At 33.9% G+C, this 57,671-nt stretch carries 48 protein-coding genes and 1 other annotated feature; of the genes, 28 read left to right on the top strand and 20 right to left on the bottom strand.

The genetic code is table 11. The features are described from left to right. Positions 1 to 232 precede the first annotated feature (232 nt). Together KA894_RS05300 and KA894_RS05305 are read left to right on the top strand one after the other, a co-directional pair. Positions 233 to 1,654: an APC family permease gene (locus KA894_RS05300; protein ID WP_119488237.1), complete on the top strand. Its 1,422-nt coding sequence runs from the start codon at positions 233 to 235 to the stop codon at positions 1,652 to 1,654. A 59-nt stretch (positions 1,655 to 1,713) separates the two neighbouring features. After that, positions 1,714 to 1,878 carry a hypothetical protein gene (locus KA894_RS05305; protein ID WP_182478059.1) on the top strand — a complete coding sequence of 55 codons (165 nt, stop codon included), beginning with the start codon at positions 1,714 to 1,716 and terminating at the stop codon, positions 1,876 to 1,878. Positions 1,879 to 2,287: 409 nt separating this feature from the next. Here KA894_RS05305 and KA894_RS05310 read toward each other — a convergent pair whose 3' ends face one another. Then, positions 2,288 to 2,875 carry an undecaprenyl-diphosphatase gene (locus KA894_RS05310; protein WP_119488236.1) on the bottom strand — a complete coding sequence of 196 codons (588 nt, stop codon included), beginning with the start codon at positions 2,873 to 2,875 and terminating at the stop codon, positions 2,288 to 2,290. Between the two features lie 388 nt (positions 2,876 to 3,263). Between KA894_RS05310 and mgtE the strand changes: the two genes are divergently transcribed. After that, positions 3,264 to 4,610, top strand: a complete 1,347-nt coding sequence (mgtE, locus tag KA894_RS05315) for a magnesium transporter (protein ID WP_409349519.1) — start codon at positions 3,264 to 3,266, stop codon at positions 4,608 to 4,610. A gap of 223 nt (positions 4,611 to 4,833) precedes the next feature. Next, complete coding sequence (locus KA894_RS05320; RefSeq protein WP_115342496.1) at positions 4,834 to 5,574, top strand: SDR family NAD(P)-dependent oxidoreductase; 741 nt, start codon at positions 4,834 to 4,836, stop codon at positions 5,572 to 5,574. A gap of 216 nt (positions 5,575 to 5,790) precedes the next feature. On the opposite strand, the gene KA894_RS05325 is transcribed toward KA894_RS05320, so the two are convergent. Both KA894_RS05325 and KA894_RS05330 read right to left on the bottom strand, forming a co-directional pair. Next, entirely contained in the window at positions 5,791 to 7,122 is a 1,332-nt protein-coding gene (locus tag KA894_RS05325) for a TcaA NTF2-like domain-containing protein (RefSeq protein ID WP_210133813.1), read from the bottom strand. Positions 7,123 to 7,721: 599 nt separating this feature from the next. Further along, entirely contained in the window at positions 7,722 to 8,639 is a 918-nt protein-coding gene (locus tag KA894_RS05330) for a DMT family transporter (RefSeq protein ID WP_119487891.1), read from the bottom strand. Positions 8,640 to 8,744: 105 nt separating this feature from the next. On the opposite strand from KA894_RS05330, the gene KA894_RS05335 reads away from it, so the two are divergent. From KA894_RS05335 to KA894_RS05365, 7 genes are all read left to right on the top strand, one after another. Beyond that, on the top strand, positions 8,745 to 9,650 hold the full coding sequence (locus KA894_RS05335) for an AraC family transcriptional regulator (RefSeq protein ID WP_096811161.1): 906 nt from the start codon (positions 8,745 to 8,747) through the stop codon (positions 9,648 to 9,650). Positions 9,651 to 9,715: 65 nt separating this feature from the next. Then, a complete protein-coding gene (locus tag KA894_RS05340) occupies positions 9,716 to 10,516 on the top strand; it encodes a Cof-type HAD-IIB family hydrolase (protein WP_096811160.1) in 801 nt (266 codons plus the stop codon). A gap of 126 nt (positions 10,517 to 10,642) precedes the next feature. Next, positions 10,643 to 12,019 carry an MFS transporter gene (locus KA894_RS05345; protein WP_369967689.1) on the top strand — a complete coding sequence of 459 codons (1,377 nt, stop codon included), beginning with the start codon at positions 10,643 to 10,645 and terminating at the stop codon, positions 12,017 to 12,019. Between the two features lie 257 nt (positions 12,020 to 12,276). Continuing rightward, a complete protein-coding gene (gene speB / locus KA894_RS05350) occupies positions 12,277 to 13,224 on the top strand; it encodes an agmatinase (RefSeq protein ID WP_119487890.1) in 948 nt (315 codons plus the stop codon). A 42-nt stretch (positions 13,225 to 13,266) separates the two neighbouring features. After that, the gene (locus tag KA894_RS05355) at positions 13,267 to 14,664 is read left to right on the top strand and encodes a sodium:solute symporter family protein (RefSeq protein WP_103372628.1); all 1,398 of its coding nucleotides are present in this window, start codon (positions 13,267 to 13,269) and stop codon (positions 14,662 to 14,664) included. 203 nt (positions 14,665 to 14,867) lie between these two features. Continuing rightward, a complete protein-coding gene (locus KA894_RS05360; protein ID WP_096811156.1) occupies positions 14,868 to 16,106 on the top strand; it encodes a quaternary amine ABC transporter ATP-binding protein in 1,239 nt (412 codons plus the stop codon). Next, positions 16,099 to 17,814: an ABC transporter permease/substrate binding protein gene (locus KA894_RS05365; RefSeq protein WP_119487889.1), complete on the top strand. Its 1,716-nt coding sequence runs from the start codon at positions 16,099 to 16,101 to the stop codon at positions 17,812 to 17,814. The genes KA894_RS05360 and KA894_RS05365 overlap by 8 nt, the downstream gene beginning before the upstream one ends. Positions 17,815 to 18,046: 232 nt before the next feature. Here the strand turns inward: KA894_RS05365 and KA894_RS05370 are convergent, their stop codons facing one another. Continuing rightward, the gene (locus KA894_RS05370) at positions 18,047 to 18,514 is read right to left on the bottom strand and encodes a DUF3995 domain-containing protein (protein WP_103372630.1); all 468 of its coding nucleotides are present in this window, start codon (positions 18,512 to 18,514) and stop codon (positions 18,047 to 18,049) included. 374 nt (positions 18,515 to 18,888) lie between these two features. Here KA894_RS05370 and fadX point away from each other — a divergent pair, with 374 nt between their 5' ends. The 5 genes from fadX (at position 18,889) to KA894_RS05395 (ending at position 26,821) form a co-directional block, all read left to right on the top strand. Next, the gene (gene fadX, locus KA894_RS05375; protein ID WP_119487888.1) at positions 18,889 to 20,463 is read left to right on the top strand and encodes a fatty acid degradation protein FadX; all 1,575 of its coding nucleotides are present in this window, start codon (positions 18,889 to 18,891) and stop codon (positions 20,461 to 20,463) included. An 18-nt stretch (positions 20,464 to 20,481) separates the two neighbouring features. Next, on the top strand, positions 20,482 to 22,008 hold the full coding sequence (fadD, locus tag KA894_RS05380) for a long-chain-fatty-acid--CoA ligase FadD (protein ID WP_107643866.1): 1,527 nt from the start codon (positions 20,482 to 20,484) through the stop codon (positions 22,006 to 22,008). A gap of 78 nt (positions 22,009 to 22,086) precedes the next feature. Continuing rightward, positions 22,087 to 23,295, top strand: coding sequence for an acyl-CoA dehydrogenase FadE (gene fadE, locus KA894_RS05385; protein WP_096811151.1), 1,209 nt, complete (start codon positions 22,087 to 22,089; stop codon positions 23,293 to 23,295). Positions 23,296 to 23,340: 45 nt separating this feature from the next. After that, positions 23,341 to 25,599 (top strand): 3-hydroxyacyl-CoA dehydrogenase/crotonase FadB, encoded by a 2,259-nt coding sequence (gene fadB / locus KA894_RS05390; RefSeq protein ID WP_115342489.1) that lies wholly within the window; start codon positions 23,341 to 23,343, stop codon positions 25,597 to 25,599. Positions 25,600 to 25,633: 34 nt separating this feature from the next. Next, positions 25,634 to 26,821 carry a thiolase family protein gene (locus KA894_RS05395; protein WP_119487886.1) on the top strand — a complete coding sequence of 396 codons (1,188 nt, stop codon included), beginning with the start codon at positions 25,634 to 25,636 and terminating at the stop codon, positions 26,819 to 26,821. A 123-nt stretch (positions 26,822 to 26,944) separates the two neighbouring features. On the opposite strand, the gene KA894_RS05400 is transcribed toward KA894_RS05395, so the two are convergent. The 9 genes from KA894_RS05400 to KA894_RS05440 all read right to left on the bottom strand — a co-directional run bounded on the left by KA894_RS05400 (position 26,945) and on the right by KA894_RS05440 (position 38,650). Then, positions 26,945 to 27,415 (bottom strand): DUF3021 domain-containing protein, encoded by a 471-nt coding sequence (locus KA894_RS05400; RefSeq protein ID WP_107643865.1) that lies wholly within the window; start codon positions 27,413 to 27,415, stop codon positions 26,945 to 26,947. Then, positions 27,412 to 27,852, bottom strand: coding sequence for a LytTR family DNA-binding domain-containing protein (locus KA894_RS05405; protein ID WP_119487885.1), 441 nt, complete (start codon positions 27,850 to 27,852; stop codon positions 27,412 to 27,414). Before KA894_RS05405 ends, KA894_RS05400 begins: the two co-directional genes overlap by 4 nt. A 172-nt stretch (positions 27,853 to 28,024) precedes the next feature. Next, entirely contained in the window at positions 28,025 to 29,092 is a 1,068-nt protein-coding gene (locus KA894_RS05410) for a WD40/YVTN/BNR-like repeat-containing protein (RefSeq protein WP_119487884.1), read from the bottom strand. A gap of 123 nt (positions 29,093 to 29,215) precedes the next feature. Next, positions 29,216 to 31,123, bottom strand: a complete 1,908-nt coding sequence (locus KA894_RS05415) for a diflavin oxidoreductase (protein WP_119487883.1) — start codon at positions 31,121 to 31,123, stop codon at positions 29,216 to 29,218. Between the two features lie 451 nt (positions 31,124 to 31,574). Beyond that, positions 31,575 to 32,315, bottom strand: coding sequence for a cyclase family protein (locus tag KA894_RS05420; RefSeq protein WP_119487882.1), 741 nt, complete (start codon positions 32,313 to 32,315; stop codon positions 31,575 to 31,577). A 24-nt stretch (positions 32,316 to 32,339) separates the two neighbouring features. Beyond that, positions 32,340 to 34,586: a 5-methyltetrahydropteroyltriglutamate--homocysteine S-methyltransferase gene (gene metE, locus KA894_RS05425; protein WP_119487881.1), complete on the bottom strand. Its 2,247-nt coding sequence runs from the start codon at positions 34,584 to 34,586 to the stop codon at positions 32,340 to 32,342. Further along, the gene (locus tag KA894_RS05430) at positions 34,580 to 36,421 is read right to left on the bottom strand and encodes a bifunctional homocysteine S-methyltransferase/methylenetetrahydrofolate reductase (protein ID WP_119487880.1); all 1,842 of its coding nucleotides are present in this window, start codon (positions 36,419 to 36,421) and stop codon (positions 34,580 to 34,582) included. Before KA894_RS05430 ends, metE begins: the two co-directional genes overlap by 7 nt. Beyond that, a complete protein-coding gene (gene metC, locus KA894_RS05435; protein WP_107643860.1) occupies positions 36,375 to 37,550 on the bottom strand; it encodes a cystathionine beta-lyase MetC in 1,176 nt (391 codons plus the stop codon). The genes KA894_RS05430 and metC overlap by 47 nt, the downstream gene beginning before the upstream one ends. After that, a complete protein-coding gene (locus KA894_RS05440; protein WP_103372643.1) occupies positions 37,547 to 38,650 on the bottom strand; it encodes a PLP-dependent transferase in 1,104 nt (367 codons plus the stop codon). Before KA894_RS05440 ends, metC begins: the two co-directional genes overlap by 4 nt. 64 nt (positions 38,651 to 38,714) lie before the next feature. Beyond that, positions 38,715 to 39,087: a binding site (T-box leader), on the bottom strand. Positions 39,088 to 39,259: 172 nt separating this feature from the next. Here KA894_RS05440 and KA894_RS05445 point away from each other — a divergent pair. Continuing rightward, positions 39,260 to 40,099 carry a ParB/RepB/Spo0J family partition protein gene (locus tag KA894_RS05445; RefSeq protein WP_103372644.1) on the top strand — a complete coding sequence of 280 codons (840 nt, stop codon included), beginning with the start codon at positions 39,260 to 39,262 and terminating at the stop codon, positions 40,097 to 40,099. A 179-nt stretch (positions 40,100 to 40,278) separates the two neighbouring features. Here the strand turns inward: KA894_RS05445 and KA894_RS05450 are convergent, their stop codons facing one another. Beyond that, positions 40,279 to 41,883, bottom strand: a complete 1,605-nt coding sequence (locus tag KA894_RS05450; protein ID WP_119487878.1) for an amidohydrolase — start codon at positions 41,881 to 41,883, stop codon at positions 40,279 to 40,281. Positions 41,884 to 42,173: 290 nt separating this feature from the next. On the opposite strand from KA894_RS05450, the gene KA894_RS05455 reads away from it, so the two are divergent. The 7 genes from KA894_RS05455 to KA894_RS05485 all read left to right on the top strand — a co-directional run bounded on the left by KA894_RS05455 (position 42,174) and on the right by KA894_RS05485 (position 49,780). After that, positions 42,174 to 43,319 carry a globin domain-containing protein gene (locus KA894_RS05455; RefSeq protein WP_119487877.1) on the top strand — a complete coding sequence of 382 codons (1,146 nt, stop codon included), beginning with the start codon at positions 42,174 to 42,176 and terminating at the stop codon, positions 43,317 to 43,319. Between the two features lie 398 nt (positions 43,320 to 43,717). Beyond that, complete coding sequence (locus KA894_RS05460) at positions 43,718 to 44,818, top strand: amidohydrolase/deacetylase family metallohydrolase (RefSeq protein ID WP_103372498.1); 1,101 nt, start codon at positions 43,718 to 43,720, stop codon at positions 44,816 to 44,818. Beyond that, positions 44,796 to 45,902, top strand: coding sequence for a DgaE family pyridoxal phosphate-dependent ammonia lyase (locus KA894_RS05465; protein WP_119487876.1), 1,107 nt, complete (start codon positions 44,796 to 44,798; stop codon positions 45,900 to 45,902). The genes KA894_RS05460 and KA894_RS05465 overlap by 23 nt, the downstream gene beginning before the upstream one ends. Beyond that, the gene (dagF, locus tag KA894_RS05470; RefSeq protein WP_096811134.1) at positions 45,902 to 46,651 is read left to right on the top strand and encodes a 2-dehydro-3-deoxy-phosphogluconate aldolase; all 750 of its coding nucleotides are present in this window, start codon (positions 45,902 to 45,904) and stop codon (positions 46,649 to 46,651) included. The genes KA894_RS05465 and dagF overlap by 1 nt, the downstream gene beginning before the upstream one ends. Continuing rightward, a complete protein-coding gene (locus KA894_RS05475; protein ID WP_103372499.1) occupies positions 46,644 to 47,660 on the top strand; it encodes a sugar kinase in 1,017 nt (338 codons plus the stop codon). The genes dagF and KA894_RS05475 overlap by 8 nt, the downstream gene beginning before the upstream one ends. A gap of 7 nt (positions 47,661 to 47,667) precedes the next feature. Continuing rightward, positions 47,668 to 48,393, top strand: coding sequence for a GntR family transcriptional regulator (locus KA894_RS05480; protein WP_096811133.1), 726 nt, complete (start codon positions 47,668 to 47,670; stop codon positions 48,391 to 48,393). Between the two features lie 52 nt (positions 48,394 to 48,445). Then, positions 48,446 to 49,780 (top strand): GntT/GntP/DsdX family permease, encoded by a 1,335-nt coding sequence (locus KA894_RS05485; RefSeq protein WP_096811132.1) that lies wholly within the window; start codon positions 48,446 to 48,448, stop codon positions 49,778 to 49,780. A 268-nt stretch (positions 49,781 to 50,048) separates the two neighbouring features. Here KA894_RS05485 and KA894_RS05490 read toward each other — a convergent pair whose 3' ends face one another. The 6 genes from KA894_RS05490 to KA894_RS05515 all read right to left on the bottom strand — a co-directional run bounded on the left by KA894_RS05490 (position 50,049) and on the right by KA894_RS05515 (position 55,094). After that, the gene (locus KA894_RS05490) at positions 50,049 to 51,104 is read right to left on the bottom strand and encodes a DUF418 domain-containing protein (RefSeq protein ID WP_157772561.1); all 1,056 of its coding nucleotides are present in this window, start codon (positions 51,102 to 51,104) and stop codon (positions 50,049 to 50,051) included. A gap of 201 nt (positions 51,105 to 51,305) precedes the next feature. Continuing rightward, positions 51,306 to 51,776: a hypothetical protein gene (locus KA894_RS05495; protein WP_207572946.1), complete on the bottom strand. Its 471-nt coding sequence runs from the start codon at positions 51,774 to 51,776 to the stop codon at positions 51,306 to 51,308. A 43-nt stretch (positions 51,777 to 51,819) separates the two neighbouring features. Further along, positions 51,820 to 52,569 carry a glucose 1-dehydrogenase gene (locus KA894_RS05500; protein ID WP_096811129.1) on the bottom strand — a complete coding sequence of 250 codons (750 nt, stop codon included), beginning with the start codon at positions 52,567 to 52,569 and terminating at the stop codon, positions 51,820 to 51,822. A gap of 25 nt (positions 52,570 to 52,594) precedes the next feature. Then, entirely contained in the window at positions 52,595 to 53,350 is a 756-nt protein-coding gene (locus KA894_RS05505; protein WP_096811128.1) for an SDR family NAD(P)-dependent oxidoreductase, read from the bottom strand. Next, a complete protein-coding gene (locus tag KA894_RS05510; RefSeq protein WP_115342480.1) occupies positions 53,343 to 54,623 on the bottom strand; it encodes an MFS transporter in 1,281 nt (426 codons plus the stop codon). Before KA894_RS05510 ends, KA894_RS05505 begins: the two co-directional genes overlap by 8 nt. Positions 54,624 to 54,650: 27 nt before the next feature. After that, positions 54,651 to 55,094, bottom strand: coding sequence for a MarR family winged helix-turn-helix transcriptional regulator (locus tag KA894_RS05515; protein ID WP_096811127.1), 444 nt, complete (start codon positions 55,092 to 55,094; stop codon positions 54,651 to 54,653). A 79-nt stretch (positions 55,095 to 55,173) separates the two neighbouring features. On the opposite strand from KA894_RS05515, the gene KA894_RS14685 reads away from it, so the two are divergent. From KA894_RS14685 to KA894_RS05530, 4 genes are all read left to right on the top strand, one after another. Beyond that, on the top strand, positions 55,174 to 55,449 hold the full coding sequence (locus KA894_RS14685) for a hypothetical protein (RefSeq protein ID WP_234420412.1): 276 nt from the start codon (positions 55,174 to 55,176) through the stop codon (positions 55,447 to 55,449). Continuing rightward, positions 55,431 to 55,619 (top strand): GNAT family N-acetyltransferase, encoded by a 189-nt coding sequence (locus KA894_RS14690; RefSeq protein WP_229719035.1) that lies wholly within the window; start codon positions 55,431 to 55,433, stop codon positions 55,617 to 55,619. The genes KA894_RS14685 and KA894_RS14690 overlap by 19 nt, the downstream gene beginning before the upstream one ends. A gap of 5 nt (positions 55,620 to 55,624) precedes the next feature. Then, on the top strand, positions 55,625 to 56,359 hold the full coding sequence (locus tag KA894_RS05525; protein WP_115342479.1) for an SDR family NAD(P)-dependent oxidoreductase: 735 nt from the start codon (positions 55,625 to 55,627) through the stop codon (positions 56,357 to 56,359). Between the two features lie 398 nt (positions 56,360 to 56,757). Then, entirely contained in the window at positions 56,758 to 57,204 is a 447-nt protein-coding gene (locus KA894_RS05530; RefSeq protein ID WP_115342478.1) for a helix-turn-helix domain-containing protein, read from the top strand. Positions 57,205 to 57,671: the final 467 nt, after the last annotated feature.

A 57,671-nucleotide genomic window follows, 5' to 3' on the forward strand; every position in this document is an offset into this window, starting at 1 on the left:
CAATTATACGGACTTTATCTTTCATTGTTCATTTCCTTTATGTTTATCATCAATTACATTGATATTTACAATATATAGTTAATATAACCAGCACTATATGGATATTTTATATCTAAATCATTTAAACAATTAGAAGTTCAATAAAATTTTCCTTTTAAATATTATATACATCGTATTTAAAAATCACTATACTGGATTACGTGTTTGTATATTATTAGCAAGGAGAAAAGTAATGAATATAATTAAACAAATCTTCCAAAAAGAAGATATTTCAAAATTCCAAAATAAGGATGATCACTTAGAGCGTACATTAAGAGTTAGGGACTTTTTAGCTTTAGGCGTCGGGACAATCGTATCTACCGCTATCTTCACATTACCCGGTGTTGTAGCAGCAGACCACACTGGTCCATCGGTTAGTTTATCCTTTTTAGTAGCAGCCATTGTAGCAGCTTTGGTAGCATTTGTTTATGCTGAAATGGCATCTGTAATGCCTTTTGCGGGATCAGCATATACGTGGACTAGTATTTTGTTTGGAGAATTTTTTGGCTGGATTGTAGGTTGGGCATTAATTGCAGAATATTTAATCGCAGTTGCATTTGTAGCATCAGGGTTTTCAGCAAATCTAAGAGGTTTATTAGAGCCGTTTCATATCTCATTACCTGATGCACTGTCTAACTCTCTAGGCACGGATGGCGGCATTTTGGATCTATTAGCGGCTGTTGTCGTAATTATTACTGCCATATTATTACATAGAGGTACATCAGAAGCAGCGCGTGTCCAAAATGCGCTTGTTATCCTTAAGGTATTAGCCATTTTCTTATTCATTGTAGTGGGTTTATCAGTTATAGATATTGGACATTATGTCCCATTTATCCCTGAATATAAAGCAACTACAGCTGGTGCTTTTGGCGGCTGGCAAGGTATATACGCAGGTAGTTCTGTTATTTTTGTTGCTTATATAGGTTTTGATTCTATAGCTTCAAACTCTGGTGAAGCGATTAATCCTGAAAAAACAATGCCGCGTGGTATTTTAGGTTCGTTATTAATTGCAGTAACCTTATTTATTGTAGTGTCACTTGTGTTAGTGGGTATGTTTGATTACGCACAATACAAAGATAATGCTGAACCAGTGGGGTGGGCGTTACGAATGAGCGGACATAGTACTGTTGCAGTCATAGTGCAGGCAGTCTCAGTGATTGGTATGTTTACGGCTTTAATCGGTATGATGATGGCTGGTTCGCGTTTACTCTATTCATTTGGTAGAGATGGTATGCTGCCTTCTTGGTTAGGTCAATTAGACAAGAAAAATCTACCTAATCATGCATTAATTACATTATCTATCGTTGCGATTATTATTGGTTCTGTATTTCCATTTGGCTTTTTAGCGCAATTAATTTCAGCAGGTGCGCTAGTAGCATTTATGTTTGTCACAGTAGGAATTTTTGCATTACGTAAAAGAGAAGGCAAAGATCTTCCTCAACCGGCATTTAAATTACCATTTTATCCGGTAATGCCAATTATTATTTTTATTTGTGTGTTTGCAGTTTTCTGGGGATTAAGTAATCAAGCTAAAATTTACACATTCATTTGGTTCTGTATTGGCATACTATATTATGTATTTTATCTGTTAAAAAATGCTAAAAACAAAGCATAACCATATCAATACGCTAAAGGTTACAATATCTGTTAAAAATACTGAGAATGAGGGATAAAATGAAATTTATTAGCATTATCTTAGGCGTTTTAGTCATCGTTTCATGGCTGTTTGTTCTACGAGATTATAAAAAGGGTAATCAAAATAGTGAAAGTGCCAAAACTGTGGTTTTAATTGCGTGCGTATTGACGTTCATAATGACAGTACTTCAAATTTTAGATTAATAAATGCAGAGAGCATGCCATTATAAAGTTTGTTGATAACTTCTGTGTGATTTTATGCATCTCTGGGTTTATCTGTATAATGTTAAACATGCTTAAAAATAAAAAATTGTATACATTATCAAGTGTATTATTTTTAGCCGTTTCGCTAGCATTGTTTATTTCTTAGTTTGACTAGTTAAAATAAAGGAAGCATCTGGACATATATAAATGTTTCAGATGCTTCTTTTATTTATATGGAAACTGAAATGAATGGCATCACAGTTAATTAATATTTGAATATTACTCATTATAAATAAACGCGTTGCTTACCATAAAAATCTTTGCTAATTAAAAATGAAAGTCTATAAATCAATAATTACTTTGCGCTTTTCTGTAAGGCAAGGAAACGTTAAACAAAGATGTCTACTATTTAATTAGTCACTTTATCTATAACATATTGTTCTCCTCTTACATATAGTACTAATAGTTTATCAATAAAATGAACACGAGGGATAACCCAACATGATAATAATGCTGTAATGGTGCCTAATAGCGCGCCTACTATGACATCTAACGGGTAATGTACACCTACCCAAATACGCGAAATTGCCACAAGTATCGCTAAGGCTAACCAAATATATCTTAAGTTTTTCTTGAAAAATAAAAAAACAATACAAATAGAAAAGAACTGTATGGCATGGTCACTAGGAAAAGAATTATCAATCGCGTGATCAATGAGTTTATTAGTATTTTGCAATTCTACAAATGGTTGAAAATTTGAATGAATTTTTCCTAATAATTTACCGAATATTTCAGCAACAATAAATGATATTATTGCGCTTATCACCATTATTCTATTTTCTTTAGTACGAGTAAACCAATAAATAATCACGCCAGCAATTAAAATATACTCCATATATTTAGCTAAAAATATCATTAAAGGATTTAACAATTCTAGTTGATAGCTTAAATGATTGATAGCTTTGAATAGTTCCATATTGATTTCTGATAAATCCATCATAACACCTTCTTATAATTTTTTGATTTTATTAATTGAATATTTATACCGAAACTACTACTATATCAAATTAAAAAATTTAACTAAACCTAATTATTCAATCTTACTATTAATCTGCAATACAAAAATATTATTAACAATAAAATTTAAACTGAAAAAATTATTTAGCTATTGCTATTTGTATATCATTTTGGTTAACTAGAGGTTAAAGTTTTTACGTAACGAAAAAGTGCGGTACTTTAAGGAATTTAACTTTTTGTTTTGATAAACCAAGCGCACGTTAAAAACAAAGATACTAACCAACTATTACTTTTAAGAAAACGCGATTGATTTTTCTATTCGATTTTAGTAATGATGGTTCCACATGAATTTTAAAAGGAGCGGTATTATGATTGAAAACGAAGGTCTTCTTATTCGTTTATTAGAACAAAATGAATATTCACAATTTAGAAGTGCATTTTTAAATATACATCCGTATGAGCAGAGTGAATTTTTTATATCAATAGACAAAGAAAACAGAGCAAAACTTTATGAGTTACTTTCTGCTCGTGAAGTGGCTAATTTTTTAGGTTATTTAGACGTTAACGAAGATGAATATGAAGCTATTTTTGACGAGATACATGTGAATTATGCAAGTGAAATATTAGAACATATGTCGGATGACGATGCTGCAGATATATTAAACCAACTGTCTGAAGAGAAACGCATTACGTTATTAACGTTAGTATCGCAGGATAAATCAGCTGTTTTAAAATCATTAATGCATTATTATGAAGAAACTGCTGGAGGCATTATGACCAAAGAGTATGTCTCTGTGTCTACGAAAATGAGTGTAGGTGAAGCACTTAATCATGTGAAAGTCCAGTCGCATCATGCTCAAACTATTTATGCTATTTATGCAGTAGATGATGATCATAAGTTAGTGGGTGTCATGTCTTTAAGAGATATTATTAATGCTGATCCATCCACTTCAGTTAATGAAATTATGAGTACAAATGTGGTGCATACAGATGTATCAACAGACCAAGAACATATCGCCCGAGATATTAGAGATTATGATTTAATAGCAATCCCAGTCATAGATTACCAAAAGCATTTGTTAGGTATTATTACTGTAGATGATATTATAGATGTCATTGAAGCAGAAGCGAACGAAGATTATTCAAAACTAGCTGGTATTGATGATGCCAAGTATCAAGAAGAGTCTATCTTTAAAACAGCTAAAAAGCGTTTGCCTTGGTTAATATTGCTCACTTTCTTAGGGATGATTACTGCTACAATATTAGGTTCATTTGAAGATACACTTGAAAAAGTAGCACTATTAGCAGCATTTATACCTATTATTAGTGGTATGTCAGGTAATACAGGAACACAATCACTTGCAGTATCAGTGAGAAGTATTTCCACAGGAGATATGAAGCATAAAAATAAATTCAAGCATGCTTTATATGAATCAGGTAGTGGCTTTATTTCAGGATTTGTCTGCAGTTTAATTCTGTTTTTAATTATTGTCATTTTATATGGTCAACCACTGTTAGCTACGATTGTTGCAGTTAGTTTAACTGTTGCGATGACTGTAGGCACAACAATTGGTTCAGTGATTCCATTATTTATGAATAAAATGGGCATAGATCCAGCTGTTGCAAGCGGACCGTTTATCACTACAATAAATGACATTGTGAGTATGTTAATTTATTTTACGTTAGCAACTTCATTTATGAGTTATTTAATATAACTAGATCATACACATAGATGTAAACAATCATACGATGACTTTATTTTAATGAAGTTTAAAGTATGAATGTTATGAGGTGAAGCAGAAATAAGTAATCAACATGTTTAGCTTGATTGCCTATTTCTGCTTTTTTCGCGATTTATTTTCTATTTTAACCAAGAGGAAGCATTATAATTTACGAAAAAGGGAATACAATGGCTGACATCGTTAAGGAGGTTTTTATATGGACAAATTGAAAGGAAAAGTCGCTGTTGTAGTTGGTGGTACGTCTGGTATCGGGGAAGCGACTGCTAAATTATTTGCAAAAGAAGGAGCCAAAGTTGTTGTCAGTGGTTTAAAAAATGATCAAGGTGAAGCCATTGTGAAATCAATAGAAAATAATGGTGGTACAGCCACATTCATACAAGTTGATGTAACACAGAAAACGTCAGTGGATCAATGTGTAAATAAAGTACTAGATCACTATGGCACGATTGACATTTTATATAATGGTGCGGGTGTCCATGATGCATATAAAGACGCATTAGAAACAGATGAACAAACATTTGATCAATTAATAGCTGTTAACGTCAAAGGCCCTTATTTATTTACTAACGCTGTTTTACCTATTTTCTTAGAAAAAGGAAAAGGTAATATCATTAATATCGGTTCTCAATCTACATTTGTAGCTGGCGCAGGCGGTAACACTTATGTAACAAGCAAACATGCGATGGGCGGTTTTACTAAACAGCTAGCTTATGACTTTGGAGATAAAGGCATTAAAGCAAACTTAGTTGCTCCGGGATTCGTTGAAACACCGATGACAGAAGGTATTGAAGATGAGAGATTAAAAAGCATCCCTGAAGGGCGTGCAGGGAAAACACAAGAAATTGCTAATGTAGCACTATTTTTAGCTTCAGAAGATGCTTCTTATGTACAAGGAGCTGAAATTAAAGTTGATGGCGGTTGGACTACGGGTCGTTAGATTATAAAAATGAGTTTCAAGTATAAAGTAACTTCCTCTAAAATTTTCACTTTTTAGCGTGCAATTTAGAGGAAGTATATTAATTGATATCTTAAATTGTTTTAATCTTACCAGTCGTAAATTAGTTTGAAAATGTAGTTATCTCAAGGCTGTTGACATAATAAAATTTTATCAGTTTCCTATATCGTAGGCTTTTGTTAAAGGAATGCGGTTATTTTAAATATCAGTGTAGTTTTTGATTTTAAAATCAGATAATAAATCATCATAATCAAGTACGTATTGTGAATGAATTGTATGATTGTCTTTATCTTGTTTTTCTAATTCAATTGTAATGGTGTCACCTTTTTTGCTATATTTAACGACTTTTGGATCTGAGTAATCAGCTTCGTTACCAGACTTCACTACTTGTTTCATATGGTCAGCTGTATCAGTACCACTCTTTATATAGCTAGAAATATAACTATAGTCTTCTTCTTCGTATGCTTCATTCAAGTCTTCAGTATAATCTTCCATGAAAGATTGCACATCTTCTTTTATATCTTCATTTTCTTGATGTGATTTAATCTTGTCGTTATCAAATGATAAATCAACAGATACAGGATCGTTGCTTTCATCAGATTGAGGTACTTTAACTACATTAGATTTGAATGTTTTATCATCAACATGTGCTTGTGCATATACCTCTATTTTATCGTCGGATTGGTAGGGGCCGTATAAATCATTTTCAAAATCATCTTGAGCTGCCATTTTTTTATTATTAATATATAAATCTACTGTCGTATCACTATCTAGTTCACTATCATCAATGTTAATATCGAGATATTTTTCATTAAATTGTTCTTGTACTTCATTGTCATCAGACATGTTGATAGCTAGATAACCATCAAATTTTTTATCATCCACCGTTTTTTGTGCTTTTAATTTATAGTTTCCCAAAGGTAAGGTAGCAAAGGTTTTTGAATCATCTTCGGATAATTTAATTTTACGTTTTTTATCATTGTATTTATATGTAACTTTACTGTCAGATTCTGGGTTAATAGAGACTTTTTGCTTCGAGACTTCAAAGTCATAGTTATTAAACATCCCATATTTTTTCCCATTTTTATGAATATTAATCGCTTCAGTATCGTTTACGTCTATTGAAGTAGCATTAACTTTGTCTTCTTTCATATGTTTCGTTTTACTTTCAATATCGTTTGCTATTCTATCTGGGTTATCAGCATCTACAATATATTTATAAAAAGCCTTAGCTTCTTCTTTACTCAAATTTCTATCATTAAATACTAAGTGGTTGGCTGAATTTTTAGTATCACCTTTCTTTATATCTTCAGAAATTGTTTTAGCTTCATTTTCTGGTGATAAAGTTGCAGCCATTATTTTATACAAAATAAATAAAAGAACAATGATGACTACAATAATACCTATAATCAGATATTTCTTTTTATTGTGCTTGGGTGTAACGTTTTGACTTTGAAGAGAGTGACCGCATTGGGTACAGATTTTATGATTATCTTTGACCTGAGCGCCACAGTTTTTACAATATTTCATTTTCTCTCCTCCTAATAGTGATTGGGTTAAATTTTCGAAACAGTGTATAACTTTTAAACAAAGGATAATGAGTGTTTATTTGTGAAGGTAATAGGACTAATTGAAAATAAAGTGATTACAGTAGCATTTTTACTTAATTTGAGGAAATGGTTTGAAATCATAAAGTAAGCTATTTATGGCTTAAGTAACGCAACGCATCCAAGCTATTTTTAATGTTTTGAACCTTAATTTTACTTGTTCTATGTATATATTTTTACTTTGCTTGATACGCTTCTTAGCGTTGTATATCATATCTCTAAAATGATTATTGCCAAATCCAAATACGTTATAACTCAATATTTATTGTTTGGTCATATAAATTGAATTGTAACATATTTGCAAACATAGAATTAATATAAAATTGATTTTTTAGTATTGATATATAAATAAGTTATTTATATATCGTTATATACCAATTGTAAAAGTTAGTTTATCATTTTTAAAAATGATAATGAATATAGCATATAGAAAGGGGTATCTAAAGTAGATAAAAAACATGAATCCCAAAATATGTTTCAGGATTCATGTTATAGATTTAAGTTATATTGTTATAAAATGTTTTATTCTGTTGCATTTTGTTTTTTAAATGATAGAGCTAGGATGAGTGTGATAATCAATAAAATCCCAAATAGTTGGAAAATTTGAAATGTAACATGAAGCCAAACTGCGCTTGCCACGATTGCCATAACAGGTTCTATTGTCCCGAAAAGTGTCGTTTCTTTAGCAGTTAAATAATTTAAACTATTAACGAAGAAAAAGAACGCTATAGCAGTCCCGGCAATAATCCCGAAAGTCAGATATAATGACGTTGAAACTGTTAATGCTGACCATTCAAACTGCCATACAGGGGTTTTAAAGTTCATCATAATTCCAGAAATTAACATAGCCCATCCGACTACTAAAATGGATGGAAATGTCGTTAATAATCGTGTTGCATAAAGCGTATAAAAAGCGAGGGCTAAACCAGAGATAATGCCCCAAACTGTGCTTGGCATGGGAACTACCAATGCACTAAAAGATCCATTTGTCAGTAGCAAAAATGTGCCAGATAACGTAAGCATTATAGCGATGAAATCAAAAGCTTGGAAACGTTCTTTACGCCGGATGACATACCAAATAATGATATATACAGGTGCTATATATTGCAATAACGTGGCAATTGCTGCATTGCCATAATTAATAGATGCCATATACGCGTATTGAACAAGTAACATCCCAAAAATTGAAAAAATTAATAATTGAAATATGTGATGTCTGTTTTTAAATATGCTAAATATTGAAGACTTTCTATTCCTTATTTTGTAAATAGCTAATAATACAATACCACTTATCAGTAACCTGGCAGTTACATACCAATTTATGTCTATGTCTCTTTGTTGAAAAAGAAAATCTGATACAGTACCTCCTAATCCCCAAAAAGAAGCCCCGACAACTGCTAATATAATTCCAATCATACGATGGTTGTCTTTATTTATCATTTAATCACCTATAAAATATAAATATATTTATACTATAGCTTGAAAATTTAAGATATAATATATGAAAATTATCTAAAAGTATCAAAATATTGAGGTGGTCTATTGATGTATCAAGAAATAATTGTAGAAGATACAAGAGAAGAATTAATACAATTTCCAAATAAACAGTGGAAACATGTTATTCTACATACTAATTTGGAACAGACTTTATTTGGTTATATTCCTATACATTGGCACCATGCATTGCAATTTATGTACGTTATTAATGGTGAAATAGATGTTTCAATAGGGGATAAAGTAATTAAGATTAATAAAGAAGACGGCTTATTTATTAATTCAAATATTGTTCATGAAATTCGGAGCGAATGCGCTGAAACGGAATATTATTGTTGGAATATTGAAATACCAGAAACGACATACGATTTGGAATTTAATTATGTAGCACAAATTATGAATAAAGCGAACCAAGTCCCGTATATTTATTTATCTCATATAGATGACCAACAAAATAAATTGATCAAAACAATCCATTCAGCAGGAAAAATATATGAAAACGCGTATCCATATTTTGAATTAGATATCACTGTTAAATATTATGAAGCATTAAAATGGTTATTACTTAATGTAGATAATATATGTGAGCATAAACCATATTATTTTGATCGTCGTATTAAACAACTGATGGCATATATGCAAAATAACTACCATAAAAAAATCTCGTTGCAAACGTTAAGTGAACAAATTCATATGAGCCAATCTGAAACAATTAAATGCTTCAAGTATTATGTTAACCAGACACCTATGCAATATTTAACAAATTTGCGTTTAGAGCGTAGTGTAAGAATGCTGTATAGCAAACAATCATATACAATTACAGATATTGCGATGGCATGTGGATTTTCAACCACAAGTTATTTTATTAAAGTTTTTAAAGAAAAATATGATTTAACACCTAAGCAATTTCAGAAGAAACAATTCACTCCTTATCACGTTTATAAGTATGATAAATAAAAATTGTTATTTTTATTTATAAAAAGATACAATATGCTTAATATAAAATAAAGGAGATTTTGTTGATGGATATTAAACTTATTGTTGTAGATATGGACGGGACATTTTTAAATGATGATAGCCAATTTAATAGTGAAAGTTTTCAATTGCTAAAGCAAAATTGTGAAGCACAGCATATTCGTTTTGTCTTTTGTACTGGAAAACAATGTGAACGTGTAGAAAATATTGTGGGAGATTTAGCAGCGAATACATTTATTGTTGGTGATAGCGCTACACGCATTAAATATAATGGAGATTTTATTTATAATGCTTCAATAGAAAACCAAAAGGCTAAAGAAATCATTAGAGCAATTAAAGAAATTGATAATACGCAAACCGTTTTAGCCTGTTCTCAAACAGGGGCATATGTATTGGATAGTACTTCGGAATCGGAGAGAAGATTGGTACATGGTTCATACCAACATGTGAATTATATTAAAGATTATAACGATATTGAAGAAGATTTATTAAAAATTACGGTGCACGATGCAAAAGGTAAGTGTAAGGACACTGCTGACCGTCTAAATTATTTTGAAAAAGATGTTTATATTGTAGCCTCAGATGAATCATGGATTGATATCGCAGAATTAGGTGTTAATAAAGGGAGCACAATAAATCGAATTCAAAATCTACTTCAAATTACACCAGCTGAAACAATCGCATTTGGTGATGGCTTTAATGATATAGATTTATTCAAAGCTGCCAAATATAAAGTAGCTATGGATAATGCTTACCCCGAGTTAAAACGAGAAGCTAATTTAATTGCAATTAATAATAATGAAGATGGCGTCGTTCAAACGTTAAATTTACTTCTAGGATTTAAATAAAAAGAATTAAACTTTTCAATTAAAATCAAAAAACTTTTTTAAATTATAAAATAAATAGCTCTTTATATGATAATATTTGTCTAGTGCATATTTTTATATGCAACGTATATATAAGGAGGCTTATGCATCGTGAATATAAAGCAACAGTCAAATAACAAATTGATTTTGGCTATCGTTTTAAGTGTATTAACGTATTGGCTTTTTGCACAATCGTTTATTAATATATCGACACAAGTTCAACATACATATCAGACAACACCAGGCGTTGTGAATTTGTCTGTGAGTTTAGCGTCATTTGCTACAGGGATTTTTATGGTGGGTGCAGGCGATGTTTCAGACAAAATAGGAAAACTCAAAATGACTTATATAGGCATCATTTTTGGTGTTTTAGGGTCACTACTTATTATTGTATCTAGTGTGACGGCACTCTTATTAGTAGGACGTATGTTACAAGGGCTTTCTGCTGCTATTTTACTTCCCTCCACTGTAGGCGTGATTAATGAACAATTTAAAGGTAAAGAGATGCGTAGAGCTTTCAGTTACCTTATGATTGGTAGCGTTGGTGGCATAGGGTTAGCATCAATGGTAGGTGGATTTATAGCAACTTATGTCAATTGGCAAGCTAATTTTATCATCTCTATTATCATTTCAATTATTGCATTTTGGTTATTATGGGGTACTGAAGAAGCAGAAAAGAAAAAAATCGATGCCAGACCATTTGATTATGTTGGTATGTTTCTGTTCGCAGTACTTATAGGAAGTATTACGTTATTTGCGACACAAGGATTTGAACAAGGATGGTTGAGTACGTTTTCGATTACTTGTCTTGTGATTTTTATTATTTCAACACTGATATTTATATTATTTGAGAGACAAAAATATGATCCATTTATTGATTTTTCATTGTTCCGCAATCGTGGTTTTGTGGGCTCTTCAATGATTAACGTCGTGCTCAATTCTGGTGTAGGAACGACGACCGTGTTTAATATGTATGCACAGACAGAATTAGGATTAAATGCCTTTCAAGCAGGTCTTGTGACAGTACCTTACGTGATTATGGCGGTCGTGATGATTCGTTTAGGCGAAAAACTCTCCTTGCGTTTTGGTGGGAAGCCATTGTTACTTGTAGGCCCACTGTTCCCAGCAATCGGCATTATGTTTATCAGTTTAACGTTATTACCAACACAGTGGTATGTAGGGTTTGTAGTATTCGGGTTTGTTATTTGTGCCATAGGTAACGGTCTGTGTGCCACGCCAGGTATTACAGTTGCAATTTTAACAATTCCTGATGAAAAAGTTGGATTGGCTTCAGGCATTTATAAAATGTGTGCCACGCTGGGCGGTGCGTTAGGTATTGCACTTAACACTACTGTTTTTGCCGCAGTAAAAGTCAATCATAGTGCCAGTGTAGCCGCTACTGCCTCATTTTTAACTGGTTTATCAATTATGATTATTGGAGTAATTCTGACTCAAATCATTATCCCAAAAAATATAAAAGCTTAACCAATCTCTTTTATTATAAAACAAATTTAAATTATATATTGAATATGATGAGAAACAGCTCCTTGTGAGCTGTTTTTTAATTTGTAGGCGTGCTTTCAATTCAATTAAGTTCGTAGCAATCATTGCGGACGCATGTTTATTTTCAAATTAAAGTCGAACTGGTACCTTAAATTGCAAAATCTGGTTCTTTACACTCGGAAAAGGGTATCTTATGATTTTTTGAAAACGGATACAAAATGAAAAAGGGGTAGATTAAAATGTTTAAACCAAAAGATTCATCTATGTCACCAAGATTTGTCGGTCCTAGGACTTTTATGAGATTGCCGTTTGAAAACACTTTAGAAAATGTTGATTTTTTAATCATGGGTGTACCGTTTGATACGGCCGCTTCAAATAGAACAGGCCAACGTTATGGTCCACAAAGTATAAGAGATTTTTCAGTTTTATTAAGACCTTATAACCCAGACCAAGGTATAAATATCTTTGATTATTGTTCGGGTATCGACTACGGGGATGTTGATGTTATACCGGGTAATGTATTGAAAACCTATGATCATATAACAGAAAAATTAGATCCTATTTTAGATCAAGGCATTATACCGGTAATGTTAGGGGGAGACCATTCGATTTCACTTGGACATTTGCGTTCTTTTGCAAAAAAATATGGTCCAGTATCGTTAGTACATTTTGATTCGCACAGCGATACTTGGGAAGATTATTTTGGAGAAAAATATGTTCATGGCACGCCATTTAGGAGAGCTGCAGAAGAAGGCTTAGTGGATACCAAAAAATCAATACAAGTTGGGATGAGAGGACCTTTATATGGCCCAGAAGATATGCAAAATGCTAGAGATTTAGGATATAAAGTGATTGAAATGAGAGAAGCTCGAAAACTAGGTATTGAAAAAGTCATAGAACAAATCCATCAACGTGTTGGAAATAGTCCTGTATTTGTTTCATTTGATATTGATTTTTTAGACCCTGCCTATGCTCCGGGTACTGGCACGCCAGGAGTAGGAGGTCCAACTAGTTTTGAAGCGTTAGAATATGTGAGAAAACTTGATGGATTGAATATTAAAGGCTTTGATTTAGTGGAAGTATTACCGACGTATGATTCAGGAGAAATAACTGCAGTAGCCGCTTCCTCTGTAGTGTATGAAATGATTACACTGATCGCATTAGCAAAACGTAGGAATAGTAACTAATATAAACGTGAACATTTGCGTAAAAAGGGATTGGTTAAATATATGTCAAGCATCGATTTTATAATATTTGCTGTTTATTTTGTCTTATTAATTTCAATCGGAATTTTAGGCGTAGTCAAAGCTAAATCTTCTAAGAAATATATGCTTGCTGATAGTAACTTGGGCGTGTTTATGTTGTTTGGATGTTTAACTGCTGTTTTTCTAGGCGGATCTTCAACTATCGGTTCTTCTCAATTAGGTTATGAAGTGGGCTTGTCAGGGTTTTGGTTTGTTTTCGCAATGGGTATTGGTATAACTTTTTTTGGTTTATTTTTTCTAAATAAAATTTTAAATATGAATGTATTAACGATTAGTGAATTATTATATAGGCTTTTTGGAAATAGAGTACGAATTATTGGTGCAATGATAACTGCGATGTATACTTTAATGATTAGCGTTACTCAAGTTATAGCAATTGGGGCGTTATTATCTGTTATTTTCCATTGGGATCTTAAAATAGCTATTTTAGTTGGCGGAGGCGTAGTTTTTATATACACAATTCTTGGTGGCATGTGGACGTTGTCTATAACAGATGTTATCCAGTTTTCTGTGATGACTATTGGTATGTTTTTAATTATGTTACCAGTAAGCTTACATAGTGTTGGCGGTATTGGTACACTAGTCAATGTACTCCCCTCGTCACATTTAAGTTTTACAAATATTGGATTCAAAGAAATCGTAGGATACTTTATAACCTACACGTTAGGCATTGTAGTAGGGCAAGATATTTGGCAACGCTTTTTCACGGGGAAAACTAAGCGCGTCGCTAAAGTCTCTGGTATATTAGTAGGCTTATATAGTGCGTTATATTCTATTGTTATGGTAGTTATTGGCATGTGTGCTTTTGTTTTATTCCCAAATATTCAAAATACACAAAATGTTTTTACTCATATGGCTTTTGAAACATTGCAGCCTGGTTTGTTAGGGATTGTATTTGCAGCGTTAGGCGCAGCAATTATGTCGACTGCTTCAGGGACATTACTTGCATCTTCAACAATTATTGCTAATGATTTATTAAAACCGTTCTTTTTCAAAACGATGAGTGATAAACAATATTTATTATTAACGCGGCTAACGACTTTTGGTTTAGCCATAATAGCTATGGTTATTTCTCTATGGATTAAAGAAGTTTTAGTAGCGATTGATATTGCTTATGCCATTTTGACAAGTGCCATCTTTGTGCCAGTTATATTAGGGTTATTTATTAAATGGATTACTGAAAGAGCAGCGTTTTTAGCTATTATCATCAGTATTGTGACTGTTTTTATAGGGCTAGCAATAGTAGGTCCTAATTCCAATCTCATAATTATATTGGCCATAATTTTAAATGCTATTACTTTATTAGGTGCTTCGTATTACGATAATAATCTGAGTAAAATTGCGAAAACAAAAAATAGTTAAACAATATGGTTAAAATGTTTTGAAAAGTTTGATACATCTACACACATACTTAAAATAAAACGCATCTTCATTTCTGTCGCGCACCCTACATGCTGAGCTTAAAATTCAACTTAAAGGGTGTGCTACGATTATGAGGGTGTTGTTTTTTTTGCTTACTATGCTAAAGTTACACTTATATGAATTTTTAAGGGAGTGTTTATATTTTGAGCAAAGTTCGAGTTCGAAATTTAACCAAAGTGTTTGGTAAAAGAACCCAACAAGCGCTTAATATGGTCAAAGATGGGAAATCAAAACAAGACATTTTAGAACAAACTGATGCCACAGTTGGTGTTCATAATGTGAGTTTTGATGTAGAAGAAGGGGAAATTTTTGTGATTATGGGTTTGTCTGGTAGTGGAAAATCCACACTAGTGCGTTTAATCAATAGATTAATTGAACCTACTTCAGGAAATATTTACATAAATGAAGCAGACGTCTCAAAGATGTCAAAAGAAGCGTTACGGCAATTACGCCGTACAAAAGTGAACATGGTTTTTCAAAACTTTGGACTTTTCCCAAAACGTACTGTGTTAGAAAATGCAGAATATGGTTTGGAAGTTCGTGGTGTAGCCAAAGAAGAACGACAGAAAAAAGCAGAGAAAGCTTTAGATGATTCTGGGTTACTTTCTTTTAAAAATCAATATCCTGAACAACTTTCAGGAGGGATGCAACAACGTGTTGGATTGGCTCGCGCATTAGCGAATGATTCGGACATATTATTAATGGATGAAGCTTTCTCCGCGTTAGATCCTTTAATTCGTCGTGATATGCAAGATGATTTATTAGAGTTACAAGAGCGGCTTCAAAAGGTTATTATTTTTATTACACATGACTTAAATGAAGCATTGAGAATTGGAGATCGTATTGCATTAATGCGAGACGGTAAAATAATGCAAATTGGTACAGGCGAAGAAATTTTAACGAACCCAGCAAATGATTTTGTACGTGAATTTACAGAAGATGTAGATCGTTCTAAAGTGTTAACAGCAGAAAATATTATGGAGCATCCGCTCACAATTAATGTAGAAACAGATGGTCCAAATGTAGCGTTACAACGTATGCGGAAAGAAGAAGTGAGTATGTTGTTAGCTGTGGATAGAAAGCGTTATTTGAAAGGGAGTATAACAGCAGAAAATGCTTTAGACGCTCGTGAACAAGGGAAAACATTAAAAGATGTGATAGATAAAAATGTACAAAAAATTGATAGATATGCTTTAATAACTGATATTTTTAATTTAATCTATAATTCTCCTGCGCCACTCGCTGTAGTGGATGAAACGGATCGAGTTATCGGTGTAGTTGTGCGTGGCAGTGTCATCGGGGCAATGAGCGATAAAGATACTACTATAAACAACAACGGTGAAAAATCCAAGGAAAAAGAGGGGGCGAATATAGATGCTTGATTTTTTACAAAATGAGATACCTCTTTCTAATTGGGTTGATAGTCTGGTCGATTGGTTAACGAGCAACTTATCAGGATTGTTTTCAGTATTACAGGTAATTGGAGAATCAGTGATGGGCTTTACAACAAATGCCTTATTAGCGATTCCACCGCTATTAATGATGGTGATTTTAGTCATTATCGCTTATTTTGTTTTTAATAGAAAATGGGGATTACCCATATTCATTCTGATTGGGTTACTGTTTATCTATAACCAAGATATGTGGCAAGATTTAATGAATACTGTCACATTAGTTATTATTTCTAGTATTGTCGCGATTATTATTGGTGTACCATTAGGTATATTGATGTCTAAAAGTGAGACCATACAAAAAGTGATTAAACCGATTTTAGATTTTATGCAAACCATGCCTGGTTTTGTTTACTTAATTCCGGCCGTTGCTTTCTTTGGCATTGGTATGGTGCCGGGCGTCTTTGCTTCGGTTATTTTCTCTTTACCGCCTACTGTTAGAATGACAAATTTAGGCATACGTTCTATTTCTACAGAGTTGGTAGAAACGTCTAACTCTTTCGGGACGACTGCTTGGCAACGTCTGTTTAAACTTGATTTACCTATGGCGAAAGAAAATATATTTGCTGGTATTAACCAAACAGTTATGTTGACGCTGTCTATGGTTGTTATTGCTTCAATGATTGGTACACCTGGATTAGGTCAAGGCGTTTTAGCGGCTGTACAACGTTCTGAAGTAGGAAATGGATTTGTTTATGGTATCGGTATTGTTATTCTTGCAATTATTATAGACCGTTTTTCACAATCTATAAATCGTACAAAAAAGAAAAAAACGTCTAAAAAGCGAAAGACAATCATGACGGCCATCATTACAGTAGTTGTTTTATTATTTGTTGTACTGGGTGCATTTTCTATTTCAGATGACTCTAATAAAGGCACGATCACACTGGCTTATGCACAGCAAGATGATCAAATTGTCTCTACTAATGTGATAGCGCAAGTCTTAGAAGAAGAGGGCTATACTGTGAATATGACTTCTTTAGACATCCCAGTCGTATGGGAAGCTGTTGCTAACGGAGAAGCTGATGCAATGACAGGTGCTTGGATACCAATTACACACCAAGCGCAATATAAAGCATTTAAAGATGACCTTGATAATTTAGGTTCTAGTATCAAAGGACAAGCAAAATTAGGTTTAGTTGTGCCTTCATATATGGATGTAGATTCGATAGAAGATTTGGAAAATCAAGCAGATAAAAAAATCATCGGTATTGAACCAGGTGCTGGTATTGTAAAAGCGACTGATAAAACATTGGACACTTATTCAAACTTAAATGATTGGGAACAAGTCGTTTCTTCCACCGGCGCGATGAATGCACAATTAGAACGCGCAATTAAGTCAAAGGAAGACATCGTTATCACAGGATGGAATCCATATTGGATATTCCAACGCTATGATTTAAAATACTTAGACGATCCCAAAGGAACTATGGGTCAATCTGAAAATATTAATACGATGGCGCGTAAAGGTTTGAAAAAAGATATGCCAGAAGCTTATAAAATTTTGAAACAATTTAAGTGGGGCGTGGATGATATGGAATCGATTATGTTAGAAATTGAAGATGGCCAAGACCCAGAAGATGCTGCTAGCGATTGGATTGATAACAATCGTGATAAAGTTGACGCATGGGTTAACTAAATCATCAGAGTTTGAAAAATACTCATAGATGATTTGAATATAAAAGAGCGTACTGACATATCTGTATTTATTAAAAATATACATTTGTTCATTATCTTTATCAGGGAGGGACAACGGAGTCTTTTAAGAAAAAAGATTTCTGTCTCGCCCTGTTTTTTTATGCATTTAAAATAGAATAAGATGATTGCTTTTTTGGAGGTATTAAACCCATTTTTTATAACTGAGAATGTATTTAATACATTTTATGCTTATCATTCTTAATGATTAAAAAGGTCATTAGCCCTAATCCCCATATGAGAAATAAAGGATCCCAAATAAAAGCTTGTCCTATAAAGCTTAATTTAAATCCAACTGACATTATGTCTAACAATTTTAACCATCCAACCACTGTATTTACGCCACCATGTATAATGAGTATGATGGCACCAATATAGGAAGTGAACCTTATAACTTTATTGTTTTTGTAATAAAGTATAAGCGGAATCCAAGTGGATAAAAGTTTAAACAATCCTATAAGAAACATGATTAGTAAAAGCGGATTACCATATGATTTTTTCATATCGAAAGTCCAGCCTCCAACAGTCATCAAACCTATTTCGCCGCCAAACGACCAGTAGAATGTTGCTAATGCATGTAAACTGCCCGCTAATAAGAATAAAATCATAGCAATATTTTTGATTAAAACTGATTTGCTTTTCATTTAAACAACCTTTCATTTTAAAATGACTCTTTAGTATAAGTGACTTTTCAAATACATGAATACTTAATTTCTGTTAAATACTACGGAACGATTCACTTAAATTCCAACACATAGTGATCATGTTGGTTTTGACTTCTAACTACCCTCTAATCGCCACTTTAAATAGACCTATTTTCTAAAAATAACTTTTTGTACTGTCATGACTAAAGTCACAATCATTCCTTCTAGTTACTAATTTCGTAAAATTAAAAATTTTTGCATAATTTTCAATAATAATGGTATATTACATGTAAGGGCTTACATTTATAAGAAAAGGAGAGATTTATAGAGCAAAACATATTAAAGAGGGATTAAATATAGATAGGAGAACCTGTATGAAAATTATTCCGTTTTCAGATTTGAAAAACATCATTAACGAAGGTGATGTTATAGCTCTGGCAGCCTTATCTACAGCAAATTTACCAGCTGAGATACTTAAAACGTTAGTCGAACAATATGATGAGGATCGATCACTCAATCATTTAACGATAATGCTCGCTAATGATATCAGTGATTATCGCGGAGACAGTTATGATTTAGATGCTTTCGTTTCAAGGGGTATGATTAAACGATTAATCACTAGTATTATTACTGGTTCACCGGTAACCATTCAAGCAATGCAAAATAATGATATAGAAGCTTATTATCTTCCTCAAGGCGTCATTACTACACACTATCGTGGAAGTACAGAAGCTTTACCAGGACCCATTACGAAAATTGGATTAAATACGAATGTGGATCCACGTTATTCTGGTGGGAAGGTCAATTCACGTACTACTGAAGATTTAGTTTCTTTAATTAATATTAATGATGAGCCTTATTTGAACTATCATTTTCCAGAAATCGATATTGCTTTACTAAGAGGCACTTATGCTGATGAAGATGGCAATATTTACATGACGCATGAGACGCATTTAGGAGAGGGTTTTAGTTTGGCGGCGCGTACACATAAAAATAACGGTAAAGTGATTGTTCAAGTTAAAGAAGTGATTCAAAATGGCCGTTTTAATCCGAGTGATGTTTTTATACCTGGCAAACTCATTGATTATGTCGTAGTAAACCGAGACCCTAAATATCATAGACAAGTGTTGCAAACATATTATGATCCGGCGCTCTCAGGGCATTATCAGATTACAGAAATGCGAGAACCATATATAGAATTAGGCACGCGAAAAGTTATTTTGAGACGTGCTTCTCAATTCCTACTTCAAGGAGATGTCATCAGTATTGGTTTTGGCATTAATAATGAGTTATCCAATCTTTTAATTGAAGAAGGGGTTAACGATTTAGTTCAACCCAATATAGATACAGGCGTTTATGGTGGCTTGATTAGTAGTGGCAAGCAATTTGGTATGAATTATAATTTAAGCGCACGCATGAGACACGACATGACTTGGGATTTTATCTATAACGGTGGTGTAGATATAGCATTTTTAAGCTTTGCCCAAGTAGATGCCAAAGGCAATGTAAATGTTTCAAAATTCGGCAATAAAATGAATGGCTGTGGCGGGTTTATTGACATTAGCCAGACTGTCAAAACGATTGTTTTTTCAGGTTCATTAGTTGTCGGGGGTCAACTAAACTATGCGCCTCATAAGGTAAGTGTTGAACAAGAAGGTCACATACCAAAATTTATTAACGAAATTGATAATATTGATTTCAATGTTGAAAATGCTTTTGCGCTTGATCAAGATGTTTATTTTGTTACAGAACGTGCTGTATTTGAACTTACACAACAAGGATTGAAACTGATTGAAATAGCACCTGGACTAGATTTAGAAAGAGACATTCTAGCAAGTATGGACTTTAAACCAATCATTGCAGAACACTTAGAAGAGATAAATCATGATATTTATCAATGTAAGTGGGGAAGATTGTCTGATGAGATAAAGTCGGAATATCGTATTTAAACTAAGGGGGAGAAAAATATGAACTACGACTGGATAAAAACAAGAGCAACATTTGATGATAGTAAAGCCGCGGTGATTGACCCATTCAAAGGTACAGAATGGTCTTATCAAGATTTGAATATACGTGCAGAAAATTTAGCGAATTACTTACAAGACCAAGGAGTTCAACGTGGAGACGTTGTAGGCATATTTACGCCAAATGATGTAGCTTTGTTGGATGTTATGTTCGCTTCATTTAAAATAGGCGCCGTTTACTTACCAATTAATTGGCGTTTAAAAACACAAGAAATACAAAGTGTTATCGCAGATTCGAACGTGAAACTGATTTTTTATGCTGAGAAGCATGTTTCGAGCTTAGAAGGTATTGCAGACGACCTGCTTCACATGGATATTGATTCAAAAGCTTATGATAATATTGTAGATCCATCGCATCATCGTCCTTTTAATACTGTAAGTGTTGAAGGTAGTGATTTAGCTTCATTAATGTATACAAGCGGTACAACAGGATTACCTAAAGGCGTTATGTTTTCATATGACTCTTTTGTAAATAATCCTATTAACACGGCACTTACTTATAAAATTAATGCGACATACACGACAATTATATCGACGCCGATGTTTCATGTACTAGGATTTAATGATTTGACGCTTCCTTTATTAATGGCTGGTGGCACGCTTGTATTACAACGTTACTTTAATGGTGAAGCTTTAAACGATTTAATGGCTCAATATCAACCTAATTATTTAATTCAAATTCCAACGATGTATTATGCCATGTTAGTAGCAGAAAATTTCGACTTGAAAAATTTTGAGAGCATTGATTTCTTAATACAAGGAGGATCGGCGCCCTTACCAATGGTACAAAAGAAATTTAACAGTATGGGCTATTCTATTATCAATGGGTATGGTTTAACAGAAGCGCCACTTGTTATGGTCAATACGCCAGAGAACGGTGCACAGAAACCAGCTAGTATTGGTCAACCTGTTATGTTTATGGATATATGCATATTCGATGATAACTTTGAAGAAGTACAAGTTGGAGAAATTGGAGAACTTGGCGTCCGTGGGAATAATACCACACCAGGTTATTGGAACAAACCAGAAGAGACTGCAAAAGCTTTTCATGGCGAGTATTTCTTAACAGGGGATTTAGCCAAGGTAGATGAAGATGGCGATGTCTATATTGTTGATCGTCGTAAAGAGATGATTATTACGGGTGGTGAAAATGTCTTGCCATCCGAAGTTGAAGCTGTGTTATCAGAGCATCCACTCGTAGCTCAAGGCGTTGTAGTGGGATATGATAGCCCTAAATTTGGTGAATCTGTATCTGCTGCAGTTGTTCTTACAGAAGATGATCCAGATTTTGAAACAAAATTAGATGCGCATATGAGAGAAAATATTGCTGGTTATAAAATACCGAGACTATATTTGAAATTAACACATATGCCATTAAATTCAACTTCAAAAGCAGATAAGTTAGAAATCCAAAAATATATGAACGAAAAAGCTAAAAAAGAAGCACAAGGTAGCGATGAATTGAATTAAAATATAATATCGAGAAAAGCGTAAAGCGAAAAAATTTTCAATATATATGTAAGCGATAACAAAATGGAGGTTTTAATTATGCCAACAAAAGAAGAAACATTAAAAGCATTGTACCCGGAAGATATTTTAAGTATCGGGAAAGATTTAACTGAAGGAGAAGTTAAATTATTAAAACAATTGAATGATATGTTAGAAGAAAAATACCGCGATTCTGTCAATGAGCATTGGTTAAATGCTACTGAACCAGAAGATTACTTTGAAGAATTAGGGAAGCTAGATTATTTTAACAATCCATTGCTTTTTGAAGGGCGTGAAGGCGCGCGTACACCGAGTCAAATGTTTCAATTTTTCATGTCATATACAATCGCTAGATTTGATGTATCTTTAGCAACTTTGTTAGGTGTACATCAAGGCTTAGGACATAATTCATTTTGGTTTGGTGGTAGTAAAGAACAACAAGCTTACTATCTACCTAAATTACAATCACATGAATTACGGACGTGTTTTGCACTGACAGAACCAGAACATGGATCAGACGTTGCAGGTGGGTTAGAAACGACTGCCCAACGTCAAGGTGATGAATGGGTTATCAATGGAGAGAAGAAATGGATTGGCGGAGCAAATGTTTCAGATGTCATGCCAGTATACGCTGTAGATGTGGAAACAGGTAAACCTAAAGGCTTCATTATTGAACCAAGCCAAGAAGGTGTAGAAATCGAGCTATTAGAGCATAAAATTGCACTTAGAATTGTGCCTAACGCAAAAATTCGTTTGAAAAACGTAGTCGTCAAAGAAGCACAACGTCTACAAAATATTAATAGCTTTAAAGACATTGCAAAAGTCTTATATTCAACACGTGCGGGTGTTGCTTACATGGCTACAGGAGCCATGGCTGGGGCATTAAAAGCGACTACAGACTATGTAACTAAACGTAAACAATTCGGCAAAGAAATTAGTAAATTCCAGTTAATTCAAGAGAAACTGGCAATGATGCAAGGTAATTTGGCACAAGCAATGGCTACATGCGCGCAACTTGCACGTATGCAAGCTAACGGTGAGTATGACGAAGTCGCAACGTCAACAGCTAAAATGATGAATTCATTACGACTGAGAGAGTCAGTAGCCATGGGCCGTGGGGTTCATGGTGGTAATGGTATTTTAGCTGGAGAGTATGATATCGCGCGTTTCTTTGCAGATGCTGAAGCAATATACACATATGAAGGTACACATGAAGTCAACGCGTTAGTTATCGGAAGAGCGATCACAGGAGATTCAGCATTTATATAAACATATGTGCATAAAATGTTATAAAAAATAATTGGAGGGTTTAGTATGACGATAAGAAAAGCGACAGTGCTAGGTGCAGGAACAATGGGAAGCCAAATTGCTGCACTACTTGTGAATGCAGGATTAAAAGTTAAATTATTAGATATTGTCATTGATGAAAATGATCCTAATAAAATTTCGAAAAAAGCGTATGAATTTATAACTAATCCTAAACGACCACAGCTGTTTGATTTATCATTTGCGTCCAATTTATCGTATGGAAATTTTAAACAGGATTTACAAGAAGATGATGACGCAGATATATATATAGAAGCGGTAAAAGAAGAAGTGGAAATTAAACATCAAATTTGGGATCAAGTTAAAAAAGTAGCTAGTGATAACGCTATTTTTGCAACCAATACATCAGGTATCCCAATTGAAGCAATCGCTCAAGTATTTGATGACAAAGACAAAGAAAGATTCTTCGGAATGCATTTCTTTAATCCACCTAGAATTATGAAATTAGTTGAAGTCATCCCGAATAAACAAACGCATTCAGATGTCGTAAAACGTGTGCAAGCTTTTGCAGAGGATGTGTTAGGTAAAGGTGTTATTGTAGCAAACGATGTGCCAGGGTTTGTGGCCAACCGTGTAGGTACACAAACAATGAACGATATTATGTATCGAGCAGAACAACAAGGCTTCTCTATTACGGAAGTTGACGCATTAACTGGCCGTAGTATCGGTCGACCTAAAATGGGCACATATGGCCTGTCAGATTTAGTAGGTTTAGATATCGCTATGACTGTGATTAAAGGACTACAAAAAGTGCCGGAAGAACAACCATTCTTCAAAGACGTAGCACTTTCTGAAAAGTTAGCGGAAAATGGCGCATTAGGTAATAAAACAAAACAAGGCTTTTACAAAAAAGTAAATAAACAGCGCTATGTTTTTGATGAGGAACAAAATGATTACGTAGAGCCTCAACGACCACAGCTAGCAATTTTAGGTAAATTTAGTAAAGATCTCGCATCGAATTTAGACGTTATTTTTAATGCGCAAGATGATGCTGGCGTATTTTTATGGGAAACATTGAGAAATAACTTCTACTATTCAGCGATTAATGTGCCTAAAGCAGCTGAAGACTTTAAAGATATTGACCGCGCATTGGTTTGGGGCTTTAACTGGAAGTTAGGGCCATTCCAATTATGGGATCTTATGGGCTATGAACGTGTTAAATCACGTATGAAAGAAGAGTTGGGTCAATTACCAGATTGGATTGAACAGCGTAATGAGTCATTTTATGCTAAAGGCGAATCGATTGAGCGCGTTACACCAGTAACAGCCTATATTGATAAAGCAATATGGGATAGATCAGATTCTAATTTATCTGTAGCAAATGAAGATCAGTTGTTATTAAAATTACAAAGTAAAAACAATGTTATTTCAAATCAGTTTTTAACAGACTTATTAGAGGCTATAGATAAACTTGAAAACGAAGACTTTACGAGTATGGTCATTTACGCAGGTGGCAACAACTTTAGTGTAGGGGCTAACTTGTATCAAATGAAGAAAGCGCATGAAGAAGGACAAGTTGTTTCTGAAGTAGGAGAAGCGGTAGAGCAATTACATCATGTGTTTACGAGATTAAAACATTCATTAAAACCTGTTGTAACAGCTGTGCATGGTCGCGCTCTAGGTGGGGGCTGTGAACTTGTATTACATTCACCAATTGTCGTGGCAGCAAGTGAATCTTACATTGGTCTTGTAGAAGCAGGTGTAGGTTTATTACCAGCAGGTGGTGGACTAGCAGAACTTACTGACCGCATCATGCGTACAAATCATAAAAATGACGATAAACAAGCTTCTATTACAAAAATTTTAATGCAGATTGGTTTTGCTAAAGTATCTACAAATGCTTATGAGGCTAAGCGATATGGCTATTTAAGAGAGACGGATACAGTTATTTTAAACACGGAGAGACGTATAGAAATGGCGTTGAAACGTGCACGTTATGAATCGGAAACGAATTATGTGCCACTTCCAAAATCCCAATATATTGCTCTAGGCAGAGACTTTAAAGCCTTAGCAGAAGGTCAATTGGATGCACAACGTGTAGGCCACTTTATCAGTAATTATGATTATGAAATAACATTGAAAGTTGCAGAAGTACTGAGTGGCGGAGATATTCCACGTAATACCTATGTAAACCAAAGATATTTACAAAAACTCGAAAAAGAAAGATTTTTAGAATTACTACAAAACAAAAAAACATACGACAGAATTTCTCATATGTTAGAAAAAGGCAAACCATTACGCAACTAATAATCGGACATTATAGAAGAAAGGGTGAAATTAAATGCGAGATGCATATATAGTAGCTTACGGACGTTCAGCAGCTGGTAAAGCAAAGCATGGTGCAATGAATCATGAAAGACCAGATGAGGTTGCTGCGAAAGTGTTAAAAGGTGTATTAGAAAGAGTTGGAGGTTCATTTGAACCTAGCATGGTTGAAGATGTTATTGTTGGAAATTCATTTCCTGAGGGCTTACAAGGTCAAAATATTGCCAGAACCATTGCCTTGTTAGCTGGCATGCCGAATGAGGTGCCAGGACAAACCGTCAATCGTTACTGTTCTTCAGGACTCCAAACGATTGCACACGCAGCGAACCAAATTATCGCTGATCAAGCAGACATACTTGTTGCAGGCGGTATAGAACTTATGAGTGCAGTACCTATGGGAGGCAATGAACCGACGAACAACCCAATTCTCCAAGATGAGGATTCTGGTGTTTCCTATCCAATGGGGTTAACTGCAGAAATGGTAGCTGAAACTTATAATGTTTCTAGAGAAGACCAGGATGCCTATGCAGTACAAAGTCATTATCGTGCTGCTAAAGCACAAGAAGAAGGTAAATTTGAAGGCGAAATCATTCCAATTGAAGTGAACAAAGTTGATTATAATGAAAACGGACCAGTAGTTTCACAAGAAGTATTTAAAAATGATGAATTGATTAGACCAGACACGAATCAAGAGACATTGTCTAAATTGCCTACTGTTTTCAAGGCGGATGGCACAGTGACAGCAGGCTCCTCGGCACCCTTAACTGACGGCACAGGCTTTGTGGTTGTTATGTCAGGTGAAAAAGTAAAAGCGCTAGGTGTAGAACCTATTGCCAGATTTGTCGGCTTTAAAGCCGTTGGTGTAGATCCTAAAGTAATGGGTATTGGTCCAGCATACGCAATTCCTGAAGTGTTGAAACAAGCAAATTTAAACGTTGATGATATGGATTTAGTGGAATTAAATGAAGCATTTGCATCCCAAACGTTAGCTTCTATGAGAGAAACAGGCTTAGATGTTGAAAAAACAAATGTCAACGGCGGGGCAATTGCATTGGGGCACCCACTCGGAGCGACTGGTGCGATGCTAGTAGGTAGATTACTTTCAGAAATGAAAAAACGTCCAGACACAAAATATGGTATGGTTACGATGTGTATTGGCGTTGGTATGGGCGCTGCAGGTATCTTTGAATATATAAGATCATAACGTTGAAACATCAATATTTACCCCTTAAATGTGAAATCATCACATTTAAGGGGGTTTTGGTTATTATAACGTTTTGATTAAAGAAGAGACGTAACATTACAAATATCTTTTGATGGTTAGTTATTATTGATGTCTATTATGCTTTCGTTTTGAAATTATATCGTTAATCTCATTGATATCGTGTTGATTACGTTTTGTTTCAATAAACCATATCATAAAATAGACAACTGTATAAATAATGATAAAAAATAGAATGGCTGATATTTTAAGCGGAAACCATCCTGCTAATATTGCCAAAGGTAACATAATGATAAGCATAAGGCTAAAGTGAAGCGATGTTTTAAATAATAAAGACTTCTTAGAGTTTGAAAATATCAAATCACCAAAGCTAAAAGTAATACCGATGAGCGACCAGATAATGACTGAAATAAACATAATTTGTAATTCACTTAAATGTTGAAAATAATACTCACCCATCGTCGATACAGGAGAAACTGGATGAAATTCATTCCGTGCAAAGATAGTGGAACATATTAAAGCAATCATAACACCGACAGCAATGCCTATTATAGCGCCATGAAATAAACGTTTCATAGTTTTAAAGCCTCCTTGATTAATGATAAATAGCGTCTTGAAGAATACGTGAAAGCATTATTGGTAAATCGAATTTCAATAGTGCCATTTTTATTGAGTTTTAGATAATCAATATAGTTAATATTTATAATTTCAGATTTTGAAATTTGTAAAAATTGTGTATTAAGTTGTGATTTCACTTCGTATAAACATTGCGTAGTGGTGTATTGACAATCCGATGTTATAATCGTTAAAATCTTATTTTCTATACGAAAACAAATAATATCTTGATGTTTAATATAGTAAACAGCTTCATTGTATTTTCCGGGAAATAATTTGTTTTGGGACAGTTGTTTTATATAAGCGATAATTTCTGGTAATTGTTCTGCATGTTCGTGACAATGCATGATAATTTTGCTTTCTGGTAAATAATTATCGTAAATCACATCTAATTCCATAAATGTTGCACCCCCCCTGTTGCCATAATTAAATCAAATTTTACCAATGAATACTATGTAAACTATATAAGTGGCATACATTTACTCTGACTGATGTAGTTTTTGACCATAAACAAGTCCCCTTAAAACTTGGATGCGTCCTAAGTTTTAAGGGGACTTGTTGTAATATTTTCTAATTTAAAGTAATGAATTGATGCGCGTGTTGAGATGTAAGTGAATCTGGCCACGCTATATCAAATGCTACCCAATGGATGCCGCCATCATCTGAATAATAAACACCGTTGTTATTAGCAAGATAAAAAATGCCATCTCTTTCAGTAACCGCTGAAACTAATGTGCCATCTGGAGAAGGTAATCCTTTGGTAGCTTCTGTCCACTTACTTTCTTGCTTTTTATCAATATAGTAAATCGTGGAAAATGTGTTATTTCCATAGTTATGTGCATCAAATGGAGAGTCTGAAGTAGCGATAACAATATTATCTGGGTTTAGAGAATGAACCGCTAAGCCATAACCGTATCTGTGCTCAATACCATCAATAAATGTCGTCCAAGTCTTGCCATAGTCATCACTTTCAATAAAGGTGTCTCGACCTCCATTTAAGAAAGCGTCACCTAAAACACCGTACATTTTATTAGGATACTCTAGATGACTTTTTAAGACATGAATATCAATTGGTGTATCTTGTGTCTTTGGCGCCTCCCAATGTTGACCCGCATCAGTGGATTGAATAAAGCCACCTGCCTCAATTGTAAGGTTAATCATATTTGGTGATTTAATATTTGTGTCAAACCATTTTACGTGATGCGTATGTGGTCTAGGAGGGAAGAACCAATGGTCTTTACCAGTAATATGACTAAAATCGGTAAGCAATTCGAATGAATCACCTTGATCATATGATATGAACAAAGCACTAGGTTCAGTACCTACGAGTACAGCACTGCGATTATCGCCTGTATCTATAACTGTAACTGCAGTGACAGCTGTCATGTGAATGTCATCTTTGTTGAATGGACTATTGTAAGTAAAACGTGTGCCGATAGGGAACCATGTCTGACCTTTGTCTACACTTTTCCATAAACCGCGATCAAATGTGCCACAATAAAGTGTATCTCTAGCATGAGGGTCTTGGGCCACCGAAATCGTATTCATACCTTCTAATTTTCTTTCAAGTTGAATATGCTCATTTTCTTTGTTTATCAGTACTAATGCATTGTCATAAGTTATTGCGTATTGAGTCATATTATAGCCACCTTTTAAAAATTGAGTACGAACAAAAATGAATTCAAACTACATCATTTTATCCGTAACTATTTAGCGTTGATTAAGATAGTGATTATTAATTTAAGATATTTATATCCTAAATTAATACACATCTCGTTGATATCTTTGATTTTTAATGAGTTCTGTTAAATAATCTTCCGCTTGTGCTTGAGTAAAGTCACCATGTTGCACTAATACATTTACAAGTGATTGGTGCACCCCTTTAGCCATTTCATCTTTGTCACCACAAAGATAAACGGTTGCACCGTTTCTTAACCATTTATAGAAATCTGCGCCATTCTCTTCAATACGGTGTTGGACATAGATTTTGTTTTCTGTATCTCGTGAAAAAGCTAAGTCTAATTTGCTAATAATACCTTTTTCAAGCCATGACTCTAAATCACTACGATACAAGAAATCGGCGTCATAATTTTGATTTCCAAATATTAACCATTGATTTCCTCTAAGTTGTAAATGTTCTCTTTCTTGAAGGAATGCTCTGTAAGGCGCGATACCTGTCCCAGCACCGATCATAATGACTGGCGTATGGTTGTTATATGGGAACTTGAAATTAGGGTTCTTTTTAAGATAAACAGGGATTTTATCGCCTGTTTGTGTGCGGTCGGCAAGTTGTACAGAGCAAACACCTTGGCGTTCACGATGATGTGCCTCATACTTCACAACACGTACCGTAATGTGCACGGTGTGAGGGTTAACTTGATTACTACTTGCAATAGAGTACTCTCTAGGCGGTAGTTTTCTTAATAAATCCTTTAACATATCAGGTGTAAGTGATACAGGGGTAAAGTCTTTGATTAAGTCGATGAAATCTCTACCATAAATATAGTTTTGAACCCATTCTTTTTTCTGCACATTTGCGTTTAACATAGGATTTCCAAATAATGCTGCGGCATTATTTAATATGGAAGGTGTTAACTTAGATATTTCAAATTCATTTGTAAGTGCATTTTGTAATGAAACAGTTTGGTCACTATTATCTATAGTGATAGAACTCGTACTATCCCAGCCTAATGTATCGATTAATTCTTCTACAAGCACGGGATTGTTTTTAGGAACAATGACTAAACTATCTCCTGGTTCGTAGGATTCACCATAGCCATCTAAAGATAGCTCGAGATGTCTGACTTCACGTGTTGCAGTTGGTTCAGTCAACACGCTATTTTCGACTACTTCAGCGAAAAAAGGGTGTGTTTTTGAATAGGGTGCTTGTGGTTCTTCTACAATAACATCCTCATCGATGGGTTCCTCATTTTGATTTCCAGAAGATATTTGAGTCAAAAGTTCAAGCATATCAATAATCCATTGCTCAGAAGTTTCTTCAAAATCAAAGTCACATTCGACACGATCAGCTAATCTATTGCCGCCTAAATCACCTAAAATTTTATCAAAATCTTTTCCGGCTTGGCAGAAATCAGGATAGTCTTGATCGCCTAATGCAAGGACTGAAAAATTTAAATGGCTTAAGTCAGGCGCTTCATCACCGTGTAGAAAATCATAAAAATCTAAAGCGTTGATTGGGGGCTCGCCCACGCCATGTGTTGAAGTGATAATAAACACATGATTCACTTTGGTTAAATCTTCTTGAGGAAAATCGTCCATCTCCCAAGTATGCACTGTGATGTCATGTTCTTTTAATTTCGTTTCGAATTCATCTGCTATTTCTTCAGCATTTCCTGTTTCTGTACCGAATAAAATATTTACTTCTAATGGTTCATCTGTAGAAGTGGCAGTAGTATCTGTTTGGGGTGCTTCTGAAGTAGCTGTTTCAGTTGATGCTGTTGATTCAGTTGGCTCAGTCTTTTCACTTAAATGCTCTGAGGGCTCAGCATGATCATCAGTATATTGATTTAGGTCACCTTCACCTGTAGAAGTATTAAGTAAATAGCCGCTTAACCAAGACTGTTGATCTGATGACAGTGTTGGCATGAGTTGTTTTATAAGTTCCAATTGATTTTCATCAAAAGGGGAATTTGTTCTATTTAATTCCAAAAAGGTCACCTCGTATTGTATTAATAATTTATAGCAAAGCGTGAATCATTACACGCTATTCGTATAATAGAATTTAAATGAAGTATAACATTGTTTTATAATTTTTAAATGATAGAGATTATCATCTATAAAAAAATCCAACTTATGGCCTATGAATTTATTCAAAAAATTGAGGCGGGATAGAAATCAAATATTTCATTTGATATCTTACTCCCGCCCCAGTTAGGTTGGCGATATGATTGAAAACTTTGGCACTCATATATAGTAAAGCGTTACTTAATGTACGCTTTACTATTTTTTAATAAACGCATATCGACTTTATCGTTTTTAGAATTTATCTATTATATAGAAAGGAAATATAAGAAGGGCTCAATTTCTTATATATTTTATAATGGCTAGGTTTTATAATGATTTATATTTTAGAGACAGAATGGACAGTTCCATTCGATGGTTATGGTTTAATAGCAAAAGCACGTACTGGGAACCCGGGTGCTTTGTTTGGTTTTGGGCTAATGGCATAAATAATAGCACCACGTGTAGGTAATTGGTCTAAATTCGTTAGTAATTCAAGTTGAAAGGTGTCTTGTCCCAATACGTAACGCTCGCCTATAATGTCTCCGTTTTTTGCAACATCAATTGAAGCGTCTGTATCAAACGTTTCGTGTCCTATTGATTTCACTTGTCTATCTTCTAGTAAATATTGCAAAGCGTCTAACCCCCAACCGGGTAGGTGGAGATTGCTCTTTGCATCTTTATTTTCAAAACGTTCAATATCTGGCCACCGCTTAGACCAATCACTTCGGAAAGCGACAAATGTGCCTGGTTCTATGGATCCATGTTTGGCTTCCCATTGTTTAATAAGATCCTGCGTTAAAATAAAATCAGCATCTGCTGCTACTTCTTGTGAAAAATCTAGAACAACAAGTGGTAATACGAGTTCTTTTAAGTCAATTTCATGCAGATAACGTGTTTTTTCGACAAAATGTATCGGTGCATCAATATGTGTACCATACTGGGTTACAATATTCCAATTTTGTACATAGAAACTATCATCGGCAATATTAAAAAGTGTGGAGACTTTTGCGCGTTCAAATTCACTGAAACACGGAATAGTTTCATCAAACGTGTGGGTCAAGTCGATCCACGATGACGTTTTTAATTGTTCTAATTGATCCCATAACGGATAATGCATTGATATCACCTTCATCATTAATTATTAAACTGTTGCTGGATTTGTTGATTTACGTAATTTATCTACTGAATTTACAAGTACAGTTAAGGCTTCTTTAACTTCATCTTCTTTACGCGTTTTTAAACCGCAGTCTGGGTTTACCCAGAATAAAGAACGGTCAATTTCTTGTAAAGCACGGTTGATGGCTTCTGTAATTTCAGCTTCGGTAGGAATACGTGGACTATGAATATCATATACCCCTAATCCAATACCTAAATCGTAAGTAATATCTTCGAAGTCTTTAATTAAATCACCATGGCTACGAGATGTTTCAATTGAAATGACATCTGCATCTAAATCATAGATAGCATGGATAATTTGACCAAATTGAGAATAGCACATATGTGTATGAATTTGCGTTTCATCGGCAACAGAAGATGTAGCTAGTTTGAATGAGCGTACGGCTTTATTAAGGTAGTCTTCATGATATTCTGAACGTAACGGTAAACCTTCTCTTAATGCAGGTTCATCCACTTGAATAATTTGAATACCAGCTTTTTCTAGTGCCAAGACTTCTTCGTTAATGGCTAATGCAATTTGATCTTGAACTTCTTCACGTGGTAAATCTACGCGTTCAAATGACCAATTTAAGATTGTTACTGGTCCAGTAAGCATACCTTTTACTGGTTTATTCGTTAAACTTTGTGCATAAAGTGTTTCTTTAACAGTTAAAGGTTCTGACCACTTTACATCACCATAGATGATGGGTGGCTTCACTGCACGAGATCCGTAAGATTGCACCCAACCAAACCTAGTTACTAAGAAACCTTGTAATTTTTCTCCGAAGAATTCTACCATGTCATTTCGCTCAAATTCACCATGTACTAAGACATCTAATCCGATATCTTCTTGTATTTTAATCCAACGGGCAATTTCATTTTTTAGGAAAGATTTATAATCTTCATCTGTAATACGGCTATTCTTCCAATCAGCACGGAACTTTCTTACTTCTTGCGATTGTGGGAACGAACCAATCGTCGTTGTAGGCAAGTCAGGCAAGTTAAAACGTGCGTCTTGCGCTTTTTTACGTACTTTAAATGGCGATTGTCTCGTAGTGCGTGCACGGTCAAAATCATATTCAAGGTTTTTGAAAGATTGATTTTGGAAACGCTCATAACGTGTTTGAAGCACATCAAATTTTTGACTGTCATTGTCATTAAATAGTCGTCTTAAAGCATCTAATTCGTCTAATTTTTCAGTAGCAAAGCTTAAACCCTCAGCGATTGACTCATCTAATGTTTCATCGTCTAATGAGACTGGTACATGCAATAATGAAGATGAAGGTTGAATAACAAGATCATTTGTATGATTTTGTAATGTTTCAATCAGTGATTTTTTAGCTTCAATGTCTGCAGCCCACACGTTACGACCATCAATGATACCAGCATAGAGTGTTTTGTCTTTGTCTAAGTCACCAGCTTTGATTTGTGCTAAATTATAGCCGTTATCGTGTACAAAATCTAAACCTAACCCTTTTACAGGTAAACTATTTAGGAATTTTAAGTTTACACGTTCAAAATAAGTTTGAATGGCAAGGTAATGACTTAATCCTTCTTCTGCAAAATAGTTATAAGCAGTACGCGTAACATCTTCGTATGCTGCGCTATCATCTTCAACAAGTACAGGTTCATCAATTTGAATATATTCAGCACCAGCATCTACTAAAGATTGTAGTACTTCTTTATATAAAGGCAATAATGTATTTACTTTTTCTTCAAATGATTGAGCGCCGCCTTTAGAGAGTTTTACAAATGTAATTGGGCCTACAATAACTGGGTGCGCATTTACATTGATAGACTGTGCATAGTTGAATCGATCTAATAATACGTTGTGGTTAAGTTTTGGTTCTGCATTATCCCATTCAGGTACAATATAATGGTAGTTTGTGTTGAACCATTTAATTAACGCACTTGCAACATGTTCTTTATTACCTCTGGCAATATCGAATAATAAATCATTATTTACTTCTCTACCTTGGAAACGTTCAGGAATAATATTAAATAGTAGTGAAGTATCAAGAATATGATCATAAAGTGCAAAGTCTCCGACAGGTACACTCGTTAAATTATAGTTCTTTTGCAATAATAAATTCTCTTTATGCAAGTCTGTTAATTGTTGGTTGAGTGTGTCAGTATCTATTTTATTAGCCCAGTAACTTTCAATCGTTTTTTTCCATTCTCTTTTTCTACCTAATCTTGGGAAACCTAAATTTGATGTTTGAATTGTCATAATATTGCCTCCTGTTTACTTGAAGTAATTGATTGTGAATATGACGCAAGTTCTAAAGAGTAATCTACTTTCTGGAACGGTGTAATTAAATACAAGCCATTAAAATATTTATGAACGGTGTCTATGAGTTCTTTCGAAAGCTTTAGGCTTAATGCTTTCGTTTTTTCTTTGTCATCCTTAACAGCTTCAAATTGTTCTAAAATTGCTTCTGATAGCTTAATGCCAGGTACTTCGTTATGTAAAAATAATGCGTTATTATAACTAGTGACTGGCATAATACCAATAAAGAATGGCACATCTAAATGTTTGGTTGCTTCATATATTTCTTTGATTTTTTCAGTGCTGTAGACCGGTTGTGTAATAAAGTAGTGCGTACCGCTTTCTATCTTTTTCTCAGCACGCTTTACTGAACCTTCTAACTTTCGAACATTTGGATCAAAAGCACCTGCGATGTTGAAGTTTGTCTTTGTCTTCAGCGCATCACCATCTGTGTTAATACCTTTATTAAAGCGCAATGCAATTTCTGTTAAACCTTTGGAGTTCACATCATAAACGTTTGTTGCGCCAGGTAAGTGACCTATTTTTGATGGGTCTCCAGTAATCGTTAAAACTTCATTGACATTAAGTAGTGATAGTCCTAATAAATGTGACTGTAAACCAATGAGATTACGATCACGACACGTAATATGAACTAATGGCTCAATAGTATATTGTTGCTTGATAATACTTGCAGCTGCAACGTTACTAATGCGTACAGTGGCTAATGAATTGTCTGCTAATGTCACTGCATCAATATGTGCATCATCAAGTTTTTTGATATTTCTGAAAAATAATTCTGTATCTAAGTGCTTAGGTGTGTCTAATTCGACGATAATGGTCGGACGTTGTTTGACTTTGGTTGTTAAGTTTTGCTGTTTGGTCTGTGTACGTGAGCAACTGTTATATTTTTTAATAGGTATGACGTTTTTATGAGTGACTGGTTCTAAGTTGGCTATTGAAGACTTGATAAATTGAATATGTTCAGGTGTTGTACCGCAACAGCCCCCGATAATTCGAACACCTTCATTAATCAATTGTTTGGCGACTTTACCAAAGTATTCAGCGTTATCACTATATTTGAATTGACTATTTTCAATATCTAATAAACTTGCATTTGGGTAGCAAGACAGATAGGCATGCTCAGGCAATTCAATATGTGAAAATGATTGCTGCATGTGGTGTGGGCCGTGATGGCAATTCAGCCCTACGATATCTGCGCCGCTATTTACAACTTGTTGTAACGCCGTATTGATTTCTGTGCCATCTCTTAAATAGTTTGTGTTTAAAGCTGTTAACTGTGCGACAATAGGTATATTATGTTTTTGCTTTGTAGCCTTGATGATATTGGTGAGTTCTTCTAAATCGTAATATGTTTCGAATAGTAAACCGTCGATGCCTTCTTCGACTAGTGTATCTACTTGTATTTCAGTGTGGTATTGAATGGCCTCTAAACTTAAAGGTTCTTGTTTTACACCTCTAAACCCGCCAACAGTACCTAATATAAATGTTTCATTGTTAGCTGCTTTTTTAGCAATCTGTACTGCGGCTTTGTGTATGTCTTTCACTTTATGTTCTAAACCAAATAATTTTAATTTTTCAAAATTTGCGCCATACGTATTGGTTTGGATAATATCTGCTCCAGATTCAATATAGGACCGGTGTATGCGTTCTATTTTTTCAGGGTGGGTTAGGTTATATGCTTCTGGACACGTATCTAAACCATCTGAATATAGAATTGTTCCCATAGCACCATCAGCGACTAAAATATTCTGTTTCAGTTTGTTGATTAGTTGACTCATTGAAGGCCTCCTTCAGTGCATAGTTCAAGTCTGCTATTAACTCATCTGCATTTTCTAAACCTACACTTAATCTAAATAATCCAAACGTAATATGACGTGCTTCACGAACTTCTTTTGGTACGGCAGCATGAGACATTGTAGCCGGGTGAGACAGAATTGTTTCAACTCCGCCTAAGCTGACAGAAACGAGTGGTAACGTGAGTGCATCTACAAATGCTTGTGCTTTTGTTTCGTCTTTTAACCTTAAGCCTAAAACGGCACCGCCATGACTTGCTTGAGATAGGTGTAATGCATCATTCCCCGGGTAATAAACTTCTGCAATTTCTTCACGTTGTGATAAGAATGTATAAAGTTTTTGAGCATTTTCAACAGATTGGTTAAAACGCACAGATAACGTTTTTAAATGTTGAGATAAAGTCCAGCTATCATGTGCAGATAACGCGGTCCCTGTGCCATTTTGTAATAAATAAAGTGCATCAGCTACTTCTTTATTACTAGTTATAGCAGCACCTGCAATGATATCGCTATGGCCACCTAAGAATTTGGTAGCACTATGAACGACAATATCTGCACCTAATGCTAAAGGCGATTGGCCAAGGGGTGTCATAAATGTATTATCTACAGCAAGCAATAGTTTATGCTGTTCAGCAATTTGTGCGACACCTTTAATATCCGTGATTTTAAATAATGGATTGGATGGCGTTTCAATATATACGAGTTTTGTATTTGATTGAATGGCTTGTTCGATTTCTTGTAAGTGTGTTGTATCTACTGTAGTAAATTGAATGTTGAAACGTGTTAATATTTGTTCAGTTAACCGGAAAGTACCGCCATAGACATCGTCTGGAAGGATAACATGATCACCAGAATTTAATGTGAGTAATACAGCTGAAATAGCAGCGATACCAGATGCATAAGCAAATGCATAATCGCCACCTTCAAGTGCAGCTAACTTTTCTTCTAATAGCGCACGATTAGGGTTACCACTGCGCGCATAATCATATTTAGCGTCGCCACCTAAAACTTTTTGATGAAAAGTTGAAGATGCATATAAAGGAGGATTAGCTGAATCATAATCAACACCTCTATTAGCATCGAATATCACTTCTGTTTCTTTTGATAAACTCATGAAATCACTCCTTCTTTAGCTTTTTCTAATGCTTGAATAATATCTTTTTCAATATCTTCGTAATTTTCAACACCGATAGATAGTCTAAGTAAATGTTCGTCAATACCACGTTTGTCCTTTTCCTCATCAGGCATATCGACATGTGTTTGCGTATATGGGAAGGTAATGAATGTTTCAGTGCCGCCTAAACTTTCTGCAAAAATACAAACTTGTAAGCTTTCTAAAAATTTATCCGCTTTATAATTTTTATCTAACCGTAAGCTCAACATGCCTGTGCGCCCACAATATAAGACTTGATCAATACCTTTTAAGTTACAACATCGTTCTGCTAGCAATTTGGCATTGTATTCTGAACGGTCCATTCTTAAATGTAATGTCTTTAGCCCACGCTGTAATAAATAACTGTCAAAAGGTGATAAAGTTGCACCGATCATATTGTGGAATTCACCTAATTGTTCAGCTAAATGAGGGTCTTTAACTGTAACTACACCAGCAAGTACATCATTATGCCCACCTATATACTTTGTAGCCGAATGTAGTACGATATCCGCACCATCTTCAAGCGGTGTCGATAGATAAGGTGTTAAAAATGTATTGTCTATAATCGTTAATAAATGATGTTCTTTACTTAATACATAATAAGGGTCAACGTCTACTTCTAACATTTGTGGGTTTGAAATTGTTTCAATGAATAATGCTTTAGTATGATCTGTAATGCTTTCCTTTACTGCTTCATAGTTTAAAAAATCTACGTATTTGAAGTGAACACCATATTGTTTTTCATAAAAATCAAATAGTCTAAACGTGCCTCCGTATAAATCAAATGATACTAAGATTTCGTCACCTGCTTTAAATAAATTACATATTAATTGTATAGCTGCCATACCACTTGCAGTAGCAAATGAAGCAGTGCCACGTTCTAACTTAGCAAAGGCTTCTTCAAATGCTGAGCGTGTTGGGTTTTTAGTTCTTGTATAATCAAAGCCTGTTGATTCCCCTAAATGCGGATGCTGATAAGCAGTTGATAAATAAATTGGGTTTGCAATTGCGCCAGTTGAATCATGTGTAAGTGCTATTTGTGATAGTTCAGTATTTTTCATAATACAAATAACCTCCTTTAAAAATAAAAAAAGCTTTCGTCCTTTAAACCCGAATAAATCGGATGTAAAGGACGAAAGCTTAGCTCGCGGTACCACCTTTGTTTATTACTTTATCACTAAAGTAATCTTATCCAGTACGCCAAATTGTCTTACACACATGTACTGAATTGTGCTATCGTAATATGTTTAAATAAAAAACCCACTTTAGCTAAATGTAAAATGAGTATTAACAACATATCCGACGCGTGGCATAATCCAGTACGCCATTTAACAAAATGTTAATACTGTATCGCTGTAACGGGCGAACCCGTTGATACCTCATATTGGCATCAACACTCAAAGGCCATTTTCAAACTTTCTTTCTGTGTCTCCTTTCAGCAAGCGAAGACTCTCTGTGTCAGCAGTGTAAATTCTACTTTCCTTATTACTGTGTGTTGCTATTTCGAATTTGTTACATTTTAGGTTACACACTTAAATGACTTTTGTCAACAATTTATCTGAAAATTTAGATTTAATCAATAATTCCGAATTATGTTTTTCATTGTGACAGTGATGATATACTAGGATTAAATAAAAAGGTTATATTTGTCAGGAAAGTAGGTGTACACGATGAGAGATTCAATAGATGAACGTCTTAAATTAGATCAAAATGCTCAAGTCAATGAAATTGAAATTCAAAAAATCAAAGCAAACCCTTATCAACCCAGAAAAACATTCGATCAAGCACGCTTGAAGGATTTAGCTGAATCAATTCAACTGCATGGTATTTTGCAACCTATCGTGTTAAGAAAAACCATAGCGGGTTACAACATTGTAGTAGGGGAACGTCGGTATAGAGCTTCAAAGATAGCTGGGTTGACTCATATACCAGCAATAATTAAAGAATTAACTGATGAAGATATGATGGAACTCGCCGTGATTGAGAATCTCCAACGTGAAGATTTAAACGCTATAGAAGAAGCAGAAAGTTACAAAAAGTTAATGGAGGATTTAAAACTTACACAGCAAGACATTGCAACGCGTTTGAGCAAATCTAGACCATACATAGCTAATATGTTACGTTTACTCCAATTACCTAAAGAAGTCACTGGGATGGTGAAAGACGGCAAGCTTTCAGGGGCTCATGGTCGCACCTTACTAGCGATAAAAGATAAGCAAAAAGTAAAAAAAATAGCTCATCAAGCCTCCCGGGAGTCTTGGAGCGTACGTTCACTCGAGCAATATGTGAACACATGTAATGATGGTAAGACAAAGCAAAGCACTTCATCACAACCCGCTTCAAAGCCTAAGTTTATTCAACAACAAGAGCGCCAATTAAAAGAACAATATGGTGCAAATGTTATGATATCTACAAAGCATAAAAAGGGACAGATAACATTCGAGTTTAAATCTGAAGCAGAATTTAAAAGATTAATCCATCAACTTAATGAAAAATATAAAGAAGAATAAGACAGAAACCATGATCCGCAATAAGCGTTACGATATCGCTAAAGCAAAGATGACTAGGAGTGAAAAAAGCTTGTTTTGCTTATAAGCGTATTTTCATTCCAGTCACCTACTACCTATATAAAACTCAAAGCAGAGATATTGATCGCTTTGTCTCTTGATTATTGAATGAGAAGGAAGGCTTATTTCTTGTAAACAACTTGCCCATTACAGATTGTCATTTCGATAAGCGAATTATTTAATGTTGTATGCGTATCTAATGGATTTTGATTTAATACAACAAAATCGGCAACTTTTCCAGCTTTAATCGTGCCTTCACTTTGTTCTGTATGGTTTAATTTAGCAGCGTCTGCTGTCATTTTTTTAAAAGCTTCATCACGTGTTAAACGTTGGTGTTCTCCTAGAGTGTCGCCATCTTTAGTTTTTCTATCTACAGCAATTTGAATAGACTCTAAAGGAGATATTGGTGTCACAGGGGCATCTGTATGAAGCGTAAAAGTCATACCGCTATCTTCTGCCCATTTCACAGGGTTTAAATTTTGTGCCTTATCATTACCTAAAAATACATCTCGATGTAAGTCTCCAAAATAATAAACATGATTAATAAAGAATGATCCGCCAATATGGTGTTTTACCATTTCTTGTATGTCTGATTTTGAAATAGTTTGTAAATGTTCGATTCTGTTACATAATGGGTTAGTTTTAAATTCCGCTGTTTTTTTATACGCTTCAATAACCGCTGAAGCTGCGGCATCACCATTAGCGTGTGTAACAATATTATAACCTAACTGCTGGAAGTGTTTGAACTTTTCAATCATATGGTGTTGTTTCAATAAAGGTTTTGGTGGTTCAGTGCCATCTAAGTAGGCTCCTCTAATAGAAGCAGTTTGTAATTGTATTGAACCATCATTGAAAAATTTCACACCGCCAAGATGACTCATATGATTACTATAGGTTTGAAAATCGCGTTCAATCGTATCAGCGTGAACGTCTTGAAACTTAGGGTGATGTTCTAGTAATTGATGGGTTATCATCCAACGTGTGCGTATGCGTTGTGGTTGTTTTAAAAAAGTTAATACGCCCTCATAGTCTGTTTCGCCTTTGTTACCAATTAATAAATCAGAAGTGTTCGTGATACCACTTTTAACATAATCATCAACGGCTAAGTTCATTCGGTGCGCAATATCTTCAGGTGTGGGTTCTGGCAGAACTGACATTAATTTTTCTGTAGCAGGCATTTCGATTAATACACCGTTAACTTTACCTTCATTATCACGCTCATAATAACCGCCTTCAGGATTGTCATCTGTAAAACCAATACCCATGAGTTCAAGTGCTTTTGTATTTGCAGTTGCCATATGTCCTGAATAATGCATAACAGCAATTGCGGTATCCGTAGATATTTGATCTAAATCATAGCGGTTTGGATGTCTTTGTTCATCTAGATCTTTCTCGTTGTAACCATAACCAATCAACCAACCGTCATGAGTTAAATGCTCTTTTTGTGTTTTAAAAATAGCAATGATATCATCCATATTTTTAATATTAGAATCAGCACAATTGACCATTAATTTGGTCATTCCATAAGCGGTTGGATGACTATGCGTATCGATAAATCCAGGTATAATATATTGGCCATTTAAATCAATTGCATCTGGGTTTTTAACCTTTTCGTCTTGAGTAATAATATCTGTGATGATGCCGTTATTGATTATAAGTGTGCCTAAATAAGGTGTGTTTGTGTCCATATCTAAAATCATAGCGTTAATTATTTTTGAGATTTGCATATTTAATTCCTCCTAGAAGATGATTCATTTTCAATCAGAATTTTAGTCTTCTAAAAATTAATTAGCAACTATAATAACTCCTGATAAAAATTATATTTATAATTTAAGTGATATAACCTTATAAATAGAAGCACTAATAAGTTGAATATTGTGTTATTTAATAATAAAAATAAAAGTTACAAATTAATGAATATTGAATGTGAAGTTTCTGTGAAATCAACATAAAATTTGTTGTAAGAACGTTCACTTAGTACAATAATGGGGATGACGAAATAATTAGGAGGGGTTTTATGTTAACTCAAGAAGAGGTACAAATAATTAGAGAAACTGTGCCATTATTAAAAGATAAAGGGCAGACGATTACATCAACTTTCTATAAAAGATTATTCGAACAACACCCTGAATTAAAAAACGTATTCAATCAAACGAACCAAAAAAGAGGGCTACAATCTTCTGCTTTAGCAATGGCAGTGTTAGCAGCAGCTGAAAACATTGAAGATTTATCACCTATCGTTCCTGCAATCATGCCAGTTGTATACAAACATTGCGCATTGCAAGTAAAAGCAGAACACTATCCAATTGTAGGAGAAAATTTAATATGGGCCATCCAACAAGAAACTGGTTTAAATGAAGATGATCCAATTATTCAAACTTGGATTAAAGCGTACGGAGCAATTGCAGATGCGTTTATCAATTTAGAAAAAGATGTATACAGTAAAATGGCTTGGGATGGTTTTAAACCATTCACTGTAACAAATATTACTGAAGAAACTGACATGATTAAATCTTTCACAGTAACATCAGATGAAATTGACTTAAGTCAGTTTATACCAGGTCAATATATTACAGTTGATATATCTAGTGAAAAATTACCGTACAGAGCTAAAAGACATTACTCTATTGTTGATGGAGATAAAGATTTCTTAACATTCGGTGTACGTAGAGACGTTACAGAAGAGCATGAAGGCGAAGTATCCACAGTGTTACATGATGAAGTTAACGTAGGGGATACATTGCTGCTATCTGCGCCTGTAGGTGGATTTGGTTTAGCAAATAAAGCTAATAAACAATTATTCTTAGGCTCTGGCGTTGGTGTTACACCACTCGTTTCAATGTATCAAGAAGCGGTTGATGCTGATTTAACTGCAACATTCCTTCAATCAACATCTAATGCTCAGAATGTAGCTTTTGAAGAAAAATTAGAAGACATTACGGCTAAATCTTCAATAGCACAATTTGATAAACACTTCCGCGACCAAGACGGCTTTATAGATGCAGAACAATTAAAACAATATCTTGATGACGAAACGGAAGTTTACGTATGTGGTGGTAACTCGTTCCTAAAAGCAATGATTACGGAATTACAAAAATTAGAAGTGCCAATGGATAACATTCATTTCGAAACATTTATTCCAAGACTAAGCTTCTCAGTATAATTTACAAACACCCGAGCATTTGCAAAATATTGATTTTATAAGCAAAATATCTCAGCTATTAGCTGACTACCCAAAACGAGGAAATAAAATAAAAAACACGTCCGTTGATTTCATACTAAAATGAATTTATACGGAGGTGTTTTTTTATGGAAAAAATTACTTGTTTTTAGAAAGTAAAAATAGAGTAATGATTGATCACGAAAATATAAAAAATAGTACTCAAATGAACAATTAAAAATAGAGGTGAAAAGAAAATATGCAGAATTAGATATTTTAACCGTATATTTAAGATTTCACTCTATCCATCAAAATTTTAAGTGTTTCTAATTTTGTAAACATTATAATGATTGCGTTTTCAAACATTATAATGTTATAATCTTTTCGCGAGGTGAGATAGTGTGAAAAGTACAGGAATAATAAAAAATATCTCCACAATAAATGAAGAGCGTATCGATATTTTTCTTGAAGAGGGTGTAATTAAAAGTATTGGAGAGCATCATACATTAGAGGGGCCTATCCTTTTTGATGGTTCAAGTTCTTATTTATCGACGGGTTGGATTGATTTACATGTACACGCATTTTCGGATTTCAGTCCATATGGAGATGAGATTGATGAGATCGGAGTGAAACAAGGCGTTACCACAATTGTCGACGCTGGAAGCTGTGGTGCAGATAGAATCGATGAATTATATAATCGTGCATTAAATAGTGAAACAAATGTATTTTCATTTTTAAACATATCAAAAATAGGGCTCGAGAGAATTGATGAGCTATCTAATTTAACTTGGATAGACCAGCAACAATGTATTACAGCGGCGCATCAATATAAAGATATGGTCATTGGTTTGAAATCACGAATAAGCAGTAGCGTTGTGAAAGGTAACGGCACGATACCCTTGGAAAAAGCTGTGGAAATCAGTGAACAGTTGAAATTACCTATTATGACCCACATTGGTTCTGCCCCGCCAAAAATCCAAGAGGTAATACCTTTATTGCGAAAGGGAGATGTAATCACACATTTCTTAAATGGTAAAGATAATAATCTGTTTGATAATAATGGCGAACCGTTGAAAGTATTAACAGAAGCGGTCAACCGAGGGGTTAATTTAGATGTTGGTCATGGTAATGCCAGTTTTTCATTTGAGGTAGCAAAGCAAGCACGAAATGCTAATATACATTTTGATACGATAAGTACGGATATTTATAAAAAAAATAGAGTAGAAGGACCAGTATTTAGTTTAGCTAATGTATTATCAAAATTTTTATATCTAGGATATACACTAAAAGAAATTATTTACGCAGTAACGCAAAAACCTGCGGCAATTATTAACAAACCTAAATTGGCAGAACTTAGAGAGGGTAGTATAGCGAATCTGACTATATTTGACGTGGTTGAAGAAGAGCAAATGTTTACTGATTCGTCTAAACAAACGGTTAAAAGTAACCAAATAATTAAAGAAAGAGGCGTAGTAGCAAATGGAAAATTCATTAAATTATAAATATGGTTTGAAACGTGTTGTTAATGCAAGTGGGAGAATGAGCATTCTTGGCGTTTCATCACCAACAGATTCAGTAATGGACGCGATGAAATTTGGCGGACAAAATTACGTAGAGATGGCAGATTTGGTTGATAAATCTGGCGCATATATTGCGAATAAGATTAATGCAGAAGATGCTGTGGTTGTAAACTCTGCGTCAAGCGGCATAGCATTATCAATTGCTGGTGTCATCACAGGGGGCAACGAACGTAAAAGTCAAAGATTGCATAACGATAAAATTGATAAAAATGAAGTGATTTTATTTAAAGGGCATAATGTTCAATATGGTGCCCCTATAGAGACAATGATTTATTTAGGCGGGGGTTCAGTAGTTGAAGTAGGGTACGCAAATGAAGGGAAAAATAAACATATAAAAGAAGCAATTAATGAAAATACAGCAGCTATTCTTTATGTAAAATCGCATCATGCAGTTCAAAAAAACATGGCATCTGTAGAAGAGGTATATGAAGTGGCACAAAGACATCATATTCCGCTTATTGTAGATGCAGCTGCAGAAGAAGATTTGAAAAAATATACACAATGCTCAGACATAGCTATTTTCAGTGGCTCAAAAGCAATACAAGGTCCTACAACTGGTATCGTTGCAGGTAAAAATTCACTCATTGAAGCTACGAAAGTGCAATTACACTTTATAGGAAGAAGTATGAAAGTGGGTAAAGAATCAACTTTTGGGTTATTACAAGCTTTAGATGAATATTTTGAGAAAGTGGACAATTCTAAAAATGAAAAACAGGAACTACAAAAATTAGAAGCGCTTAATGACTATCAAGGCATTAAGCTAGAAGTCGTTCAAGATGAAGCAGGCAGAGATATATATAGAACACGCGTATATGTGGATCCATCAATTTTAAATTTGAATGCAGAATCATTTGCTAAGAAACTAAAATCTGCTGACATAGCTATTTACACACGAGATTATGGTGTTAAACAAGGGTTCTTTGATATAGATCCTAGACCGTTAAAACGCGGTGAAATGGAGATAATATATAAAACGATTATACAGATAGTGGAAGGCGAAATTTAATGAAAATATTAGACAGATTTTATAAAGATAGCGTAGCGCTCAATGTATTAGCCAAAGGGGAACGAAATATTAAAGATGTATATCAAGCAGCAAATAAAAATGTAGTTATTGGCGTATTATCAAAAGATTATGACACTGTCAAAGACGCGGTAACTAGTATGAGTGATTTTGGTTCACACGTTGATGATGCAATATCGATTGGATTAGGTGCTGGTGATAATAGACAAGCAAAAGTTGTATCAGATATTGCAAAAGATTACCAAGGTTCACACATTAATCAAGTATTTACAAGTGTAGGACAAACAACAGCTAACACGCACGACACATCTTGGGTTAACGCTTTAGTATCACCTACAGGTAGAGTAGGTTATGTCAATGTTTCCACAGGTCCAATAAGTAGCGAAGATTCTGAAAAAGCAGTTATACCAATAAAAGCTGCTATTAATTTAATTAAAGACATGGGCGGAGATGCTATTAAATTCTTCCCAATGAGCGGTTTAGATACAGTCGAAGAATATAAAGCCGTAGCTCAGGCATGTGGAGATATGAATTTTGGATTAGAGCCTACAGGCGGTATTACCAAGGAAAATTTCGAAGAAATTCTAAAAATTGCTTTAGATTATCATGTGCCAAAAATTATACCGCATGTCTATTCTTCTATTATTGATAAAGAGACGGGTTTAACTCGTATTGAAGATGTAGAATGGTTAACTTATAAAATGAAACAATTAGTTGATCAATATGAATAAACATATTGCAGCATATGGAGAAATAATGATGCGTTTGGAAGTGCCTGATAATCTCTTGTTAAGACAAGCAGAAGATTTGAAATATTCGTTTACTGGTACGGGAGTCAATGTTGCTGGGTTGTTAGCACAATTTGGATATACTTCTAGTTTAATTAGCGCTGTACCAGATAATTCAATTGGTTCATCTGCTATTGGTGCAATACGTAGGTTAGGGATTCAAAGTAATTTAGTAATCAAAAACGACAATAATTTAGGTATGTACTTTTTAGAAAAAGGGTTTGGTAATCGTCCAAGTAATGTGACGTACACCAATAGGCAACAAAGTAGTTTTAATATTACCGGTATTTCAAAATTTGACTTGTTACAATCACTCGAAGACATTGATGTTTTGCATATATGTGGCATCACGTTAGCTATGAATCAGTTAACACGAGATAATGTTTTACAACTAGTGAAATTAGCAAAGGAACAAAATATTAAAGTAGTTTTTGATTGTAATTTTAGACCTTCGTTATGGGGAGAAAATGGTAACCAACGTGCTAAACCATATTATGAAACTATTTTATCAGAAGCAGACATCGTTATAATGAGTGAAAAAGATGCTATTCAAACTTTAGGATTATCAACGAATAAAGAGACAAAAGAAGGACAATTAGAAGCACTCCTCCCTCTAGTGGCCAAAAAATATGGAATTAATAAAATCGGGGGGACGATTCGAACTGTACAAGGGAGCAACCATAACGTCATTAAAGGATATTTATATGATAAGGGGGCTATGTATTATTCTAAAGCGTTTGATGTGGATATCTTAGACAGAATTGGTACTGGAGATGCCTATACTTGTGGGATCATTCACGGAGAACTTTCAAATATGGATCCGCAAGACACGGTGACATTTTCAACTGCTTCTTGTGTGTTAGCGCATACAATTTCTGGAGATACACCATTGTTTGATACTGATGATATAATAAAAGTTATAAATAATGAAAAAAATGATATTGAGAGGTAATTGATTTATGACGAAATTATCATCAGAAAAAGGGCCATTATATTTACAAATAAAACAAATTATTGAAGACAGAATTATCCATGGGATATATACAGTTGGAAATTATATACCGACAGAAATAGAGTTCGAAAAAGAGTTTAATGTGAGTAAAGTGACTGTAAGATCTGCAATTAAAGAATTGGTAAACTTAGGCTACTTGGAAAAGAAAAGCGGTAAAGGGACCACAGTAATTAATCATAAACAGAGGAACAACATCACAAACAATAAAAATTTCACAGAAAAACTTGTAGAACAAGGCAATAAAATACAGAAAATTATTAAAGATATTACGGTAGTTGTACACGAAGAAAATAGTCAATTATTTCAAATGTTTGGTGTGAAATCCTACAAGATAACAAGAGTCTATCTATTAAATGATCAGCCATATATACTATTCAATCATTATTTACCATATCCATTGAATCATTTAACTAATTATGATGAATTAAAGCAGAACAATGATTTATCGATATATAAAATTTTAGAAGAAGAGAAGATGGAAATCCAAAATATTGAAGATAATTTCTCTGTTGGGTTTGATGAAGAAGCTTCAATACAATTAAACCTTAATGTGTCAGAACCTTTGCTCATTAGAGAGAGAGAAACTTACGCAGTATCAGGTGAAGTTATCGAGTATAGTATTGGTTACTATAATAGTAAGTTGAAAAAATATACAATCAGTTTAAAAGATTGATGTGAAACTTTTGTAACTTGTTGGTAGCGCTAACATTAATGGGGGAACAGGGATGGATTCTAACATTTATTTATTAATCATTACGCTACTTTCAATTGTTATTGTCATACTAGGGGTTGCTTGGTGGAAATGGCATGCATTTATCAGTTTAACCGTTGCTGGTTTATTTTTAGCAATCATGGCAGGCTTATCACCTGAAAAAATTGTAACAGCTTATGAAACAGGTGTGGGAGATGTATTAGGACATTTAGTCGGCATTTTAGCTTTAGGAACCATATTAGGTAAATTGATGTCTGATTCAGGTGCAGGCATGCAAATTTCAGATTATCTAGTGAAGTCATTAGGTTATAAAAAATTACCATGGGCAATGATGTTATCAGGTTTTATCATTGGTATACCAGTGTTTTTTGAAGTGGGTATTGTTATTTTATTACCACTTGTTATTTCAATTCATAAAACTACAAAAGCAAACATATTACTTATAGCAATCCCATTATTAGCGGGCTTATCAATTGTTCATGGTATTGTGCCGCCTCATCCTGGGGCAATGACTGCAATCGGTATTTACGATGCAAATTTAGGAAAGGTATTACTTTATTCACTCATTATTGCTTTACCTACTGCGATTATTGCAGGGCCGATTTTTGGTAAGTTTATTAGTAAACGTTTAATACCAGAAAATTCACCAGACATTATTAAAGTAGATAATAAAACGAATGCATTACCAAGTGTAGCGATATCATTTTTAGTTATTGTGTTACCTGTATTGCTAATGTTGTTATCTATAATTACTCCATATTTAGGAGATATACCGAGTTTATTGAAAAATACTTTGTTATTTATAGGTAGCCCAGTTATAGCTTTATTAATTTCATGCTTTGTCGCTTTTTATTTGTTAGGTTTTAAACAAGGTATGTCAAAAAATGTAATTAAAGATTTAGTAGAAGAATGTATTTTACCATTAGGATCTATTATTTTAATTATTGGAGCTGGCGGAGGGTTTAAAGAAATACTTATTGAAACAGGCGTTGGTGACACGATTGCACAAATGACTGAAAACCTTTCGCTCTCGCCATTATTATTAGCATTTTTAGTTGCAGGTTTGATACGTGTTGCTACAGGGTCTGCAACAGTTGCATTAACTACAGCTGCGGGTATTGTATCCCCAATCATACAGCATATGTCAGGGATAAATTTAGAATTATTAGTTATAGCTACAGGGGCAGGGTCATTAATGCTGTCTCATGTTAACGATGCTGGATTTTGGATGGTTAAAGAGTATTTAGGTCTGAATGTTAAAGAAACATTCAAAACTTGGACAGTAATGGAAACATTGCTAGCGTTTATTGCTTTTAGCTTTGCTTTTATCATTAATTCGTTAATATAAGCGAGTTAAATATAAAGCTATTATATAAAAGAATTCTATTGAAGATGTTGAACTTTTAAAATAGCAAGTTAATAAAACACTATTTACTAGGCTACTAATTTCCTGAATTTTATAGGAGATAAGTAGCCCAGTTTTTGTTGGACGCTAACTTTATTATAATTTGCAACAATATCTATTAATGTATTATTGATTTTTACTATACTTCTACGAACTGAATCCGTTAGCTTAATAAGTAGCCCTTTTTAATGTACTTTATTATAAAAGAAATTCATGTTTTTGATTTCTTTATAGGTTGGATTTTTAAATAGGTTCCACAACGCCACAACCACTCTAATGGACCAAATAAAAAATAATGCATCCATATCAATGAGAAAGTAATCTGAAATAAAGTGACTGCTACATATAATAAAAGCATGCCATAAGTATGGACGGTATAATTTGAAAGAATCGGTGTTAAAATAACAACACCTATGATTGTTTGGCCTAAGTAATTCGTGAATGCCATTTTCCCATACGGAATCAATATAGAAAGGCATTTTTGTACTGGTTTAATTTGGTATAGTAATAAAATTGAAAATATATAAAATAAACCGATAATAGGGCCACTGTTTTGATTAAAGCTATGCAGTAATTCGTTATTTTGAATGAATAATGCAAGTGCCCATATAAGGAGGGTAAGTGTTAAAAACAGTAACCAATATTTTTTTAATTTAGGCAATAAACTTTTATTCGTAAAAATACCGATATAGTAAAGTGCTTGCCCTAATAACATATGTCCTAATGTTGAGAGCATGACCATTAATAAAACAAATGAATTAAGCAAATTAGGAATGTGGATACCTTTGATTTCTATAAATTTAATTAATATGGGTAAAAAATTTCCAAATGTAACCAATAAAACGCCACAACTCAGTTTTATTTTATTTGGCACGTTTTGAAAAAGTAGTAAAAGCACCCCCATGACTGCATATAGTTTAAGAATATCGCCATCCCATAATAAGGAACTTAATGCGCCAACAATAAATAAAAGAACCATTCGACGTATATGTACCCAAAGGGTTAACCCTTTTGTTTGTAAATTATTTATAAAAATAGAAGTACTGACACCAAACAAAAAAGCAAATATAAAATGAAATTTATTTAAACTGAACATTTCTATATAATTAATAACTTTACTATCAAATATGTTAATCTCTATACTTTTTGTATTAGAGGGTTCAAAAAAGTGAATATTAATTAATAGAATACCTATAATAGCTATACCACGTATAACGTCAATGAGGTTAATTCTTGTTAGCGAAGCTGTACCTTTTTGTACGCTCATTTTATCCCTCTTTTCCAATAATATAAAGCACATTATACAAGGGGGGATAAAAAATGAAAATCGAATTTGTCTTACGATTTTGTCACATTAATAATTAGTACGTGTTATGACGTTTTCGTTGTTATTGTAAGTTTGGAGTTTATTCTAATTAAACCCCACGTAATATTTTCATCAAATTTAGTTATACTATCCCTTAAAAAATTAATACATTGTCACGATCAAAATATTTTTATGTGACTTGTGTTTTTCAATTACTTTATAATATTTATCAATTGATTTTGAATAGTATTTATAAACACCATCAGAATATTGTTCAACTTTCTTAGCATCTGTTTGCATAAATGCTTTTGGGGATAAAATATTATTTGATTTATTAATAATTTTTTTAATGGTTCTATCTTCCTCTAATATATACTTTGTTTGAGTTTTTTTGTCATCATAGGTATCTTGATTCTGCCTACTGTTTAAAGTAAAGTTTCCATAAACCACATTGTTTTGTATCTTAGATGATTCTGTTTTATCAGGTAGGTTTTCTATTTTAGTATCTGATTCACCGACTTTTTCTTCTTGCTTTTCTGAATGCTGATCATGTTCTTTTTGCTCATTTTCTTGGTTGCCACATGAAGCTAATAACAACAAAATCAATAAAATAGGTGGATAAGTCTGTCTCATACATGACGTCCTTAATTAAATAGTCATATTATAATAAAACGATTTATTCTGCAGTTTCTCCGCCATCGACGGGGAGGTTAATCCCTGTAATAAAAGAAGATTGTTCAGAACATAACCACACTGCGGCATTTGCTTGTTCATTCGGTACGCCCATACGGCCCATTGGAATAGCAGATTCAAAAGCTTTCGCTTGTTCTTCTGCTTCTTGACTCCAATTTTCTACAGCTGCTGTTTTTGTCATACCAGGACAAATTGAGTTAATGCGTATGTTTTGTTTGCCAAATTCTAATGCCGCACTTTTAGTTAACCCATTAACGCCGTGTTTAGCAGAAATATAAGGCGTTAAACCAGGTGTTCCAACTAAACCACCTGTAGATGCCGTATTAACAATTGCGCCTCCACCAGATTCAAGCATAGCTGGTATCTCATATTTCAAACATAAAAATGTACCAGTTAAAGTAACATCTATTACACGCTGCCAACGGTCTGTGTCAATCTCTGTTAATGAAGCCGTTGGAGCGCCGATGCCTGCGTTATTATGCGCCCAATCCAATCGACCAAATTGTTTAACAGTTTGGTCAATTAAATTTTTAACGTCCTTTTCTTCGGCTACATTACACTTAATAAATTGTGCTTCTCCACCTTCGTCTTGAATGAGTCTTACAGTTTCATATCCTGACTCTTCAGAAATATCTGATACGACAACTTTCGCGCCTGCTTTTGCAAAGGCGATAGCACTTGCTCTACCAATGCCATTACCTGCTGCGGTTACAATACCAACTTTATTTTTCATTATTTATCACGCTTTCTTTATATGATTAATATAATTTAATACTACCACCGTCTACCATTACGGTTTGTCCAGTAATATATTGAGCATCTTTACTTCCTAGAAATACAGCGACCGGTCCAATGTCTTTTTCAACGTCTCCAAATTTTTGTAGAGGAATGCCTTGGACAACTTGATTATAATATTCTGGGTTATCTTTTCTCCATTGATCAACACCTTCAGAATAAGCAATAGGTGAAATCACATTAGCATTGATACCAAACGCTCCGAATTCATTTGCAATCACCCGAGTTATACCACGAATAGCTTCTTTCGCAACAACATAGGCACCTTGATTTTTATCTCCCTTAACAGCTGCGCCAGAACCAAAGTTTATAATGTTTCCTTGAGTTTCTTTTAAATAAGGAATTACCATTTGGCATAAATAAAACGTCGCATAAAACCCCGTATTAAATGACAAATTCAAATCATCTTCCGTAATATTTAAAAAACTATTCATACGAGATGCATGAGCGTTATTAACTAATATGTCAATTTGTCCATAAGTCTGTATAGTACGGTCAACACAAGCTTGTAATGATGCTTTATTACTTAAATCTGTTTTGATAAAGAAAGTATCATAACCTTGGTTGTTTAATTCTTGGCTCAATGCCTGTCCTTTTTCTTCAGCAATGTCAGCAATAACAACTTTCGCATTTTCTTTAACGTAGGCTCTTACAATCCCTGAACCAATGCCTCCTGCGCCACCTGTTACGATAGCAATTTTATTATCTAGTCTAGCCATTTAAATCACCTTTCTTTTTAGAATTCCAATATCCTTCTTTAACAAGTTTTTCTTTATTTTTAAAAGCCAAAATAATCGCAATGATATTAACCACAAATAGTAAAATAATGATAATAAGGCCCGTGGTATAGCTTCCTGAAATATCATATATAAAACCATAAGCTGGTAAAGCGACAATAGATGCAAGGGCTAAGCCAATTGATGAGGTGGAATAAATTTGACTATAGTCTTTACTTCCAAATAATGACGAAGCCATCGCTGGTGCTATTGTTCCAATCGATGAAGTAAACATTCCAAATAAGAATAAAGCAACAGCTACTACCACAATAAAATCAGGCATAGCAATCAATAAAATAGTGGCGATTAGCCCTAGTATCATAGCCAATAAACCCACTTTTTTTGCGCCAATCTTGTCTGTGAGATAACCAAATACGAGTGAACCGACAAAAACACCCACCATCAGTGCAGACATCATTGCGCCAGCAATACTAACTTTTTGTCCATGATTAACAAGATAAGTAGGGACGTGCATTGTAAAGCTTGATATAGCGGTAATAATGAAGAAAAATAGGGCTAATAAGAAAAAAGCTGGCGTTTTTTTGGCCGTAGTATACGCAATACCTTCGATGTTTTGTATTTGTTTATGGGGGTCTATATCAGTGCTTGTATCTCCATAAGCTTTTGTATTTTTATCCTTAGGAGAATTACGAATTAATAATAAAATGATAGGTGTAACAATAATAAGCACACCTAATCCTGTAATAAAGTATGCATTTCTCCAACCAAACTGACTAATTAAAGCGCCTATAATAGGTTGCGCAAATACACCCAGTAACCCTCCAATTGCTGATAAAATACCAAGGGCCAGCCCTTTCCCTTTACTAAACCATCTTTCGATTAAAACAGGACCACCTATTACAGTAATGAAAACCCCGCCGATAGCGAGTGGTATAGCTAAGAGGTACCATCCCCAAATTGAATTCATTAAACCAAATAAAGCGAACGCACCTGCTTGGAAAATAATGGCAAAAAATAATACCAACCGTGCACTATATTTAGATAATAGCTTTCCTCCAAACGGAAGAAACAGCAGGGTCACAATCGAAGAAACACTTAAATAAATCGTTAAACTCCCTACGCCTACATTTAAATCTTGGGACACAGGGGATAAAAATAAACCTGCTGAATTATTTAACGCTGCTTTACCTAATCCTACAGAAACACAGAGCCCTATTAATATTAACCACGCAAAATGTAACCTTTCTTTATGCATTTAAGCCACCTCTAAAATTCAAAATATTTATCTGCTTTCTGTATTTAAATATTTTACTCGTTCAAATAATTTCTTTTGTATGCTTAATAGTTGTTCAACTTCTTCAATATTTAAAACAGAATAAACTTCATTTCTCATGTTTTGGCCTTGCTTTTGGGCTTCTTCTAAAACTTTTAAACCCTTTTTAGTTATTGTAATCAAGACTACTCTACGGTCATTTTTTTGATGTTCTCGTAAAATATAACCTTCTTTTACAAGGTTGTTCGTTAGTTTTGTGATAGCGCCAGACGTGTACCCTAGAGCAAGTGCAAGTGTAGAAGGCTTTTGCGGACCTTCTTCTTTTAATTTTGATAAAGCTAAAATTTGTGAAATATTAACGTTTAAATTAAATTTTTTCATGAAAAGCGTCATCGTTGCATCATTAAATAATTCGGCGTTGTGAATGAGTTCAAAAAAATTATTGTTTTCCATGTTATCTCCTTCCTAAAAATAAATTGTAATGTTAATATACCAGTAAAAGGTTTCCAGGTAAAATAATAAAGGAGTAATTATGACTGTTTATATAAATAATATAAATCCATCTAATGTTAACGAAGTAAAGCAATTAAAAGTAAATTCTAAACAAATGAATTTTATTGAAACTGTACACGAATGTTTAAATGAAGCCGAGAAATTTTCTCAGTGGTGTCCTGTAGCAATTTATAACGACAATGAAATTGTAGGTTTTGCGATGTATGGTTGCTTTGGTAAAAAAAAGAAACATGGATTGATCGAATTCTCATTGATGAAAAATATCAACGTCAGGGTATTGGTCGAAAAGCAATGAGGTTATTAATGTTTTTTGTATTAGATAAATATAAAGTTAATACACTTTATTTAAGTATTGTTCGAGAGAACCAAGTAGCTAGAAAGTTGTATGAGGAGTTAGGGTTTTACTATACATTAGTGGATGATTTAAATGGGGAATTGATATTTAAATATAGCAAAGGAGCATAATAAAAATGAAAAGATTAGAAAATAAAGTGATAATAGTTACTGGTGCAGCACAAGGTATGGGAAAAACGCATGTTGAAAAATTATTAGCTGAAGGTGCAAGGGTGGCTATTACTGATATCAATAAAGAATTGGGAGAACAAGTTTCTAAAGCATTAGGAGAAAATACTATTTTTATACAACACGATGTTGTTAACGAGAGTGACTGGCAAAATGTAGTAAATATAGTAATGAATAAATGGGGGCATATTGATGTATTAATTAATAATGCTGGTATTACGTATAATACACCCCTAGAAGAATTAAGTTTAGAAAATTATATGAAAATAGTAAATGTTAACCAAGTATCCGTATTTCTAGGTATGAAAACAGTAGCAAGCATTATGAAAGCACAAAAAAATGGGTCCATCATTAATGTTTCATCTATGAATGGTTTAGTAGGAGGCGCTATAGGTTACACTGATACCAAGTTCGCAGTTAGGGGTATGACTAAAGCAGCTTCTAGAGAATTATCCCCTCATAACATTAGAGTAAATTCAGTACACCCTGGCGTTATCCAAACATCTATGTTAGAACAAGAAGGTGTTAAAGAACAAGTAGAACAATTCAAAACAACAATTCCTATGAGACGTGTTGCTCAAACTGAAGAAGTTTCTAATATGATTATTTTCCTTTCTTCTGAAGAATCGAGTTATTCAACTGGTTCTGAATTTGTAATTGATGGCGGTCTCACAGCATTGTAATAAAAACAATAATAATTTATTCGGAATAATAGTGAGCACTGTTTTATTATAAAAACCAAATTATTATATCGTCGTATTTCTAGGTGAAATACTTTGAAAATCAAATGTGTGATTACTATATATTTATAAATTTTGTAGTTATTTTAAATGTATCATTTTAATCTGTATAAGTATTCACCTTACGCTTTTGCAATTGTTTCGTGTTTTATAGCTTTTTTAATAACAACGCATATTAAAACAAAAGAAGCGTTGTTAAATATTACATTCAACGACGAAAGGCTGTTTTTCATTCTATATAAAATACGTACGCCACAATTCGGTTACATGCCGCAACTATAGGATACTTACCTGTTAGAAAAAATGCATTTAAAATATTTGGATAAGGGGGTGTAACCAAAATGGATTTTCATAATATATTAAAAAAGAAAAGAATAGAAGCTAATTTATCTCAAGAAGGTTTAGCAGATCGTTTAAATATAAGTAGGCAATCTATATCGAAATGGGAAAATGAAAAAGGATATCCAAACATTGAAACACTCCTGAAAATAAGTGACATATTTAATATCACAGTAGACGAACTTTTAAAGGGAGACGATTATTTGAAAGACAAAATAATTCAAGATAGCAAAAATTTAAAACGCCACAAATGGAAGACTTTTTTTGATGTTTTAATAGTGATTGGTCTCATATTGATAGTCGCAAAAATAGCAATCTTTATAATCACAAAAATATCTGGTAACGAAATTGATTTTTTATCTGGTTCCATTATTTATTCATTTGGGCCATTATGCTTAATGATTATTGGTGCTATAGGTACAGATATATTAAGTAAAAAGTATAAATAATACTTTACGCACGTAGACTCCCGGTATGCTTAACTGTCATAAACCTTGAATAATTGGTTTATATCGCACGATATACTAACAATTTTTCCTGATTTAGTTAAGCATTCTTTTCAATATTTTAATAAATTCATTCAACGTAAATGCCACAAGCTACGTACTTCAATTGCACGCTTCTTTTCTCGAAAATGTAAAAACACCAATTGCTCCTCCAAAATATCGTGAAGTATACAGCATATACCCAAGGCATGAAAATTCGTCAAAGAAGCCCTTTTGTCTCTCTCAATATCTTAAAAGAATACTCAATATTACCTTACTTTTAATTTTAAAAATCGTTACGTTTTTTAAATACTGGTCCTACTTTTTAGGCCTCCCCAAATCAAAATTTTTGAAAAATTTTACAAATTTCTAAAAGCGTTTAGATACGGGGAAAATTAAATATAACAAGGTTGTTATAAAATTTAATTAAA

This window comes from Staphylococcus sp. GDY8P131P, assembly GCF_017891975.1.
Lineage (GTDB): Bacteria > Bacillota > Bacilli > Staphylococcales > Staphylococcaceae > Staphylococcus > Staphylococcus nepalensis.

Coding starts and splice junctions, on each gene's coding strand:
- KA894_RS05300 (WP_119488237.1), top strand. CDS start 233: ATGAATATAATTAAACAAATCTTCCAAAAAGAAGATATTTCAAAATTC.
- KA894_RS05305 (WP_182478059.1), top strand. CDS start 1,714: ATGAAATTTATTAGCATTATCTTAGGCGTTTTAGTCATCGTTTCATGG.
- KA894_RS05310 (WP_119488236.1), bottom strand. CDS start 2,875: ATGGATTTATCAGAAATCAATATGGAACTATTCAAAGCTATCAATCAT.
- mgtE (WP_409349519.1), top strand. CDS start 3,264: ATGATTGAAAACGAAGGTCTTCTTATTCGTTTATTAGAACAAAATGAA.
- KA894_RS05320 (WP_115342496.1), top strand. CDS start 4,834: ATGGACAAATTGAAAGGAAAAGTCGCTGTTGTAGTTGGTGGTACGTCT.
- KA894_RS05325 (WP_210133813.1), bottom strand. CDS start 7,122: ATGAAATATTGTAAAAACTGTGGCGCTCAGGTCAAAGATAATCATAAA.
- KA894_RS05330 (WP_119487891.1), bottom strand. CDS start 8,639: ATGATAAATAAAGACAACCATCGTATGATTGGAATTATATTAGCAGTT.
- KA894_RS05335 (WP_096811161.1), top strand. CDS start 8,745: ATGTATCAAGAAATAATTGTAGAAGATACAAGAGAAGAATTAATACAA.
- KA894_RS05340 (WP_096811160.1), top strand. CDS start 9,716: ATGGATATTAAACTTATTGTTGTAGATATGGACGGGACATTTTTAAAT.
- speB (WP_119487890.1), top strand. CDS start 12,277: ATGTTTAAACCAAAAGATTCATCTATGTCACCAAGATTTGTCGGTCCT.
- KA894_RS05355 (WP_103372628.1), top strand. CDS start 13,267: ATGTCAAGCATCGATTTTATAATATTTGCTGTTTATTTTGTCTTATTA.
- KA894_RS05365 (WP_119487889.1), top strand. CDS start 16,099: ATGCTTGATTTTTTACAAAATGAGATACCTCTTTCTAATTGGGTTGAT.
- KA894_RS05370 (WP_103372630.1), bottom strand. CDS start 18,514: ATGAAAAGCAAATCAGTTTTAATCAAAAATATTGCTATGATTTTATTC.
- fadX (WP_119487888.1), top strand. CDS start 18,889: ATGAAAATTATTCCGTTTTCAGATTTGAAAAACATCATTAACGAAGGT.
- fadD (WP_107643866.1), top strand. CDS start 20,482: ATGAACTACGACTGGATAAAAACAAGAGCAACATTTGATGATAGTAAA.
- fadE (WP_096811151.1), top strand. CDS start 22,087: ATGCCAACAAAAGAAGAAACATTAAAAGCATTGTACCCGGAAGATATT.
- fadB (WP_115342489.1), top strand. CDS start 23,341: ATGACGATAAGAAAAGCGACAGTGCTAGGTGCAGGAACAATGGGAAGC.
- KA894_RS05395 (WP_119487886.1), top strand. CDS start 25,634: ATGCGAGATGCATATATAGTAGCTTACGGACGTTCAGCAGCTGGTAAA.
- KA894_RS05400 (WP_107643865.1), bottom strand. CDS start 27,415: ATGAAACGTTTATTTCATGGCGCTATAATAGGCATTGCTGTCGGTGTT.
- KA894_RS05405 (WP_119487885.1), bottom strand. CDS start 27,852: ATGGAATTAGATGTGATTTACGATAATTATTTACCAGAAAGCAAAATT.
- KA894_RS05410 (WP_119487884.1), bottom strand. CDS start 29,092: ATGACTCAATACGCAATAACTTATGACAATGCATTAGTACTGATAAAC.
- KA894_RS05420 (WP_119487882.1), bottom strand. CDS start 32,315: ATGCATTATCCGTTATGGGATCAATTAGAACAATTAAAAACGTCATCG.
- KA894_RS05430 (WP_119487880.1), bottom strand. CDS start 36,421: ATGAGTCAACTAATCAACAAACTGAAACAGAATATTTTAGTCGCTGAT.
- metC (WP_107643860.1), bottom strand. CDS start 37,550: ATGAGTTTATCAAAAGAAACAGAAGTGATATTCGATGCTAATAGAGGT.
- KA894_RS05440 (WP_103372643.1), bottom strand. CDS start 38,650: ATGAAAAATACTGAACTATCACAAATAGCACTTACACATGATTCAACT.
- KA894_RS05445 (WP_103372644.1), top strand. CDS start 39,260: ATGAGAGATTCAATAGATGAACGTCTTAAATTAGATCAAAATGCTCAA.
- KA894_RS05450 (WP_119487878.1), bottom strand. CDS start 41,883: ATGCAAATCTCAAAAATAATTAACGCTATGATTTTAGATATGGACACA.
- KA894_RS05455 (WP_119487877.1), top strand. CDS start 42,174: ATGTTAACTCAAGAAGAGGTACAAATAATTAGAGAAACTGTGCCATTA.
- KA894_RS05465 (WP_119487876.1), top strand. CDS start 44,796: ATGGAAAATTCATTAAATTATAAATATGGTTTGAAACGTGTTGTTAAT.
- dagF (WP_096811134.1), top strand. CDS start 45,902: ATGAAAATATTAGACAGATTTTATAAAGATAGCGTAGCGCTCAATGTA.
- KA894_RS05475 (WP_103372499.1), top strand. CDS start 46,644: ATGAATAAACATATTGCAGCATATGGAGAAATAATGATGCGTTTGGAA.
- KA894_RS05480 (WP_096811133.1), top strand. CDS start 47,668: ATGACGAAATTATCATCAGAAAAAGGGCCATTATATTTACAAATAAAA.
- KA894_RS05485 (WP_096811132.1), top strand. CDS start 48,446: ATGGATTCTAACATTTATTTATTAATCATTACGCTACTTTCAATTGTT.
- KA894_RS05490 (WP_157772561.1), bottom strand. CDS start 51,104: ATGAGCGTACAAAAAGGTACAGCTTCGCTAACAAGAATTAACCTCATT.
- KA894_RS05495 (WP_207572946.1), bottom strand. CDS start 51,776: ATGAGACAGACTTATCCACCTATTTTATTGATTTTGTTGTTATTAGCT.
- KA894_RS05500 (WP_096811129.1), bottom strand. CDS start 52,569: ATGAAAAATAAAGTTGGTATTGTAACCGCAGCAGGTAATGGCATTGGT.
- KA894_RS05505 (WP_096811128.1), bottom strand. CDS start 53,350: ATGGCTAGACTAGATAATAAAATTGCTATCGTAACAGGTGGCGCAGGA.
- KA894_RS05510 (WP_115342480.1), bottom strand. CDS start 54,623: ATGCATAAAGAAAGGTTACATTTTGCGTGGTTAATATTAATAGGGCTC.
- KA894_RS05515 (WP_096811127.1), bottom strand. CDS start 55,094: ATGGAAAACAATAATTTTTTTGAACTCATTCACAACGCCGAATTATTT.
- KA894_RS14685 (WP_234420412.1), top strand. CDS start 55,174: ATGACTGTTTATATAAATAATATAAATCCATCTAATGTTAACGAAGTA.
- KA894_RS05525 (WP_115342479.1), top strand. CDS start 55,625: ATGAAAAGATTAGAAAATAAAGTGATAATAGTTACTGGTGCAGCACAA.
- KA894_RS05530 (WP_115342478.1), top strand. CDS start 56,758: ATGGATTTTCATAATATATTAAAAAAGAAAAGAATAGAAGCTAATTTA.